This window comes from Chloroflexota bacterium (genome assembly GCA_013152435.1).
Classification (GTDB): Bacteria; Chloroflexota; Anaerolineae; order DUEN01; family DUEN01; genus DUEN01.
In genome coordinates this window covers 57672-115342 of the sequence record JAADGJ010000059.1, presented here as the reverse complement: position 1 = coordinate 115342, position 57671 = coordinate 57672, and the positions used below count along the sequence as shown (strand labels likewise).

Below are 57671 nucleotides of genomic sequence, written 5' to 3'. Positions count from 1 at the left end.
AGGGGTTCGATGTGGCCGACGGGCGGGAGCTGCGGCTGGCGGATACGCCGGAAGCCTTCGCCCGGGCGATCGTGGAGCTCTTGAGCGACGACGAACAGCGCGCACGATTGGGGGCAACCGCTCGAAGGTTCGTGGAGAAACGCTACGACTGGGATCAGATCGTGCCTGCCATGGAGCGGCTGTATGAATCTGAAGGAGATCACCCCGCGCGAGGACCGTGAGCGCCTGGCCCACCGCCACCTCGCCGCACACGCCGTGGGCTCCCAACGCACCGTCAGACAACGGGTACGGCTATGGGGGCTGCGCGCCCTGGGCGCCGTGCTCCGGCTGCGCACCTCGAAGCCGCGCGCCACGGCCCGCATCCTGGTCATCCGCCCGGATCACCTGGGGGACCTGTTGTTCACGACACCCGCCCTGGCACGGCTACGCCAGCAGCGCCCGGAAGCACACATCACGGCCATGATCGGCCCCTGGGCGCGCCCGATCCTGGCCCACAACCCCGATATCGACGCCCTGTGGGTCTGTCCGTTTCCCGGATTCACCCGCCAGCCCAAGAAGGCGATCTGGAAGCCCTACACAGCCTTGCTCCGCTACGCGGCGCAGCTACGAGCGAGCCATTTCGATGAGGCGATCATCCTGCGCCCCGATCACTGGTGGGGAGCGTTGCTGGCCGCGCGGGCGGGCATCCCCACGCGGCGGGGGTACGATATCCCGGAGACGCGCCCCTTCCTCACCCAGACGAGCCCCCTGCCGCCCCACGCGCACGAGGTGGTACGCAACCTGCACCTCGTCGATCCCGACCTCCACCCGATCGAGCCGGCGACACACCCCCTGCGATTCGCCCCCACCGCCCTGGATGAGTATCGGGCGGAGGAGCTGCTCCGATCGATCTCAAAGGATGCCTCCCGTCTTGTCGCCATCCATCCGGGCACCGGCGCCCCTGTGAAGACATGGCGGGCGTGCGCCTGGGCGCGCGTCGCCGACGCCCTGGCCGCACGCTACAAGGTGCGCATCCTCATCACGGGAAGTCGCGAGGAGAGCGCGCTGGCCCAAGCGGTGAAGGACGCCATGTCCCACCCGGCCGTCGTCCTGGCCGGCCAGACTACCATCGGACAACTGGGCGCGCTGCTGAAGCGCTGCGACCTGGTCCTGGGGCCAGACAGCGGCCCCCTGCACCTGGCTGTGGCCATGGGCACGCCGACAGTCCACCTGTTCGGCCCCGCCGATCCCCGTCGATTCGGCCCCTGGGGCGACGCGCGCAAGCACCGCGTGCTGATGTCCGATTGGGCATGCGCCCCCTGCGGCCGGTTGGATTACCCCGAATCCGAACTGCCCGCCCATGGCTGCGTGCGGGATATCCCCGAGGAGGCCGTGATCGAAGCCGCCTCCGAGCTACTGGCCCGCTGATCCCCCGCCAGGTGCCCGCCACCCCCGGCCCCGCCCCATTTCCGCCTGGAATCTGTCCTTTCCCGGCCTGATCCGGGCGGCGAGGCAGGCCAGGGGCTGAAGCGAGAAGATTTCTTTCGAGGGGCTGCGCCCCTCAAATCTTCCCGCCGTATTTCCACCGAAAAAGCTACACCTTCGCGGAAACACCGCCTTTGGCGTTTGCCAGAACCTGCGCTAAAATGTGTTTAGGGCTCCGCGCCCGCGCGATGGCCCGAGATCCGAGGAATAGAGGAGCGTTTCCATCCGCATGTCGCCAACACCCATGCTAGTATTGTTAGAAGAGGATCGACATTGGTGGTTCGCAAGCCGCACCCGTGCGCTGTTAGGATTGCTGGATCGCTACGTAGGACCGGGCAACGATCGCAAAGTGCTCGATGTAGGAGCCGGCGCGGGGAACATGATGCATCACCTGGCCCATTACGGACAGGTCGTGGGGGTGGACAACAACCCTCGGCCCATCGCCGTGGCCCAGGAACGGGGCTACGAGGTGCGGCTGGGCGACGCCCAGGACCTGCCCTTCGAGGACGGCGAGTTCGACCTGGTCGCCCTGCTGGACACGGTGGAGCACTGCCCGGATGACGCGGCGGTGTTTCGCGAGTGCTTCCGGGTGACCAGGCCGGGCGGACACTTGGTGGTGACGGTGCCCGCCTTCATGTGGCTGTGGAGCTACAACGACGTACTGAACAAGCATCAGCGTCGCTATACGGCGAGGGAGCTGCGCACCCGCCTCCTGGAGGCGGGATACACGCCCCAATACATCAGCTACAACAACTTCTTGATCTTCCCGTTGGCAGCGCTCATGATCCTGGCCCGGCGGTGGGCAGATCGCAAGCTCGACCTGGCATCCCCCCACTTCGACGACGATGCCTACCAGGTGGAGATGGAGCCCGTATCCCCACTGCTGAACACGATCCTCTCCCAGGTGGGGCGACTGGAAGCCGCCCTCCTGCGGAGGATGACGCTGCCCATCGGAACATCGATCATCGCCCTGGCACAGCGTCCCACGAGCCGTTAAGGGTGGGAGGTGAGAAGATGTGTGCTGAGGAAGTGAAGGCGGAGGCCGAATTCGATCTGGCTGACTGGCTGGCGGAGGGCATCCGAGGCATTCGACAGGAGCTCAAGCGCAAGCCATGCCGGCTGCTGCCGGAGGCGTTCTGGGAGCACACCCGAGCCTCACAGCGGGAGGCCCTGCTGGCAGTCCGGTCCCTGTTCGACGCGGCCATCGAATGCCTGCAGCCGGCGGAAGTGGAAAGCCAGCCCAGCCGCACACGCCGCCGACGGGCGACGAAGATCGAGGTCCAGTAAGCGCGAGCTCACGGGCGAGGCCGGACGCGGATCGTCTCCTCGCCCGTGTAGGTGACCTGCCCCGGATGCCCGCCCGGCTGCCGACGCACCCGGCGGCGCGGGACCACGGAGACGAGGACATTGGGCTCATCGCGAGCGGCCGAATAGTAGGCGGCCAGCTCCGCGGCGCGTCGCAAGGTCGCCTCGGGCACCGGACGGCCGCGGCTGCGGATGATCACATGCGCGCCGGGAACCCCGCGCGCGTGGAGCCATAGATCGTCCGGCGCCGCCACCCGAAAGGTGATCTCGTCGTTCTGGCGGCTGTTCCGGCCGACCAGGATGGTGAACCCCTCCGGCGTCGTGACCTTGATCGGCCCCGGAGGCGGCGCCGAGCGGCCCTGCCGCCGCCGCAGGTATCCGGCCGCCGACAAAGCCTCCCGCACCGCGGCGATCTCCGGCTGGCTCCCGGCCATCTCCAGATCCAACGCGAGCTGATCCAGGTAGGCCAGCTCGCGCTCCACAGCCTCCAATCGCCGGGGGACCTCCTCGGCAGCGCGTTGGGCCTTGCGATAGCGTGAGAAGTACGCCTGAGCGTTTTCCACCGCCGTGAGCTGGGGATCCAAATCGATCTGCAACATCCCCTCTCCCGTGTCCACGACGAACTGATCCTGGCCCGGCCGGACCTCATGCGCGAAGGCCAGGATCCACTCGCCCGCCTGCCGCCATCGCTGTGCCTCCTCTGGATCGACCATCTGCCGCTGAAGTGCCGTCCGCTGACGCTCCAGCCGCTTCCTCGCCTCCGCGATCTCCCCGGCGACGGCGGCGCGCAGGCCCGCATACGGATCCGCCTGCCCTTTCCGGGCGTAATACATCTCGACAGCCCGGCTCATGCTCTCGACCGGCCTCGCCGGCCCCAGGTGCACCGGGCGATAGGGCGCATACGCGAGGATGGCCTCCCCCTCCTGCACGACATGAGGCTCCCAGGCGCCCGTGCGCAGCGGCGCCCAAAGCGCCTCCAGCTCCTCCACCACGCGGGAGGCCTCGGCGGCCGCGACGCTGGCGTACGGATCGCCCGTCGCGCGCGCGGCCAGCTCCCGAGCGGCCTGGGGACTGAGCCCGGCGACCATCCGCACCAGGGCTCGCCATAGCGGCATCCCCTCATCCGCCGCCCGAAGCGCGGCCTCCAGACGAGCCGGCGTCACCTGATCGGGGAGAAGCTTCTGCTGAGGTGGAGGGGGGCGATAAGGCGCCCCCGGCAGGATCACCCGCACCCGGGTGAGATCCGGACCAACCCGCTTGAGGCTGTCCCGAATATCCCCCATCTCGTCCACCAGGATAAGGTTGCTGAGCCTGCCCATGATCTCGGCGATCAGCAAGCTCGTGCCATACTCCGGATGGGAGAACCGGAAGCGCAAAACGCGCTCGTACGCGGGGCAGGTCACCTCCGTCAGCCGGGCGCCGCGCACGTGTTTGCGTAAGAGGAGCACCAGCGGGGAGGGCGTATCCACGCCCCGGCGGAGCCGCTCGGAAACCAGGTGCACACGGGCATCCTGGGGATCGATCGACAGGAGCAGATAACGACGGGCGCCCTGAGCGTAAATCTCCAATCCCACGCTGTGCGAAGTGGGCTGGAGCACCTGTTGCACGCGCCCCCCTAGGAGCTCGGATCGAAGCTCCTGCGCGATGGCCGCTGTGACCAGCGCGTCATAGGCAGCCATCGCTCACCAATCCAGATGAAGCAGCGTGTCCAGGTAGGACGGCGTGTAGCTCCCACGCATGCGGATACGCCGCATCTCGAACAGCCGATCGGACCGCTGCTCCATCCCCTGCCGCGTCGTCACCCCTCCCCAGAAATGGGCCGATCGAAACACCGCGATCGCCTGGTCGTCGTATCGGCCGGAGGGCCAGGAGACGAATCGAGGCGTCACGCCCACGTGATGCTCGATGGCCTCCTTAGAGCCAAGCGCCTGCCACACCAGGTAATCGAGCGGCTTGCCGCTCAGATCCGGATGGTTCCGGCTGTGGGACCCGATCTCCATGCCGGACTCCGCAAGCTCCTTGATCTGCGTCCAGGTCATGTAGCCGGGATAGCCCTCCGTGATGAAATCGGTGATGATGAAGAAGGTCCCCCGGAAGCCATACTTCTTCAGAAGCGGGAAGGCGTGCTCGTAGTGGTCGATATATCCGTCGTCAAAGGTCAGGACGATCGGCTTGGGCGGCAACGGCGTCCCCCGGGTGAGGTAATAGACCAGATCGCGCAGGGAGATGGTGGTATATCCCTGTTCCTGCAGATAACGCAGGTGCGATTCAAACCGCTCGGGCGATACCGAAAGGTCCACGCGGTATTTGTCCGCCCCAGCAGGGGGATCCGAAATGTAATGGTACATCAGAATGGGCACCCGGGCGGTCCGCAAAACGCCATCCGGCGTAGGGCCCGGCGTCGGGGTGGGCGTGGGAAGCGGCGAGCTCTCGGCCATCACCGATGGTGTGGAGATGGCCATGGGCGTCACCGGGGTTGCGAACAGCGGTCGGAAAGATCCGGCCGCGGGGAAGCCCGCAGCGACACAGCCAGTCGTGATCAGCAGAAAAGCCAACGAAGTGAACCGCATCCAATCGATAAGCCGCCTCGATAACATCTTTCCTCCTGTCGGGGTAAAGATACGCCAGCGGGTCGCTTCCGTCAAACCCGGCCGAGGGCACGCGCAAAGCCCTCGCGCCCAATACACATCGGTCTATGAGCGTGCCTGAGGGCCTTCCTCAGCGACACGCTCCACAGGGGGAGGTGCGGAGGAGACCTTCCCTCCGGCGTAAAAAGAGCTGTTTCCGGGGGGCCTCACCCCTCCGGGCCTCCCCATAGCAGGGGCAACAGGACTTCCCAGACACGCTCTATAAACTAAGGAACGCACAAGACATCTGAAAAGTGCGCCGCTCTTCGGCGTGGTGGGGAAACGGAGGAACAGGAACCACAAGAGGAGGTGTGGAGGGGAGCTCCCCTCCACACAAATCCTGCTTTTTTGGCCCGCATCTGCCTTTCTCGGCCCTTTCCACGGGGATCTGGGCCGAGGCCAGGCAGGTCAGAGGCGGAAGAAGGGCCTTTTCCGAAGGGGCTTCGCCCCCCGCGAGGGAGACCGGTAGCGCGTCCATCGTTAGCTTACAATCAGATAAAGAGGATTCCTTGTTGCGCAACAACAAATTAAGACGTCCTTTGATCGTATTGAAAGGTTGGCGGCGCCAAAACTCTTGACAGTAGAGGGAAGCAACCTGTATACTCTTGGCAATTCCGTGTTTCCGTGAACAAGTCACCTGCGATCGCAGGCGAGGTGTGCATTCATCCCATAATCTCTGGCTAAGGGAGGCAACAACATGTACCGAGAGCGCATCGCTCAGGTTTACAATCTGCTCTCACCCAGCTACCGCCGCATCGCGGATTTCCTGCTGAATAACTACCGCGAGGCGGCCTTCATGACGGCAGCAGAGCTGGGAGAGGCGGTCGATGTCGACACCACAACCGTGGTTCGGTGTGCCCAGCGGCTGGGGTACAACGGATATCCCGATCTGATCCGGGATGTGCAGGCACAGGTAAAGGCCGAACTCCAGAGCTCGTATGAGCCGTTGGAAGGCGACACGAGCCCGTCGGCGACCTGGCAGCGATCCCTGCTGCGGGACATCGAGAACCTCCAGCAGACGCTGGGGCTGCCGGCGGAGACGCTGGAGGCCATCATTGAGGCGCTCAAATCCGCCCGGCGGATCCTGGTCATGGGGGCGGGGTACGGCGCCTTCGTGGCCGAAGCCTTCGCCGTTGCCCTGCGTGATCTGGGCATGTGGGCGGATTACGTGCCCGCCGAGGCGATGAGTCAGGCCTTTGCGCTGGGACAGACGGGAGGGGAGGATCTGGTGATCGGGGTGGCCGCCTCGCCCTACGCCGGTGAGGTGGCGGTCGCGCTGGAGCTGGCCAAGGATCGCGGGGCCAAGACCATCGGCGTGTTCGGCTCCTACGCCAGCCCCATCGCCCGCGTGGCGGATCTCAAGGTGTTCGCCTCGAGCAACAGCGGCGGCCCGTTCACATCGATGACGGCCATCACGGCCGTGCTCACCGCCTTGCTGCAGATCCTGGCCCTCAGCGACACGGAGGCATTCGAGAAGCTGCTATCGGAGTTCCAGCGGAACTACCAGATGATCATCTCCCAACGAGATCGGGAGGTCCCCGATCTACAGACCGGAACGGAAGGGGTGGCCAGCGTCGGCTGATCCGCTTCCCAACCGCATGACTACTCGCAACCGTCAAGGTCTTCGGGCGTTGATGGCTTCTCCTCCTAATTCATCTGTTGCGCGGTGATGGGGGTATGCCTACACGGGTACCCCCATCGCCTTTTCTTCCTCCGGTCACCGCACCGGGGCAACGCGTCGAAAACACCCGTCCCGCCGTCATCCTCATTGAGAGGATACATGGCTGCATCCATACCACGGTCTCGATTAGGAGGTGAGGATATGCTACGCTATCGTCTGTTGCATCCGGAGATTCTGGCCGCTCTGGGAGGTGCGGGGCACGGCTCCAAGATCCTGATCGCCGACGGGAACTATCCCTTCTCAACGGGAGCACCTGCGGCCGCCCGCCGGGTCTTCCTGAACCTGGCCCCAGGGCTGGTCAAGGTCACCGATGTGCTGGCCGTCCTGGTGGACGCCATTCCCATTGAAGCCGCCCATGTGATGATCCCGGAGAGCGGGCCAGAGCCGAGCATCTTCGCCGAGTTCCAGCAGATCCTTCCCTCCGATTTGGACCTACAGCGGCTGGGACGCTTCCAATTCTACGATGCCGCCCGGGATCCCAATACCGCCCTGGTGATCGCCACCGGCGAGCAGCGCGTGTACGCCAACATCCTGCTCACCATCGGTGTGGTGCCGCCGCCACAATAGGTGGGTCTTCTCCCACCGTACATGAGCCACTCAAAAAGGCGCAGGGGTACCCCCTGCGCCTTGCATATCCGGGCATCGACGCGATCATCGCTCCAGAAGCGCCCTCAGGAAGAACAACAGATTGGCAGGGCGCTCGGCCAGGCGACGCATGAAGTACGGATACCAATGCGTGCCATAGGGGATATAGACGCGCATCCGATATCCCTCGTCCGCCAGCCGCTGCTGCGCGTCCCGCCGTACCCCGTACAGCATCTGGAACTCGTACGCATCAACGGGAACACGATGGTGATATACGTACGCGCGCACCCGGCTGATGATGCGCTCATCATGCGTCGCGATGGCGGGATAGGCGCCACGCTCGCGCGCCTCCGGCGCCAGCATCATCCAAACCAGGCGGAGGAGGTTCTCGTCCACGTCCTTCCGGGCCGGATACGCAACGCTGGGCGGCTCCGCGTAGGCTCCCTTGCACAAGCGGATATGGGCGATCCCCTCCTCGATAAGGGCCTCCACATCCGCCCGGCTCCGGTAGAGGTACGCCTGGATCACCACGCCGACGTTATCGTAGCTCCGCCGGAGCCGACGATACAGGTCGAGAGTGCGCTGCGTGTACGATGAGTCCTCCATATCGATGCGGACGAAGCGCCCTCGCTCCGCCGCGTACGCGACGATGCGTTCCACGTTCTCATAGCAGAAGTCCTCTCCCAAGTCCAGCCCCAATTGGGTGAGCTTGATGGAAATATGGCTGTCCAACCCGGCCGAGACGATGGCCTCCAAAGCCTCCAGGTACGCATCCCGGCCGGCGATCGCATCGCTCTCCGAGGTCACGCTCTCGCCCAGGTAGTTCAGGGTCGCCATGAGCCCCAGCGCGTTCACCCGCTGGACGGCCGCGATCGCCTCATCCAGGGTCTCGCCCGCGACGAAGCGTCGTGACGCGCGTCGGGCGACGGGAAGGGCAACGATCAGATCCTGCAGGTCTTGGCTACGGGAGAGGGACAGCAGAACATTGCGGAGTAACATGGCCCATCCTCCAGTGGGTAAGCAAGGAGGTCAACCTCCAGCGAGATTGTACCACCTCGCCCGGAGGCGGGCAAAGGGGGAACAACGGGAGTATACCTTCCTGGCGAAGATGCCATGGGTGGATCTTGAGGGGATAGGGCCTCCAGCGGCGCGTGAATGCCGCCGCATCGAACGGCAAGAGGGTGCAACCGTCATCCCTCGCGACGGACGATCCGGTAGCCGCAATACGGCTCGCCGGAGATCATGTGATGCTCCCGGTGGATCGTCGCCTCAGGCAACACGGCCTGGAAGAACTCCAGCTCGGTGCCACACGCCTGCGGGAAGCGCTGGGCGACCTGATGGATGGCGCAGTTGTATTCCCGAAGTAAAAAGGTATCCTCATCAACCTGCTCCGCCTCCGCCAGATACCCTTCCTCCTCCAGGATGCGCGCCAACTCAAACACCTTCTCCGGGAAGGAGAGTCCACCGGTGCGAGCCAGCGCCCGTTGAACCCGGCGTCGAGCGCGTCGCTGGAACAGCTCCCAGACCTTCTCCTCGCCCTCCAGCTGTTCGATATAGCTCAGAAGCTCGTTGGTCAGTTGTCCATAATTCTTCGGGAACAGCTCCTCGGCCAGCTCGGTCAGATGATAGACATGACTGGGCCTTCCCAGGCCGCGCTGCACCGTCGTGTAATAGACGAGGCCGTCCCGCTCCAGCGTGATCAGATGGCGTCGCACCCCCATGGAGGTGATCCCCAGCCGCTCCGCCAGCTCATTGCATGTAAGTCCGCCCGCTTTCTTCAACTCGACAAGGATGCGCCGCCTGGTCGGCTGCACCTGCTCGGCTAACGCGCTATTCCTGGCCATTCTCCTCTCCTCGACCTCTCCAGTAGCCCCACGTCCAACGGCGGGAAGCGATGCCCCCGCGCCCCCATATTCCACCTTATGTCCATCAGTATCATACCACACAAGCCGTATTTTGTAAATAAAATAAGCTTCTAAGGTAGTGTAGGCGGCTCAGACCTTGATTGCGATCAGCCGCACCCTTCAAGGTTTCCCCGTCGTGTCTTCACCGAAAAAGATCCTCTACCCTGGTTTGCCCAGCTTGTGGCGACGTGCTAGAATCCGATGGGGCCCAAAGCGTGTCAGGCGGGGGAGATATGCCAGACGAGACAACCGATCAGAGCAAGCCCAGAGTGGTCGCTCTGATCCCTGCATATAATGAAGTGGCGCAGATCGAGCGCATCGTCCGTGGGGCCTCGGGCTACGCTGACGCAGTCGTAGTCATCGACGATGGCTCGGATGATGGGACGGCCGCGGCGGCCGCCCTGGCCGGGGCCGCGGTGATCGCCCACCCGACCAACCGGGGCAAGGGGGCCGCCTTGCGCAGCGGGTTCACCTGGGCCGTGCGCCACGGCGCCGACCTCGCGTTCACGCTGGATGCCGACGGCCAGCATGACCCCGAAGAGATGCCCGCTTTCCTGGAGATGCACGAACGGACCGGGGCGGATCTCATCATCGGACAGCGCACTTACGCAGAGATGCCCCGCGTGCGACGTTGGGCCAACCGCACGGGCCGACGCCTGCTGTCCCTCGCCATGGGGCAGGACGTGCCGGACAACCAATGCGGGTACCGGCTGTACAGCCGCCGCCTGATGATGCTCCTGCAGGAGATGGAAGGCGAGGAGGATCGCGATCGCTTCAGCTATGAGGTGGAGGTGATCGCCCTGGCCGTGGGAGCCGGCTACACCATCGCCTGGGTGCCCGTCCGCACCATCTATGGCAACGAACAAAGCCACTTCCATCCCATACGGGACAGCCTGGACTTCCTGAGCACCGTCTGGCGCGTGTGGCGGATGCGGCGAGCCGGAGCGCGACATCACGAACGGGCAACGGGATAGATAACCTGCCGCTCGAAGGCCTTTTCACCGTGCGTTTCCAGGAGATCCCCTCGGCCTCTCAGCTGCCGCTCCCGCCCCGACCGGAGGGCCAGGCCACTGTGGTCCCCAAAAGGAGAGGGCACATCCCATGATGAAAACCACACCATTGAAGGCCGTCGTATTCCACAGCGCGCTGGGCTGGATGGGCGTTGTCTATTCTCCCAACGGCGTGGTGGCCAGCCTGCTCCCTCGAGCCAGTGAGGATGCCGCCCGGCGGGCGATATGGGAGGAATTCCCATCGGCTCAATTCGCCCCGGCGGAGGACGCCCCGGACGACATCGTGGCCCAGCTGCAGCGCTACGCGGCCGGGGAGCCGGTGACCTTCCAGGTGGCGCTGGACTGGTCGGGGCACACCGATTTCCGACAGCGAGTCTGGCGGGTGACGCAGAGCATCCCCTATGGGGAGACGCGATCCTATGGATGGATCGCGCGGGCCATCGGGAAGCCGGCCGCGGCGCGGGCCGTAGGGCAGGCCATGGGAGCCAACCCCACGCCCATCCTCGTGCCGTGTCACCGCGTGGTGGCATCCGATGGCGGGCTCGGAGGCTTTGGCGCGGGACTGGACATGAAACGACGCCTGCTGGCGCTGGAACGGGACGCCGTCAAAGGGGGAAGATAGCACGGGCCGCCCATGCGTTGAGCATAAGCCCGCCGAACACCCTCGGATCGTGATTGTGACGTAGAGGGTTGCGCGCTATAATGTGCATGATTGCGTGAGCCGATCACGCGTGTGAATCCCTGGACGCGAGGTATCATACCAATAGATCAAACAGACAGGAGAGACACGATGATGCGACAAGGCACAACCAAGATCCGGCGGTGGTTCTCCGTTCGATGGGTATGGCTGGTCGTGCTGACGTTACTGCTCGCCGCCTGCGTGCCGGCCGGCAACTGGGCCAGCCTGTTCGCCACGGCCACTCCTCCGCCGCCTACGGCTGCTCCGACGCCCACCCCCACCTTCACACCCACCCCCACACCCAGCCCGACGCCTACGCCCACCTTCACACCCACACCGAAGAAGGTCCAGGCGGCCAAGGCCACACCCACACCGGCTCCCACACCGACGCCGGACCAGATCGTTTGGGTGATTACCGAGGACACCATCAACGAGGCGATCCAGAGCGGAATGCTGGACGAGATGGCCGGCGGGCAGCTTCAGGTGAAGGACCTGACCATACGGTTCACCAAGGGCCGGGTCTATGTGACGGCCAGTCAGCTCCGCTACTCCTTCATCAGCCTGAACAACCTGCAAGCCGTCATCAACGTGTGGGCGGAGGGAGGCAAGGTCCGCATCGCCTTCGATCAACTGAAGCCCAGCAATCTGATGACGCGTATGATCCCGAACATGGCGGCCCAGGCCCTGGAGCAGTATACATCTGATTGGTATGTGAAGGATATCCAAATCGGTGAGGGCAAGCTCACGCTCATCGTCCGCCCATAACGGATCCTCCCTGCGGGCCGGGTCGAGGCCGGCCCGGCCCGCAAGTCTCTCTCACGATCCGTCCACCGATTTGCCCACACCCGACCCTCAACGTTGAGGGCTTCTCGCTGCGCCGCGGGAGTAAGAGGATACATGGCCCCCGGATTCAATCCGTCGCCTGATCATCGTCGTAACTTCGCCGCGCTGCTAGGCGACTATTTCTTTTTCGGCGTGGCGCTCAGCTTCATCAACCAGACCACGGTGCTCCCCTCCCTGGTGCGTCAACTCACCGCCTCGGCCCCGCTCATCGGCCTGGTCACCACCCTTCAAAGCGGTGGCTGGCTGCTGCCCCAGCTCTTCGTCGCCAACTACGTCGCCGGTAAGCCGCTCAAGAAGCGTTACATCATCGTCCCGGCCTTCATCGGACGCGTCACCTACCCCCTGCTGGCGTTGGTCATCTGGCGCTGGGCGATCCCTCATCCCCAGATCACGCTGGCGTTGTTCTTCCTCGCGCTGGCCTTCTTCTTCCTGTGCGATGGGCTGGCCAGCGTGCCCTGGCTGGACGTGCTCAGCAAGAGCCTGTCGCCCCAACAGCGCGGCCGGCTGATCGGATTGGCGCAGATGAGCACCGGATTGGCCAGCGTCGGCGTGGGCCTGGCCGTTCGCCGCATCCTGGGCCCCAGCGGGCCGGGATTCCCGGATAACTACGCGCTGCTCTTCGCCATCGCGAGCGGGTTCTTCTTCCTCTCCCTGCTGTCGTTCGCCCAGCTCAAAGAACAGCCAGAGCCGGCGCAACAGGAGCGCGCGCCGTGGACGGACTACCTCTCCCGACTGCGCTCGGTATTGAGCCGAGATCACTCGTTCCGACGGGTCACCATCGTGCGGCTGCTGATCGGCGGGAGCAACATGGCCATGCCGTTCTACGTGGTCTACGCGCTGGACAAGCTCCACTTCGACCCCGAGACCGTCGGCCTGTTCATCTCCGTTCAGGTGATCGGAGGGATCCTCTCCGGCCTGCTGATGGGATACATCAACGAACACCACGGGACGCGAGCGGTGATCCGGCTGAGCGGCTGGCTGGCGATCGGCGCACCGCTGCTGGCCTTGACCATCCCCTGGATCCGCACCTGGCTGCCCGCGGGGCTCCTGCCCTACGCATACGCGATGATCTTCGCCGCACTGGGCGCGCTGGTGAACGCCAACATGGCCGGGTTCGTGAACTACATCCTGGAGATCGCCCCTGCGGAGGATCGGCCGGCCTACATCGGCCTGGCGAACACGCTGAGCAGCGTGGTGCTCGTGGCCCCCTTCCTGGGCGGGTGGATCCTGCAGGCCACCTCCTACCCTGTGTTGTTGACCGTGACCGCCGGATTGTGCCTGGCCGGACTGCTTCTCTCCGGCTGGCTCGAAGAGCCACGCCACCGTCATGTGTCCGCCGCTTCGTCGCAGGGCGCAACGATGTCGCCCTGAAGGCCGTCACCGAGGACGAGCCGAAACGATATATGATGATAAGGAATCTGCAAGGAGTGAGAAAATGCGTATCACGAAAGAAGAGGCTTTAGCCTATCACAGCGAGGGGCGCAAGGGGAAGATCGAGGTTGTGCCCACCAAGCCGACGCTGACCCAGCGTGATCTCTCCCTGGCTTACACGCCGGGGGTCGCCATCCCCGTCCTGGAGATCGCGGAGAACCCGGACCTGGCGTACGAATACACCGCGAAGGGGAACCTGGTCGGCGTGATCTCCAACGGGACGGCCATCCTCGGCCTGGGGAATCGGGGCCCTCTCGCCTCCAAGCCCGTCATGGAGGGGAAGGGTGTCCTCTTCAAGCGCTTCGCCGACATCGACGTGTTCGACATCGAGGTGAACGCCACGGACCCGGACCGGTTCATCCAGGTCGTGGAGGCGTTGGCCCCCACCTTCGGGGGGATCAACCTGGAGGACATCAAGGCGCCGGAATGCTTTTACATCGAGCAGACGCTGAAACAGCGATTGGACATCCCGGTCTTCCACGACGATCAACACGGCACGGCCATCATCTCCGGCGCGGCCCTGCTCAACGCGTGCGAACTGACCGGCCGGCGCCTGGAGGACCTCAAAGTCGTCATCTGCGGCGCGGGCGCCTCGGCCATCGCCTGCGGGGAGTTCTACATCCGATTGGGCGTCAAGCGGGAGAATATCCTCATGGTCGACTCGCGCGGCGTCATCTACGCCGGACGCGAGGAGAACATGAACGAGTACAAGGCCCGCTTCGCCGTGAAGACTGAGGCCCGCACGCTGGCCCAGGCTTTGGAGGGGGCGGACCTGTTCCTGGGGCTCTCCGTCGCCAATATCCTCAACGGCGAGATGATCCAGGCGATGGCGCCGAATCCGATTATCTTCGCCCTGGCCAATCCCGATCCGGAGATCCGCTACGAGGAGGCGCTGGAGGCCCGGCCGGATGCCATCGTAGCCACCGGCCGCAGCGACTATCCCAATCAGGTGAACAACGTCCTGGGCTTCCCCTTCATCTTCCGAGGGGCTCTGGACGTGCGAGCCCGAGCGATCAACGACGAGATGAAGGTAGCCGCCGCCCACGCCCTGGCGGCGTTGACGCGGGAGGATGTGCCGGACTCCGTGCTGAACGCGTACGGCCTGACCTCGCTGCGCTTCGGCCCAGAATACATCATCCCCAAGCCGCTGGATCCGCGAGTGCTGCTGTGGGTCGCTCCGGCCGTAGCCGAGGCCGCCATCAGGACGGGGGTCTCCCGGATTCAGATCGATATCGACACCTACAAGGATGAGCTGGAGGCAAGGCTAGGCAAGGGCTGGGAGTTGATGCGCCGGATCATCAATAAGGCCAAGGAGGCCCCCAAGCGCATCGTCTTCGCCGAGGGCGAGGAACCCAAGATCCTGCGGGCGGCCGCGCAGATCAAGGAGGAGGGCATCGGCACGGTCATCCTGCTGGGGCGAGAGGAGGTGATCCGGCAGCGCATCCGAGAGCTGGGGCTGAACTGCTCTCCCCGGGTGATCACGCCCGGCGCCAGCGAATACGATGAGCGCTACGCCGAGGCGCTGTACCAGATGCGCCAGCGCCGTGGCGTGACCCGCGCGCTGGCCTCGCAGCTGATCCGCCAGCCCAACTACTTCGGCGCGCTCATGGTGGAGCTGGGCGACGCGGACGCCTTCGTCTCCGGGCTGACATACAGCTATCCGGAGGTATTGCGTCCCGCCCTGCAGGTGGTGCACACGAAGAAGGGGATCCACCGGGCAGCAGGGGTATACATCATGATCGTGCGGGACCGGATCTACTTCTTCACCGACGCCACGGTGAACATCGACCCGAGCGCTGAGGATCTGGCGGAGATCGCCATCCTGGCAGCCGATCTGGCGCGAGAGTTCGACATCGAGCCGCGCATCGCCATGCTCTCCTTCTCCAACTTCGGCTCGACGCCTCATCCATTCTCGGAGAAGGTCCGCAGGGCCGTGGAGATCGTGCGGGAACGGCGGCCAGATCTCAGCGTGGACGGGGAGATGCAGGCGGACACGGCCGTGGTCCCGGAGATCATCGACGAACGCTACCCCTTCAGCCGGGTGCGGGACGCGAACGTGCTCGTCTTCCCCGACCTGGAGGCGGCCAACGTGGCGTATAAGCTGCTGCAACGCCTGGGCGGCGCCGAGGCCATCGGCCCCATCCTGATGGGGATCGGGAAGCCGGTGCACGTCCTGCAGACCGGTGACGAGGTGAAGGACATCGTGCGCATCGCCGCCATGGCCGTGGTCGACGCGCAGCGGCGGGAGGCGGAGGCCGACGAGTAGGGGGGTGGCGTCGCCCGGTACGACTTTGTGTTGATGCACACCCAGGGTATAATCCGACGTTGGGTAACCCCCTTGTACGCAAACATCATCAGGAGTGCAGATCCAGATGAAGCTACAACGCTATGACGGCAATCCGATCCTGACCGCCAACCCGGAACGTTCCTGGGAGGCCGGCGCCGTCTTCAACTGCGGCGCCGCGCTGGGCCCCGACGGCCGATTCTATCTCCTGTACCGGGCGATCCCGGCCGGCTATAAGCCCTTCCCCGATCGACACGGCTACGACAACTACATCTCCTACGTGGGCCTGGCCACCAGCGAGGACGGCATACGGTTCGAGAGGGCGGAGGAGCCTGCCCTCTCACCGACGGAGCCGTGGGAGATCTGGGGCTGCGAGGACCCACGCGTCAATCCGCTAGAGATCGACGGCAGACGCCTGTACCTGATCACCTACACCGCCATGTCCGCTCCCGCCTTCTCCGGCCGAGGTGACCGGGTGGCCGTGGCCTCCACGGAGGATTTCCAGGCGTTCACCAAGCACGGCGTGGTGATCCCTGACCTCAACGACAAGGATGCCGTGATCTTCCCGGAGCCCATCGGGGGCAAGATCGTGATGTTGCATCGCGTGCCGCCGGATATCCAGATCGTGTACTTCGACGACCTGGACCATCTCCTCCATCCAGATGAGGCGTTTTGGGCGGACTATCGGGCGCGCCTGGACGACTTCACGATCCTGCGGCGGGAGTTCGAGTGGGAGGCCGACAAGATCGGGGGCGGCTGCCCTCCGGTGAAGACCGACGAGGGCTGGCTGGTGATCTATCACGCCAAGGACGACCAGGCGGTCTACCGGGTAGGTGTGGCCCTGCTGGACCTGGACGACCCCACCCGGGTCATCGCCCGCTCGCCCCATCCCATCCTGGAACCCGAGGCCGAGTTCGAGCGAGTGGGCGACGTCAACAACGTCGTGTTCCCACAGGGGGCCGTGCTGAAGGACGGCGTCCTGTACGTCTACTACGGGGCGGCCGATAAGGTGTGCTGTCTGGCCACCGCCCGCCTGGACGACCTGCTGGACTTCGTCCTCACGCACAAGATCTAAACGAAAATGCTCATATTGGAGTAGGCGACGCTCACGCTCGACAGACAACGCATGCGCCGCCCCCGCGCATGTCGGGCACGCCAATATGAGCGAAGAAGGCAATCAGAGCCCCGGATGGTTGCATCCGGGGCTCTGCACACGATGCCTCCACACCGACCGCCCGACGCCTCCGGCTATGCCAGCAGCTCCAACAGGCGGTCGGGATAGTCGGTGATGATGATGTTCACGCCCAGATCGATCATACGCCGCATGTCGTCCGGCTCGTTGACCGTCCACACGTTCACCGGATACCCCTTGCGGCGTGCCCATTGCATGTACGCCTCATCCACCATCACGTACTCGGGATGGAGCGCATCCGGCCGGGCCCAGGGCCTCAGCCACGCCCGGCTGAGATAGACCGGCAGCCCCGGAGCGTACAGCAGCCCGGTCTCGATTCGCGGGTCCACCTTCTTCAGCCGCCGCAGCGTGAACGGGTTGAACGAGGAGACCAGCACCTGATCGTACAGATCGCGCTGCTGGATGATCCGGGCGACTTCCTCCGCCATGCCATCGTTCCCCATGGAAAAGGACTTCATCTCGATGTTGACCAGCAACCGATCGCCGATGGCATCCAACGCCTCCTCCAGGGTGCAAAGGCGCGTGCCGGCGAACTCCGGGGCGAACCAGCTCCCGGCGTCCAGGCGCTTCAGCTCCTCCAACGTGTGAGACGTCACCCGGCCATGGCCATCCGTGGTCTCATCCAGCGTCATGTTGTGGATGACCACCAGCGCGCCGTCCGATGAGAACTGGACATCCAGCTCCACCCCGTCGGCCCCCATCTCGGCGGCTTTCAAAAAGGCAGGGATGGTGTTCTCCGGCGCGACGGCCTTCGCGCCCCGATGGGCGAAGACCAACGGACGTTCCGGATGCGGATTCTTCATCGCCCTTCCCCACCTTACTTCCCAAACGGCCAGGTCGTGGGCACCGGCTCACCGTGCCGATCCAGCCAATCCAACAGGGCCCGGATGCTGCCGGTGGCCAGCGCGATGCATGTATCGGCGCCGCCGTAGTACAGGTAGATGGTATCGCCATCCGGAGCGATGGTATAGCCACAGGGGAAGACCACGTTGTTCACATCTCCGAACCGCTCGTAGGGCTCCTCGGGGCCGAAGATCCACGAGTGGCCCCGCAGGAGACAACGCTCTGGGGTCTCCAGATCGAACAGGGCCAGCCCCAGCCGATAGAGGCTCCCGGACGCGGTCTGGCGCACGCCATGGTAGATGACCAGCCACCCGCGCGGGGTCTCGATCGGAGGCGGCGAAAGGCCGATCTTGTTGGCATCCCACCAGCCACCGCGTCGCGCCCGCAACATCAGCTTATGGCTTCCCCAGTGACGAAGGTCCGGCGAGTAGGAGATCCATATGTGGGCGCCCAGGGAGCTCATGGGCCTGTGAATCAGCGCCCAATGGCCGCCGATGCGCCTGGGCAGCAACGCCGCGTCCTTGTCCTCCGGGGGCATCACCATGCCGAAGCGCTCAAAGTGCTGGAAGTCCTCGGTCAACGCCAGCGCGACGCCGGGGCCGCCGCGTGAGTACGCCGTGTACGTGACCACATACTTCCCCAGCTCCGGCACGTAGGTGATGCGTGGATCCTCGATGCCCCACAGCTCCTCGGGGTGGTTCTCCAGGTCGGGCACCAGTGTGGGCGCGGGATCGATCTCCCAGCCGTCCACGCCGTTGGCCGAACGCGCCACGCAGAGATGCGAATGCCCACGCCGGTCTTCCACCCGGCAGAGCAGCAGGGTCGTACCGTCCGGAAGCCGGATGGCACCGGGGTTGAAGACGCTGTTCACCGGATAGGGCCAATCCGCCGCCGTCAGGATCGGATTGCGCGGGTGTCGGTGGAAGAGCGTCTCATAATGTCGATTCTCGCTCATCGTGGCTCTCCAACCTGCCTCCTGATGCTGTTCTCTTCTTCGGTTATGAACCGTTGCCGATGATATGCTCTGCCAGCCGCATCTCCAGCAGGGAGAGGAGGAATGCCAGTGTGGACTCCGCCCCCTGGTTCTGATTTAGGCGATCAGGCTGCAGCCCGTCCCGACATCCCCCCGTAGTGGGGTCATAAAGCGGCAGTCCCAGATCGTTACGCCCCAGGAACCATTCAAAGGCGCACAGGGCCTCATGCTGCCACTTCTCGTCGCCGGTGATGCGGTACGCGGCCAGACAGGCGGACACCGTCGCATGGGCCTCGATCGGCTGCTGATCGAAGCGAGCCCGTTCGCCCTCCCGGGGATAGAACCCCGCATTGCCGATGGGCACGAAATGCCCCTCATCGGCCTTCTGAATCTCCACCAGCCAGGAGAGCGTCTTGAGCCCCACATTGAGCATGTCCTCCCGCCCCATCTCACGGCCGCTCAGGAGCAGAGCATGGGGGAGCTTGGCATTGCAGTAAGTCAACGTATCCTCAAACCAGGGCCATTCCTCCGAGCTGTTCGCCTGATAGAGCTTCAGGAGTCGCCCGGACAGCTCCTCCCGGGCGGTCAAGGCCGCCCGATCGCCGGCGAACTCCTTCAAGTACTCATGGATGCCGATGAGGGCGAAGGCCCAGGAGCGCGGGCTTTGGAACGTCAGCACGGCCGGCAAGGCGACGTTGAACAGCCGGCCGGTCAGGGCTTTCACCCCCTCACGGCGCGACCGTCGGAGCACCGTGCCCAGGCCCCATAGCGCCCGGCCATGGCTGTCCTCGGATCCCACCTCCTCCAGCCAGCGACGGTCGTAGCTGAGGAAGTTGCGAAACCGGCCGTTCTCCGGGTTGAACGCGTACCAGAGGAAGGCCAGATAGCGAGAGGCCAACCCTCGCGTGTCCGTGAACGCGCTCTCCCCCAACTCCTCCAGCAAGGCGATCACCATGAGCGCCCGGGCATTGTCGTCGGTGGTGTACCCCTCGTGATAGTTGGGCACCACGAAGGTCGCGTGCTGCAAGATCCCCGTATCATCGGTCAGGCGACGCAGGTGGTCCAGCTTGAGGATGGGCAGCTCGCTGGGGAGCTTATCCAGCGTCCTGGGCACGAAGGCGGGACGCGGCGCATGGGCGCGCTCCTCTCGAACGCGCTCAAAGCTCTCCATGTAACGCTGCGCCACCGTGGGCCAGATCATCTCCCGGCCGAAGAGATAAGCCCGCTTGCGCATGGCATGACGCTCGGCCTCGTTGTCCAGGAGATAGAGCACCTGCTCCGCGATGGCCTCCGAATCATCGAAGGGGACGAGCAGGCCACGCCCGTCGGCCAGCAACTCCTCCGCATACCAGTACGGCGTTGAGATCACCGCCTTGCCCGCCCCGACCGTGTAGGCCAACGTCCCGGAGACGATCTGCTCCCGATTCAGGTAGGGGGTGATGTAGATATCGGCGGCACCGATGAACTCGATCAATTCCTCCAGGCTGACGAAGCGGTTGTGGAAGATGACGTTCTTCCCCACTCCCAGCGCTCTCGCCAGCCGCTGCAGCGCCAGCCGATAGGTCTCCCCCTCCCGTCGTCTCACGTGGGGATGCGTAGCCCCCAGGACGATGTACACGACGTTCGGGTACCGGGTCAGAATGGCGGGCAACGCCTTGATCACGTTCTCGATCCCTTTATTCGGCGACAGAAGCCCAAAGGTCAATAGGACCAGTTGCCCCTCCACGCCAAACTGATCCTTATAGAAGTTGGGGTCGACGAAGGGAACGTCCGGGATCCCGTGAGGGATCAGATCGATCTTCTCCTCCGGCACGCCGTAGATGGTCTGCAGGAACTCCCGACTGCGCTCGCTCATCACGACCAGTCGATCGGACAGGCGAGCGATCTCCTCCAACACCCTGCGTTGGTTGCGATCCGGCTCGCGCAGGATCGTGTGCAGGGTGGTCACCACCGGCATCCGCAGCTCTCGCAGCAACGCCAGGATATGGCTCCCGGCTGGGCCTCCGAAGATCCCATACTCATGCTGCAAACAGACCAGATCCACGTTGTTGATGTTCAGGAAATCCGCGGCGCGCCGGTAGGATGTCAAATCATTTTCCTGCAACTCAAACCGCACCCGGGGCGGATAGTCGTATCCTTCCTCCGTATCATTCACCGGGACGGCGAAACATGTCGTCTCCGGATATCGGGCCGCGATGGATTCGCACAAATCCGTAGTGAACGTGGCGATGCCGCACTGGCGCGGCAGATAATTTCCGATGAAGGCGACACGCCGAATAGAGGACTCTCTCGACTCCATGGAACCTCCCCCTGCTACACGGATACAGGTCACACCCTTACCACTCACCTTCCCAACACAAGCACAAAGGATCTTCGCCCATGCTAGACCTGAAATTGCGGCAAATACGCGGCGTTGGCCGCCAGGAGGTCGTTCAACATCGGCTCCGCGATCGTCCAATCCCTGACCAGCGCGTCCGCCAGCATGGCCTGGAGCGCCAGCTGACGATCCCCGCGCAGGGCGGCCTCCACGATCAGCTCCTGCTCGCCGCTGACCCGGCGCAGGATCTGCACGATCGCGGGCGGGATCGGGCCAGCGGTGAGGGGCTCCACACCCCGCTCGCTCACCCAGGCGTACGTCTCCACCGTCACATCCAGCGGCAGCTCGGGGATCTGCCCCTCGTTGGGGATGTTGATGATGAACCGACCCTCCGGCCCACCCGAAAGCGCGGCGGCCACAGGCGCCAGCTGCTCGGCGGAGCGCTCCAGCGGCGGCAGCTCACCCGAGGACACGAGCTCCCGGATGCGCTGATAGGCCCGGTCACGCCCTTGCTCCCGGTGCTCGATGGTGGTCAGCTCGACGCCGAAACGGCGCCCCCAGCCGTTGGCCTCCGTGAGGAAATGAGGGAAGAACTCCGCCAGATGGCGGTCGCCGGCCGCGCCCAACGCGCCATACACCTGGAAAAGGGAAAGCTTGACGGCCAAACGATCCCGGAACACGGACGCATAGGTGCCATCCAGCCCTTCGCTGGCGAAGCGGAACACCCCGTTCTCCGCGATCCACCCCCGCAACAGCTCGAAGCCATCCCGGCCGTCGATGCTCATCTGAAGGATCCACGGCAGGTGGTTCACCCCCGCCGCACGCACCCGGATGGCCTCGTATGGCATCCCCAGGATGCCGCTCAGATGCCGCTTGACGCCGTGCATCTCGTGACACAGGCCGATGGTTCGAATCGACGTGGCCTTGGTCACCGCGCGACAGATGGTGGTCATCGGATTGGTTAGGTTGAGCAACCACGCATCCGGGCAGAGCGACTCCATCTCCCGGGCGATCTCCACGACGACCGGGATGTGGCGCAGCGCGCGGGAGATGCCCCCCGGGCCCACCGTGTCCCCAACGGGCTGGGCGATCCCATATCGCCAGGGGATCTCGATGTCATGGCGCATGGCCTCCAGGCCGCCCTGGGCGATGCAGAAGATCACGAAGTCCGCCCCCTCCAGGGCGGATTTGCGCTCACCCGCAACCCGCACCTGCATGCCGGTCCCGGCCTCCTCCGCGATGCGCCGCCCCAACTGCTGCATCATCTCCGCCAGTTCCGCGTTGATGTCGTACAGGTCCACCCGGCTGCCTTCCAGGCCGGGGGTCAACGCGATGTCGGTCAGCAACTTCGGAGCCCATTGCAAACTGCCGCCGCCGATGAAAGCGAACTTCACGCCGGACATTTCCCCCTCACGTGCGATGCGACATGAACGCGAACCCGTCCCAGAAGCCCACCACCAGGACCGCCCGGCGAGCATTCCGGTCTGAGCACACGCGCCGAAGTATAACACGCCAGGGTTGCACTCACAAGAAGCTCCGTCATCCAATAGTGTATCCAAAATGGAGGAAATTCTGCGAAACCACCCACGATGCCCACTGCAAGCTCGCAGGGATGGTGCAGGGACCCTCCCTTCGCCCCAACACGCCCTTTTCCACTTTGCACCTGCCCTTCCCCGGCCCGATTCAGGTGGGCAAGGCCGGGCGAGGCATCAGGCACACTCCGAGAGCGTGCCTGAAAATTACCGGCAAGATGTCTGAGAGTCCCCCTCAACTCCAGCTCCACAGGGGGAGGTGTGGAGGGGGCCTCCCCTCCACGGAAACTCCGCTTTTCCGGCCTGCACCTGCCTTTCTCGGCCCTTCCCGAAGGGCCCAGGCCGAGGCCGGGCAGGTCGAAGGCAGAAGAAGGACTTTTCCACCCCACAGCAGAAGCAACAACATTTCTCAGGCACACTCTGAGAGCAAATCCAAAACGCGAGGACGCCGGGCCTCATGATTTCGCCCGGCGTCCTCCGATGAATGAAACCTTACGACGAGAGCCCGAGGGCGTTGATTATCGTTTCTTCTTCTTCGAGTCGCCGAAGAGCCGCAGCAACACCACGCCTAGCGCCGCCGCGCCCAACGGCAACATCAGCCCCATCGACACGGAAGGTATGAACACCTTGAAGATGGAGGGAGATGGCCCATTGGACGGCGGAACCGTAGGCGCCGACGAAGGCGTGGGCGTGGGTGTGTGAGTCGGTGTTGGGGTTGCCGCCTCCGTAGTCGGCGTGCTGGTGGGCGTCGGTGTGTCCGTCGGCGTCGGTGTATCCGTCGGCGTGGGCGTATCTGTTGGGGTCGGCGTGTCCGTCGGCGTCGGTGTGGGCGTCGGCGTCATCGTCGGAGTCGGCGTATCCGTCGGCGTGGGCGTGGGCGTCGGGGTTGGAGCAGGCAGGCCATCCGCGGCGCGCAGGCGCACACACACCTGATCCTGCCCGGACTCCGACTCACTGCCGACGACGTAGTAGCTGTAGCGGATCCGGGCGCTGGCCAGGCTGTCCGGGATCACCATCACCTGACGGATCCAGTCATGCGCGTCCGCGTACCCGCCCAGCATGGCCGCATAGGAACCGCTCCGCACGTACCCCGGGAACTCGGAAGCCTGCACCAGCTCAGGCGGCAGCCCGCTACCATAGATCTGCCAGGTGGTGAAGTCTCCCGTCTCGAAGCCCCCGTTCGCGATCAGATCCACCTCCGCCCCATCGGGAGGCCGATTTCCCCCCTCCTCTCCGATCAGGAAGCCGATGTCATCCAGGAACCCGTAGGTCAGCAGATCGTCGTTATCGGTATCCACCTCGAAGGAGAGGTAGACGGTCCGGCCCAGGATGGGGCCCAGCTCATCGGCGGTGAGGGCTCGATCCACGTCCACGTACCCAGTGGTCGGCTCCGCGCCATCGTAGCAGGCCAGCTCCGCCAGGACCGGCGGGGGAGTAGGCGACGGCACACAGGCCTGCACGCTCACGTCGTCCACGTACATCCAGGTGCGCCCGGTAGAGGCCGTGCTGTTGTTGTACACCTCGAAGTACAGCACGATGGTGCTCCCGCGATAGGGGGTGAGGTCAAAGACCTCGTACGTCCACTGATTGGTGTCCTCCAGGCGCTGGCCGGTCAGGTCCTTCAGCAGCGTATAGTTGGCCGTGAGCAGCAACACACGCTGCCAGTCGCCGCTGGTCGCCTCCGTGCCCGGCCGGTACCAGTAGGAGAGCGTCACATATTCCGCATCGGCCGGGATCGTGATGCGTTGGTACACGGTGGAATACGCGGCCCCTGCGGGAGCGGCCTCGCCCAACAGGTTGCGCTGCACCTCGTTGACCAGCTCAGGGTTGGTCAACTCCATGTCGGGCAACAAGCCCAGCCGGGCGCTCCGCAACCCGGTATGAGGGACCGCCGTATCGTACGCGCCCGTGGCCGGCGTGATCGGGAAGATCCATCCCAGGTTCGCCTCAAAGCCGCCGTTCGTCACCACTTCCTGACACGCCATAGGGCTCTGGGCGCGCTCCGCGACGACGCGCTGGGGAAGTACCTGATCCTGCGCCCAGGATGTGCCCCCCCACATGAACAGGGAGGCCAATATCAAAGTAAACACGATCCACAGCTGGAGAGGTCGCAAGGCTTGGCATCTCATGAGGTTGTCCTCCTATTCCAGAGAAGCGACGCTTGCAGGGAAGATGACAGAGTAAAAGCAAGCGCTCTAAAAGGTATGACGGTCTGCCACGATAAAGGTCGCGTGCTGCACGGATGCAATCATCGCTCCCTATCCTGGCAGATCCGGTCCTGCGCAGCCTGGCAAATGAGCGACGCCTCCCAACGTGACGCTCCGTATCCCGAATCGCAGGGCGCATTCCCCTATCGCCACCGAATCCGCATCTCGATCCCACGCCCAAAGCGAGCCTGCTCGCTCCCATCGAGCGGTGGGCCTAACGCTGAACCTGCACCGGGACGGGCGCAGTGGCCAGGAAATTCCCGTCCCATTTTACCAAAACCACCCGCAACGCATAGGGGCCGGGTGGCAGGGCATCCGCATACCACGTTTCCAGCCAGCCGTTGGCGACCGGCGTGGAGTGAACATCCCCCATGGTGATCCAGTCCGTGGGGTTATGGCCATAGCCGAATTCCACTTTATAGAACTGGATCTGCCTCGGGTCGAACACGGCCGAGCCCAGGATTGCGACCGGGCCGGTGATCACGCTGCCAGCCTCCGGCGAGGTGATGCGGGCCGAGGCGACCACGCCCGGCATATCGCGAGCGATCTGGGCATCACAGGGCGGCGGCTCGGCAGGGATCCCCGCGCGGGCGGCCCACTCCCGAGCGCGCTCCGCCTCCTCCGGATCCTCCGGCACCCGGATCACGGCCATGGGCTCTCCCCCCAGCTCCGTCGTGCACAGGAGCGGGGCGGGTTTATCCGGCCCCTGCACGGGGGCCAGGCGAATGACCTGCCTGACGGTCCACGCCGGATCCAGCGACGCCATCATGGCCGCCGTATCCGTCACCACCGGCCGGGCGGCGATCTCGCCGCCGGGCACGCCGATGGTGATCGGGATGGTCGGGTCGATGAAGAGCTCGGAACGCGTGACCGGACAGTCGGGGCCGAAGTTCAGCGAGGAGAGCTCGCAGATCGGCGCCTCAATGATCCCCTCAGGCCGAGGGAAGTCCAGCGGATCGTCCGGCGAGCGGACGGCCGCGTCCAGGATCGGATCGGCGAACACCGCCTCCATGAAGTCATGCCAGATGGGGGCCGCGCCGGTGAGGCCGGAGGTGTGTTGCATGGGCGTGCCGTCATTGTTGCCCGCCCACACGCCGACGGCCAGATACGGCGTGTACCCCACCGTCCAGTTGTCCCGCCAGTCCGTCGTCGTGCCGGTCTTGGCCGCGGCGGGACGGCTCAACCGCAACGGGCTATTCGCTCCGAACATGGGCGTTCGCGCCTCATTATCCGACAGGATCGAGGTGACCAGATAGGCCACCCGGGCGTCCACAACCGGCTTGGGCTGGGGAGGTTGATATCGCACAACCGTACGCCCCGCCCGATCCGCGATGCCGAGGATGGCGACCGGGGGCACATATCCGCCACCGTTGGCCAACGTGGCGAACGCGTTGGTCAGGCTCAACAACGTCACCTCCCCGCCCCCCAACGTCAGGGACAGGCCATAATGGCTGGCCGGCTGATCCAACCCCTGGATCCCCATCGCATGGGCCAGATCCAACATGTCGGGAATGCCCACCTGGTTCAGCAACTTGACCGCGGGCACGTTGAAGGAGTTGGCCAGCGCATCCCGCAACCGCACCGGGCCATGGAATTTCTCGTCATAATTCTCCGGCTCATACACGCTTCCGTCGGCCAGCGGGAACTCCGCGGGCACGTCCCAGATCAAGCTGGCCGGGCTGTAGCCGCGCGTGAAGGCCAGCGCATAGAGGATCGGCTTGATGGCGGACCCGGGTTGCCGGGGGCGCAACGTGACGTTCACCTGCCCATCGATGTCCGGGCTGTAAAAATCCACGCTGCCCACCATCGCCAATATCTCGCCGCTGCCCGGCTTCAAGGCCACCAGGGCGGCGTTCGTCAGACGATAACGCTCCCGCACCTCCTCCACCCGATCCCGGACGATCTCCTGGGCGACCTGCTGGAGCCGGGTGTCCAGCGTCGTGATCACCGTCAGCCCCCCGCGAGCCACCACGTCCTTCCCGTACTGGGCCTCCAAGAGATGCCGCACGTAGACCAGGAAATGGGGGGCCACACGGGGCACCTCGGCGGGGCGGAACTCCAATGGCTCAGAATACGCCGCTGCCGCCTCCTCCGGCGTGATGAATCCGTTGCGCGCCATCAACGCCAACACCAGCCCCTGTCTCGCCTTCGCCCGCTCCAGGTTCCCCGGCACCAGAGGATCCAGATCACGAGGGGCCTGAGGGAGCGCGGCTAGCAGAGCGCTCTCGGCCAGCGTGAGCTCAGCTGCCGATTTTCCAAAGTACGTGCGGGCGGCCGCCTCGGCGCCATACGCCAGATGCCCATAATAGACCACGTTCAGGTACATCTCCAGGATCTCATCCTTGGTAAAGCGCCGGGTCAGCTCCCGCGCCAGCGCCGCCTCTCGCACCTTGCGATCGAGCGAACGGGCGATGCGCTCCTCATACGTGAAGGCGATGTTCCGCGCCAACTGTTGGGTGATCGTGGAGGCCCCGGAGACGATCTCCCTCTCGGTCGTGTTTTGGAAGACCGCGCGGGCGATGGCCGCCCAGTCCACGCCCGGATTCGTGTAAAACGTCTTATCCTCGGTCGCGATGGTCGCCTGGCGTAAGGCCGGGGCGATGCGCTCCAGGGGCACCCAGTAGCGACGACCCTCGTCCCAGAACTCGCCTATGAGCACGCCGTTTCGATCATATACTCGTGTGGTAAGGAACAGCTTGGGCGTCGGCCCCGGCAGGTCCGTCATATACGACTCGACGGCCGCGATCAGGCGATCCTGCGTCCTCTCATGGACACGTGCGGGCCCCAGAAGGTCCGCACAGGCGACGAACAACATCACCCCTATAATGCAAACGATGAAACACCCAAATCGAATCGATCGGCCTCGTCGGCTCATCTCCACGCCTCACTCATCGCATGAACTTGAAGCGCCTAGAGAACCCCCGCTGGGTACATATCAGAGACGTCTTCCCCTCCCGAGGGTTCCCAAGCCAACGGCTCAAAAGCCGCAGGCCGATCGATCTCCCCGGTTACACGACGTCACGGCGGCCGATCTTGCGCGATCTGCCCTTCGCGAGCGGCGATCTCCCCCATCATGACGGGAATCCGCCGAGGCATCGGCCGAAATCCGAACCGACGATACAGACGATCCGATCGAGCATTGCTCTGCTGCGTATTGATCGTGACCAGTGAGGCACCGGCGGACTGGCAGTACGCCAGCGCGTCGGCCAGCAGGGCCCGGCCGATCCCCTGCCCTTGCACATCGGGATGCACCGCCAGACGATGCACGTGGCCCAGGCCGCGCTGCACGTCGCTGCACACGTATCCCACCAGCCTCCCGGCGCGCTCGGCCACGACGAAATGCCCACTGGTCACCAGCAGCCCGATCAGCTCGCCGCTGGCCAAACGCCATAGCGGCTCAAAGGCGGCCGCATCCAGCAGGGTCAGGTCGGACACGTCATCCGGGCGAGCTGGGCGGATATGGACATGAGGGGGAAGCACGGACTTGGGCAACGCCCGATGAGTACGCTCATACGTGATGATGTGCTCAACGGGACGCAACCCCGCTTTTAACAGAGGATGTACCATCCACGGTTGAGTGGCATAGGCGACCAGATACGTGGCATCACGGGCCTGCAGCCCCACACGCAGGCCCTCCAGCAGCGTCCACACACCCACTTCGGCACGCCAGCCGTTGGTTAGCGCCAGCCCGCGCAGATAGCTCCAGTTGACCGACGCCTCCTCACCGGGGGCCACCGGACGTGGCCGCACCGTGGCGCACGCGATCCCCCACAATAACGGCCCCGTATCGGCCAGGACGAAAATGTGGGTGGGATGAGCCAACAGGCTGGAAAGGTCCTCGAGGCCAAAGGCCACGTATTGGCGACGAGCCTGATCGAGCAACGCCAGAATACGAGCTCGATCCTCCTGCGCCGCCGGGCGGACCTGGATTTCAATCTCGTGCATCGCCGAGGGCTCCTGGGTCATCATCCCCTATCGGCGCCAGCCGCCCTGCTATCGTGTGAACGCCCGATCACACACAATTCCCACCAAAGAGCTCACCATCAGGATGGCTCGCAACAGAGTATGCCATGAAAAGGGGAATTTCGTCAAGAATATATCGTTCGGAACGCCCAAGGCTCAGGATGCGGCGCGCCATTCGGGGAACAGCGGGAGTTGAACGGCCGGAGCGCGCCCGGCCAGGAGGAGGAAGGGGGCCGCCCGTTCCGTATTCACACCCAGACGCCTCAGCTGGCCCAGATCGCGCAGCGTCCCCCAGCGACGGGCCGCGAGGATGCGATCGGCCGAACGCGGGCCGATGCCCGGCACGCGAAGGAGAAGATGACGCCCCGCCCGGTTCACCTCGATCGGGAACCGCTCCGGATGCGCCAGCGCCCAGGCCAGCTTCGGATCCCGATCCAGCACGAGATGGCCATCCTCATCATAGACCAACTCATCGGCGCGGAACCCATAGTAGCGGAGGAGGAAATCGCTCTGATAGAGGCGATGCTCACGCAGTGAGGGGGTCGGTGGATGGTCCTCCAGCGGGGTATCGGGGACGGGGGAAAAGGCACTAAAGTACGCCCGGGAGAGCACCTGAGCATTGTATAGGGCCTGCACGGTGGCCAACAGCTCCCGATCGCTCTCCCCGGCGGGCCCGACGACGAATTGGGTGACGATGCCGGCGCGGGCGGCAGGTCGCCCCTCCCGCCGCATCATCCGAATCAGAGCCGCCGCGCGGTGCAGCGTATCCCACAGCTCACGGGTGAACTCCTTGCGAGGCGCCAGCCGCGCCAGACGAGCCGGCGTCGGCGCCTCCAGGTTCACGCTCACCCGATCCGCCAGCGCGATCGCCCGCTCGATGTGCGCCGCCTCCGCGCCGGGCAACAGCTTCAGGTGGACATACCCGCGAAACTCATACTTCCGGCGCAGGATCTCGACGGTGGCGATCATCTGGTCCATGCTGCGGGTCGTGTTCAGGATGCCGGAGCTCAGAAACAGCCCCTCCACCAATCCGGCGCGGGTCATCTGATCGAAGGTGTGAGCCAGGTCGTCGGGGGAAAGGGACTCGCGGCGGAACCCTCGACCCGCGCGGAAGGGGCAATAGAAGCAGTTCCGCTCGCAGGCGCTGGTCTGCAAGATCTTGAGCACGGGCATGCGCCGTCCCCCGGCGAGGACATGCGAGACCCGCTGCTCCGGCAGGAATCCCGCGGGCACCCTCGCCCCCCGCGTGGGCGGGGCGGAGACAACCCGCCCGGCCTCCGGACAGGCGTCATATCGAGCGGCCTGACTCAGCAAGGACACCCGGTCACGGACGTCCACCACCGCCTTTACGAGCATCCGATCCTCCCTCTACCTCACCTGCTCGCGAGCTCCCTCCTCTGTGTCACCCATCCTTACATCCTCATTATAAGAACAAATGTGCTATCCGTCAACCTATGGTATGAACCCTGGTTTTCAGGAAATAGCAGGGTTCTGTAGGGCGACCTGGCGAGTCGCCCTATTCGCATCAACTGAACAGCGTGGGCGAGGTCCCCGCCGTCGCTTTTCCCTCCACAGACGGTCACACCTGAAAGGGGAGGGGCTTCCCCTCCGAGCCACCCCAGAGATGTGGGGCCACGCTTCCGTATCGCTTAACCTGATACCAACGGGCGACCCGGTGGGTTGCCCCCACTTATCCGAAATGAATGACGCGGCCCGCATGTTTCTTTCACCACGTGAAGATCAAGAAGAGTGTGTCTGAGAAACGCCGTTGCTTCTGCTGTGGGGTGGAAAAAGTCCTTCTCCTGCCTTCGACCTGCCCGGCCTCGGCCTGGATCTCTTGGGAAGGACCGAGAAAGGCAGGTGCATGCCGGAAAAGCGAGGGGGTTCCCGTGGAGGGGAGGTCCCCTCCACACCTCCCCCTGTGGAGCGGGTCGTTGGGGGAGACCCCTCAGACACCTTGCCGATAAATCCTCAGGCACGCTCTAACACACACGAGCCAAAAAAGATGGAAACCTTTGAGGGAGCCAGGAAAACGAGCGGCACGGGGAAATCACGTCCACCCACATAGGTAAGCAAACGTATTGCCTTTTCGCTCTGGCTAGGATATAATAGCATACGCTGGTAGCCTTTTGCGATTCACGTTGACATGTACTGTAGAGAGCGGGACACGGGTTCGCCGGCTGGGATGCGGGATCATCACCAAAAAGCAGATGCCTATCATACGAAAGATCCGCTCGTACCAATTCTTACCATTGATAAGGTTGCTTGCAGCCAGCCTCATGTTGCTCTTGGGCATCATCGTAGGATGCAGTGCGCGGCAGGAGCCCGAGCAGGCACTTCCCACGGTCACCGAGACCGTCTCGCAGGTCACCGACGCGACCTCTACACCGCGCCCACAGGCAACGTCGACCCCTGTCCCAACGAAGCCCATCCAAGAGGAGGGCGTATCCCATATCCCCCCCACACCGACGCCTGACAGCCCACCGGTACGCCTGGTGATCCCCGCGCTTGGCATCGACGTACCCGTCGTAGAGGTTGGATGGCACATCGTGGGGGAGGGCGAGGAACGACGCAGCGAGTGGCAAACCGCCGATTACGCAGCCGGCCATCACGTCAACAGCGCCAATCCGGGGCAGGTCGGCAACGTGGTCATCTCCGGACACCATAATATCAAGGGAAAGGTCTTCGAGCAGATCAGCCGGGATATCGATCGCAAGGAGCCCCGGCTGATCCCGGGAGCGGAGATCCAGGTCTACACGGCCGACGGGCGTGATTATACGTATCAAGTGGAACAGGTCCTGCTGTTACAGGAAGTCGGCGCCTCTGAGGAGGAACGGCGGAAGAACGCCCAATGGATGGCTCCCACGGATGAGCCCAGCCTGACGTTGATCACCTGTTGGCCTTTCTGGACGAACACCCATCGCGTGATCGTGCGAGCGAAACTGCAGGAATAAACGGATACGCACGGACCCCTTGAAGCTCTCAACGGGTTGAGAGCTCCAGGTGTCTCGCGCATCCAGATGGTGGGCACCCAGATCAGGGTGTTGTCTCAATCAAACTGACACAGAAGGAGCGCAGGCTACCCCATGGAACTCAGACAATACGCGAACATCATCTGGCGGTGGCTATGGCTTATCCTGCTTTGTACGATCCTCGCCGGCGGCACGGCATACTGGGTCAGCCGCAACAGTACCCCTATTTACCAAGCCTCCGTGACCCTGCTGATCAATGAGGCGCAAAACCCCGATCTGAACGATTACACCGCGATCCTCACCAGCGAGCGGCTGGCACGCACATATGCCGAGCTGCTGAAGACCCGTCCCGTGCTGGAGCAGGTGATCGAGCGGCTTGGCCTGCCCATGGAGGCCAACGAGCTGGCAAAGGAGATCTCCGTGCAGCCGGTGCGGGACACCCAGCTCATCCGCCTCAGTGTGGAGAGCCCGAACCCAGAGCTGGCGGCCGAGATCGCCAACATGATCCCGGTCATCTTCGCGGAGCGCAACGAGCGCATGCAACTGGGACGGTTCGCCAGCTCCAAGGAGAACCTGGCGCGTGAGATCGAGGCGATCCAACAGGACATCGCAAAAACCCAGGAGGCCATCACCCGCCTGGGCACGCCGGAGACCCCGGCACAACAGGCTGAACTCGATCGGCTCCAGAGCGCGCTGACGCAATATCGCAACAGCTACTCCAACCTGCTGCAAAGCTACGAGGAGATCCGCCTGGCGGAGGCCCGCTCCATCAACAACATCGTCATCTCAGAGCCCGCGGAGGTGCCCACCTACCCGGTGCGGCCGCGCGTCCTGCTCAACACCCTCCTGGCCGCCATCGTAGGAGCCATGCTCGCCATCGGCGGCGTCTTCCTCATCGAGTACCTGGACGACACGATCAAGACGCCCGACGACGTCTCCCAGATCCTGGGGCTGCCTACACTTGGCGCCATCGCTCGCATCCGCACCGATGGCCGAGCGCAACAGCTCATCACGCACAGCGAGCCGAAATCCCCCATCTCCGAGGCCTACCGCACCCTGCGCACCAACATCCAGTTCTCCAGCGTCGATCGCCCCATCCGCACGCTCCTGGTGACCAGCTCCAGCCCCAGCGAGGGCAAGAGCACGACCGCGGCGAACCTGGCCGTGGTCATGGCCCAGACAGGGCAGCGCGTGATCCTGATCGATACCGACCTGCGGCGTCCTATCCTGCATAAGTTCTTCGGCCTGCCCAACGCCGCGGGCCTGACGACCTCCCTGCTCACCGGGGCGGATCCCATCCTGGACGGCTATCTGCAGCCCACCGAGGTCGAAAACCTGTGGGTCCTCACCAGCGGCCCGACGCCTCCCAACCCGTCGGAGCTGTTGGGGTCCCAGCGCATGCAGGACGTGATCCAGCGCCTCCAACAGGAGGCCGACATCCTCGTCTTCGATAGCCCTCCCGCCCTGGCGGTGACCGACGCGGCCGTGCTGGCCCGCCAGCTCGACGGCGTGCTCCTGGTCATCGACGCCGGGGAGACGCGTCAGCCGCTGGCGCAACGCGCATGCCAGGAGCTGACCAACGTGGGCGCTCACATCCTGGGCGTCGCGCTGAACAAGCTCGCAACGGGACGATCCGGCTACTACTATTATTACTACTACTATTATTACTACTCCGAGAGCGAGAACGGCTACCGACGGCGGCGGAGCCTGCAGGCCGATGGGCGAGGGTGGCGCAGCATCGCGACACGGTGGTTCCGCAAACCGCCCTCACGGCCGGAGAAACAAAGAGAGTAGTCAGCTTGGATCACAACCCGGATCACGAATCTCCGTTTCCTTTCACCATCTCGTCGGCGGCCGGCCAGGCAGTAAGAGCCGGCCGCTTCTGGTTCGGCCTGATCCTGAGCGGCGGAGCGCTTTACCTGGCCCTGAGAACGGTCGATATCGGGCAGGTAACCCGGGCTCTAGGCGACATCCACCCGGCCTGGGCGGGCCTCGCCATCATCTCCGTGGTCGCCACCGTCGGGGCCAAGGCCGCCCGCTGGCGGGGGCTCTATCCAGAGGAGGGCGAGCGTCCCAGCCTGGCGGCACTGACGCCCGCCCTGCTAATCGGCATGATGGTGAACCTGCTGATCCCCGCCCGGCTGGGGGAACTCGCCCGCATCTACGCCCTGGAGCGCCTGGAGGGGCACAGCAAGGCCCTCTCCCTCAGCACCATCGCCATAGAGAAGTGGGCCGACCTGATCCTGCTATTCGTCACCTTCAGCGGCCTCCTCCTCACGATCGCATGGCCCTCCTGGCTGGTCGCGTGGGGACGAGGGCTCGCCACGCTCGCCGTGGGGCTCACCCTGGCCCTCATCGGCGCCCTCGTGTTCCTGGAGCGCGCGCAGCCCCTCATCCAGAGGGGGCTCGATCGCCTCCCCAGCCGCTGGGGAACCCCTCTCAGCCGGGGATGGGAGGCCGCCCACGCCGGGCTGGCGGCCCTTCACTCCGCCCCTCAGATGGGCGCCCTGCTGGGATGGACGATCCTCGTCTGGCTGCTGTCCGCAGGCACGAACCTGTTGCTCCTGCGAGCGCTGAACCTGCCCCCCTCACCGCTCATCGCCATCGCCCTGCTGGTGATCCTGCAGGCAGGCAGTGCGCTCCCCTCCTCGCCTGCCAAGATCGGCATCTTCCACTACCTGGCCATGGTGGGACTGGGGCTATTCGGCATCCCACGGGAGCACGCGCTGGCCTTCGCCGTGTGGTTGCATCTGATCGTGGTGGTGCAGCTCATCATCCTGGGCGTCATCAGCCTGATGTGGGTCAGTCTGCAATCCCATCGGACGCCGGTCTCGCGCCTGGAGGCCTGAGGATGGTCACCATCGTGGTCCCGGCATACAACGCCAGCCGTACTCTGAGACGATGCCTGCAGGCGCTACATCGCCAAGACATCCCCGCCGAAACCTACGAGATCATCGTGGTCGACGACGGCTCGACCGACGACACGACCGAGATCGCCAGGGCCATGGGCGCCCGAACGATCCGAATCCCGCACAGCGGGCCCGCCGCGGCCCGCAACGCAGGGCTGGAGGCGGCGCAAGGCGACCTCATCCTCTTCACGGACGCCGACTGCGAGCCGACGCCCCATTGGGCCCGTAGTCTGTTGGAGGCGCTGGCGGACCCAGGCGTGGTCGGCGCCAAGGGCACGTACCTGACCCGCCAGCGGGAGCTCATCGCCCGCTTCGTCCAGGTGGAGTACGAGGAGCGCTACGCGCGCATGGCCGGCCGCGAGCGCATCGACTTCATCGACACGTACTCGGCCGGGTACCGCCGCGCGGTCCTCCTGGAGAACGGGGGGTTCGACACGACCTTTCAGGCCCCCACCGTGGAGGATCAGGAGCTCTCATTCCGCCTGGCCTCTAAAGGGTATCGCCTGGTCTTCGTCCCCCAGGCACAGGTGTACCACCAACACGTAACCTCCATCCCAGCCTACTTCCGGCGCAAGTACCATATCGGTTATTGGAAGGCGTTGATGCTACGCTGGCTGCCTGAGAAGGCGATGAGCGACTCGCATACCCCGCAGGCGCTGAAGGTCCAGATTGTCACGCTCGGACTGGGCGGGCTGGGGCTGGCCGGGGCGATCCTCTGGCCGCCGCTCGGGTGGATAGCCCTGCTCTCGTTCGGGCTGTTCGCGTTCAGCGCCATCCCCTTCCTCCGCCACGCCTGGCGTCGAGATCGCGCCGTATCCCTGATCGCGCTGCCCATGCTGCTGGTGCGGGCGGCGGCGCTGGGCGCTGGCCTGGCCGTGGGCACCATTCGCTTCGCCGGCTACACCGGGCCCCAGCGTCCGGCCATCGCCGGATCGCAACGGATCATCAAGCGGCTCATGGACATCGTCGGCGCCCTGGCAGGCCTGATCCTCACCCTGCCGCTCCTCCCGATCCTGGCGCTGGCGATCCGACTGGACTCGCCCGGCCCCATCTTCTACACCCAGGTGCGCGTGGGTGAGCACGGACGCCCCTTTCGCATGATCAAGCTGCGCACCATGTACGCGGAGGCGGAGCGGAGCGCGCCCCAACCGGAAAACCCGGAGGAGCTGGACCGGGTCGTGATCAAGGACGCCCCGGACCCCCGCGTCACGCGCGTCGGGCGCTGGCTACGCCGCTGGAGCCTGGACGAGATCCCCCAATTCATCAACGTGCTGAAGGGAGAGATGAGCCTGGTTGGACCACGCCCGGAGGAGGCCCGACTGGTACGCCTCTACACGGACGAGCAGCGACGGCGGCTGGCGGTGAAGCCGGGCATGACCGGCCCCATGCAGGTGAACGGCCGCGGCCGTCTCAGCCTGAGCGAACGCCTGGCGTTGGAGCTGGACTACATCGATCACTACTCGCTACGACGCGATCTGGCCATCCTCTGGCGGACGATCTTCGCCGTGTGGCGAGGGGATGGAGCCTTGTAGCGTCAATGAGATCGCCTCTCGTGCTGAAAGGATAACCTTCTCTCCCTTACGCTTTTTACAAAATCTTCTGGGTTTTGCACTGGACAATCCTAATGAAATCTGCTATACTTGGCACGACTTCATCAAACTTGAAATGAGCATAACGCCGGTATGGAGTACCGGTATCGGTGGGGAAGGGGGGTGGTCGCTCGCCGTTCTGTATATCCTCCCGGCAAACACTCCATTATCCCGATCATCACCCTAGCTATCTTCCATGACAGTACCCTAGCTTCGAGGTCAGAAAGGAGAAAGGAGAATGCTCCGACGCGCTTCTATCCTCATCACGGCAGTGATCCTCATCATCTTAGCGCTCTCCTCGTTCGGTGGTGCGTGGGCAGCCCCCTGGATGCAGGGCACAAGCACCAGCGTCCCGGGGAATATCACGCCACCCACCCAGGGCGACACGGTGGTTCGAGGGCAATTGGATACCCGTTGCGCCAACGTGACCGTCTACATCTACTCGGGCAGTGGGCCCGATGGCGTGCTGCTGGGTACAGGTCTTGTAGACCAAGACGGCAACTTCGTCGTCAACCTGCTCCGTCCGATCGAGCTGGATGAGACGATCACCATCTACGCGGAATGCGCCGAAGGCGTGTTCACGTGGGATACCTTCCAGGCTCCCCCCATCATCCCCGAGCCGACCACGATCCTGATGCTGGGCAGCGGCCTGGCCGGTCTGGCTGGCTACGCGGGGTTGCGGATGCGGGCACGCCGCAAGTAATGTTGGCCAAGAGGTGAGTGCTACTAAACGGGCAACCCCGATTTCTACCGATTTCGAAATATAAAAACGCGATGTGGGGCGCCGGCGCGCGGGGTGCCCCACATTTGCTTTGTCATCACCACTTCTTCATCGAGGTAAGTCCTATGCGTCAGATGGCTCTGACGCTTCTCTTATTGGGAACGATTCTGGGATTTCTCGTCGGCGGAGGGACTCCCGCCCTCGCCGACACAGGCACACAGCAAGGCACGCTTTATCCATCCGCCAACGAGCGTTTCGGCTTCGGCGTCGTCACCGACATCGGTCGATTCGACGTGGGGAAGCTGCACGCGGGATGGTATGTGAATTGGGGTTCCACCTCCCGCACCAGGAACCCGGCCGGCCTGGAATATGTGCAGATCATCCGGCTGTGCGATAGCCAGTACCGATCGTGTAACACTCCCTATTCCCCGTACGGCGACGCTCTGGTCGAGACGGTCCGCAACAACCCGGGCACTCTGTGGCTCATCGGCAACGAGCCCGATCGCATCTACACCCAGGACAGCGTACACCCCACCGTCTACGCCCAGCTCTACCATGAACTTTACTACCTGATCAAGAGCATCGATCCGACGGCCCGGATCGCGAACGGCGGCATCGTCCAGGCCACGCCGCTACGCATGAAGTGGCTGAACATGGTGTGGGACGAATACCAGCGCCTGTACGGGGAGACGATGCCCGTCGACGTGTGGAACATCCACACCTTCGTGTTGCGAGAGCTGAAGCCGGGTCTGCCCCTGGAGGAGGTGTTGCAGTGCGCCCCGCCGGGCGCACGCGAGCTCGGAGCCTGGGGAGCGGACATCCCGCCGGGCATCGATGCCAACTGTGGGCTGTGGATCGAGATCAGCGACCTGGACCGTATGGACCTGCTACAGGATCAGGTCCTGCGCTTCCGACGTTGGATGCGCAACCACGGACAACGTAAAAAGGAACTGATCGTCTCCGAGTACGGGATCCTGTTCAACGAGGAGCTGGGCTACGACTTCGAGCGTGTGCGGAATTACATGTACAACACCTTCAATTACTTCCTGAACGCGCGAGACAGCGAACTGGGCATGCCAGACGACGATAATCGGCTGGTGCAACGTTGGGCCTGGTATAGCCTGGACGACAACAGCTTCGGCTGGGGGACGACCTGGGGAGCCCTCTTTGACCCGGACACCGGCCAGATCACCCCCATGGGAGAGGCGTATGCGGCCTACACCGCCCCGCTCGTCACCCCCTATGTCGACCTGGAACCTGTGTCCCTGACCTACCGGGTCCTGGAGTCCCCCATCTGGGCCATCGAGCCCACCCAACTCGAGTTACGAGGCACGGTGACGAATTGGGGGAACACCGTCGCAGACCTGTTCCGGGTGCGATTCTGGGATGGCCCGGTGGGCACGGGAACCCTCATCAAGGAGAAGAGCATACCCGGCGTGCCTAGCCGCTACCAGGGCAACGCCTCTGCCGTCATCACATGGTCCCGGGCGAACGTGCAGGGGGCCACGATATCCTTCCAGGTGGATGCGCGCCGGGAGATCGAGGAGCCCAACGAGGACAACAACACGCTCTCTACCACTGTGGATCTGCCCCTGGATCTGGCTATCACCACTCCCAGCGCCGGCGCGCTGCCGCCCCTCACGCCCACGGGGGCTCCCATCGACGTCCCCGTGCGCGTCCGGATCCAAAGCCTCGGCGGACGCGGCAGCGACACCGGGTTCACCGTGGAGTTCTGGCATGGCGATCCGCAGGGCGGAGGCACGATGATCGACATCGTCGAGAAGCAGCCGGGATCCGACGCGACGGCGGAGATCGTATGGCGGAACCTCTCGCCGGGATATTACCAGGTGTATGCCCGGCTGGTGGGCGTAGAGGGTGACGTCAACCCGGACAACAACACGGCCATCGGCGATGTCTTCGTGGGAGTCACGCGACAGTTCTTCCCTCTGGCGGTTGTCCGTCGATAACCTGTGAGGCTGTGATATGATCAAGGCGAGAGAGCTTGTAAGCACGGGTGCTGCGCTGTTGATCCTGATCCTGCTCGCGACGATCGGCCCCGGCGCGCCGGCCTGGGCTCAGCCGGGCGTCCCCGCGCAAACGGTTCCCACGCCTACGCCGACCAAGCAACACAAGCCGGAACCTCTGCCCACTGCGACGCCCGCAAACCCCACGCCTACGCCCACGGACACGCCTATCCCCTCATCCCCGGAGACATCGCCCATGCCCGCCGCGCCGGTCGCGATCCCCCGAGGGGACATGAACGTGCGCGAGGGCCCCAGCACGGAGCGAGCGATCATCGGGACCGCGAACGCAGGGCAGCCCTATCCTATCCTCGGGCAGAATGCCGAGGGAGACTGGTGGGCCATCGAGTATGAAGGACGCACGGGCTGGCTCTACGCGCCTTTGACCCAAACGCAAGGGGACATCTCGGCGATCCCCGTCCTCACCGAGGCCCCGCCGCCGACGCCCACACCCACGCCCACGGACACGCCGCAGCCCCTCCCCGAACTGGCGTTGGACCTCATAACGGATCCGCCCTGGGCCATTCCCGGCCGTGAGGTGGCCTTCCAGCTTACCATAAGCAACACAGGTGCCATCGACGCCGAAGGCGTCACGGTACGTGATGAGCTTCCGCCCGTGATCACCCCGGGGGAGGTCCAGGCACCCCAGGGGACATCGGAGCAGACAGGGCAGATCGTAGAGATCGCTCTAGGCACCGTGGCCGCGGGCTCCTCGGTCGAGCTCACCATCATGGGGATCGTCGCACCCGATGCGCCTCCCGGTGAGATCATCGACAACATCATCGAGGTCGCCACCACAGAGGGGCTCCGCCTGTCCACTGGGGTCAGCATCCCCCTCCCGCCGGCCTATCTCCCGCCTACCGGCGCTCATGTGCCCACATCGCGATGCAAGTGACACGCGGCCGCCCCAGATCCATCACCCGCTTGTGGCCCCTCGGGCCAGCGCTCATCGCCTTCGCCGTCTACCGGGCCACGCTGGCGCCGGACCTGACCTGGGCCCACAACGGCGCCGACGGCGGCGATCTGTTGACCGCTGCACTGACCGGCGGCGTTCCCCATCCCCCCGGCTATCCCACCTACATGCTCCTCCTGCGGGGGATGCTCGCGTTGCCAGGCGGCCCTCCTGCCTTCCTGGGCAATCTCTTCTCCGCGCTCACCACCAGCCTCGCGCTCGTCTTCATCGCGCTGGCCGGTGAGCGATCCCTGCGAGAGGCCCAAGCGCCTCAAGCGATCGCACGCCCCCTTGCAGCGATCGTGGCCTTGCTCATCGGCTTCGCCCCCACCCTATGGTCCCAGGCGGTCATCACGGAGGTCTACGGGCTCCACGCGCTCTTCACGGCCGCCCTCATCTACTTGGCGCTCCGTCTAGGAGGCGGTGTCGTGCGCGGCAGACAGGGACTTGCGGTGGGGCTGCTGTTCGGCCTGGGTCTGGGGAATCACCTCTCGCTGGCGTTGCTCATCCCGGGGATGTTCGCATATATCCGGCTGAGCGGGACGCGCCTGACCCGACGCGCCCTCATGGGGCTCCTCATCGGCTGCGCGATCGGCCTGTTGACGTATCTGTACCTGCCATGGGCCGCTCATCGGGATCCGCCGGTGAACTGGGGGAACCCTCGTGATCTCCCCCGGCTCTGGTGGCTGGTCTCCGGACAGGCATATCGCCCCCTCGTCTTCGCCTTCCCCCTCGCCTGGCTTCCGTGGCGGCTATCCGGCTGGGCAGCCCTCCTGCTGCAGAACCTGACGCTCCCCGGGCTGGCACTGGCGCTGTTTGGGCTGTGGTGGGCGGAGGCGAACCACCGCGGCCTGCTGAGCATGACGATCCTGAACGTCGCCGTGTTCAGCGTATACGCGCTGGGCTACAGCACGGCGGACTCCTACGTCTACCTGAGCCCCGTGTACCTCTCGCTGGCGCCCGCGATCGCGCTGGGCGCCTGGGTGACGGGGGCCGAGGCGATCCAATGGGTCCGAGAGCGCTGGCCGGGCCGATCTCGCGCGGTCGCCGGGGCCCTTCTGTTCGCGCTCGCCCTGCTGCCGGCCGGGCAGGTGTGGATGCACTGGGCGGCCGAAGATCTGGGGGAAGATCGAGAGGCCGTGGACTTCGGGCGACAGGCGCTGGCCACGGCCCAGGATGATGCTCTCATCATCACGGCCACCGATCAGCCGACGTTCTCCCTGTGGTATTTCCGCTACGGCCTGGGCCTGCGCCCCGACGTGGCCATCCTCAACGCCAACCTGTACGCCTTTGACTGGTACCGGGAAACGGTGGCAAGATGGCATCCCGACGTGGTGCTGGTCGGGGGGCGATCCACCCCGCCCGATTTCGGCGCGCTGGTGGATGAAAACGTGCGCGTCCGGCCGGTCTACCTGGCGGAGCTGATGGTGGATCCGCTCACCCGCTACAGCGCCATCCGCAAGGGTCCACTGTATTTGCTGAAACCGCACACCCCGTAGGGCTGTACTGATGACACGCTCTCTGCCATCACGACGAGGCACACCTTATCGCCGATTCCTGATCCTGGCGCTCACGAGTATCATCCTGATCTCCCTCGGCTGGGCCGGGTTCAAGGCTTATCGCGTCTACACCCACGCCCGGGCCATATGGGCCACCGCTCAACAGCTGAAGTCGACGGCTCGCCAGGCGCTCGCACAGCCTCAGGACCCGGCGCAGTGGAAAGATCTGCCTCCGCTTCTGGGCACCATGGAGGCCGAGCTCACCAGCCTGCGGGACGAGATCGAGCCCTTTTTCCCGCTCATGCGGCGCCTGGAGCCGCTGCCCCGCTATGGCTATGAGATCAGCATCGCCCCCGATCTGCTGGAGGCGGGGATCGCGTTGGTCAGCGCCGGCCGTATCGGGGCGGAACAGGCGCTGCCCATGCTGGAAGCGCTGAGGCGGCCGGGCGATTCCCCAGGCGACGCCGCGCAGGTCGACATCCTGGCGCGGGTGTTGCCCTATCTGGAGGCCGGAGCGCCGGCCTGGCGCTCGGTGGGAGCCCATCTGGACCAGGCCAGCGCGGCGCTCCAACGGGTCGATCCGGGACGCCTCCCCCCCGTCTGGGGAGATCGCCTGCGACGGGGCCGGGATCTTCTCGCCGCGGGACGGCCCTTGGTGGATCTCCTGCCCCACCTGCCAGACCTCCTGGGCGCCCAGGGCGAGCGGGCCTACCTGATCATCGCCCAGAACAGCGACGAGCTACGGGCCACCGGCGGGTTCATCAGCGGGGCCGGATTGGTTCGCCTGATCGACGGACGGATCGTGGATCTCACGTTCCGGGACAGCTACGCCGTCGACAATCTGGACCAGCCCCACCCACCCGCGCCGGAGCCGTTACGCCGCTACATGGGCGCCGAACTCCTCTTCCTGCGGGACGCCAACTGGTCCCCGGATTTCCCCACCAGCGCTCGCATCATGCAGACGCTGTACGAGCTGGATCAGGGCGTGGCTACCCACGGCGTCATCGCCTTCGACCTGATCGCCGTGCAGGAGCTCGTCGGCGCGCTGGAGCCACTCCACGTCCCCGGTGCCGAGAAACCCCTCACGAGGAAGAACGTCCTGTCCCAGATCAAGGCGGCCTGGGAACAGCCGGCCGAGGGACTGACCATTGAGCAAGATTCCAGGGAATGGTGGCGGCGGCGAAAGGACTTCATGCCCGCCCTCGTGCAGGCGGCCGTCCAGCGGCTGAGCGGTGGAGACGTGGATCTCCAACGGCTGGGATACGCGTTTTGGAAGGCGGCCCGTGAGAAGCACATCCTGATCTACGTGAACCACCCGGAGGCCCAGGCGGTGATCACGACGTTGGGATGGGACGGCGGCCTGCACCCGGGAGAGCAGGACTATCTGGCCGTGTTCGACACGAACGTGGGATATAACAAGGTCAACGCGGTCGTCGCCCGTCAGATGGACTACGCCGTCACCTGGCAAGAGAACGGCTGGACCGCCCGGCTGACGCTCACCTACACGCATCCCGTCCAGATCGAGCTGCCCTCTTGTGTCCACCGGCCGGAGTACGGCCGCACATATGCAGACATGACACGCCGCTGTTATTGGAACTACCTGCGCGTGTACGTGCCAGACGGCTCCCGGCTGCTGGAGGCGGAAGGATTGGACCCGGGGAGCGTGCAGGAGGAACCTGGCGAGAAGGAAACGTGGGAGATCGCCGGATATTTCGTGATGAAGCCGGGGACGGCGCATGTCGTACGGCTCATATATCGGCTGCCCGAGGGGGTCGTCACGCGGGATGCCTACCGACTCATGGTTCAGAAGCAACCCGGCACCCCCGCGTGGCCATTCCGACTCACGTTCGCCGGCCCTCCGGGCAGTATCTGGCAGCTGGAACCGGACACACAGGGGACGGAAATCCGGCAGGAGGAGGCCTTACGGCACGATCGCCTCTGGGAGATCCGCCGCGTGGACCTGTTGCCCCCTGGCGAACGCGATCAACAAACAGAGCGTTAGCGGGGGGAGGAAGGCAAGGCACGCGACGGTGCGACGAGGCGATGATAGACGAACAGCAGAGCCAGGGAGCCGATGTTGGCGATGCCGGCGACCAAGAAGGGCAATCCGGAGGCGATCTCGAACAGCGCCCCGCTGGCCATCGACCCGATGATCATGGCGAGGTTCCACCACAAATGGATGAATCCCAAGACGCGCCCGCGCTCCTCCGGGACGGTGGCCAGAGCGACAAGGCTGGGCAACAGGGTCGACAGCGACCACGCAGCGGCGATGCCCACGGTCCCAAAAGTGAACACGACCCACAGGCTGGAAGATCGGAGCCCGATGCCGAGCATGCTGGCGAGCAGCGCGGCAAAGGTCATCGCCGTCGCCGGGATGGGGTTCCACCGGTCCGCGGCATATCCCACGACGGCCTGAGCGAGGGAGGCCGCTATCCAGCTGATCGTGGCGTACCAGGCGATGATCGTCTTGCTGGCCCCGGCGGCGTCCAGCAGCAAGGGGATCAGGACCAGCATGATCGCATAGTAGAACGTGGGCAGGAAGCGCAGCGTGGCCAGAATCAGCACGGTGGGACGAGGGGCGATATCGCCATAGCCGAAGAAGCGACTCAGGCCGGGAGCCTGCGTCCGGTGCTCCACGGGGGAGCGTGGCAAGACGAATTGGTTGAGCGCCACCGTGCCAATGGAGAACACGACCAACACTCTGGCAAAGACGCCATAGTCCCAACGATCGAGGATCCAGCCCGCGATAGGGCTGCTGAGCACGCCGCCGAGCGTATAGCCCCAGTTGTACAAAGCCGAGGTCAGGCCGAGAAACTGGGGGGCAGCAGTGTCCATCAGATAACTCTGCCCGCCCAGGGTGTGCAAGCCCTGCCCAAACCCGCCGATGATCCATAGAAGTCCGATCCAACCCGGCGAAAGGACGAGAAACGCGAAGCTGGACACCAGATAGCCCACGTTCCCCAATAGCAGCGTCCATTTCCGCCCCACCGAGTCGCTCAGGGTGCCACCGACCAGGGACGCGATCAACCCCGCCACCTGCCTGGCGGCGACGATGTTGGCGATCACAATGGTGGAGTGGCCCAAGTCCTTCAGGTAAAGCGGGAAAAAGGTGAGATGCGGGGCGAGGATCATGCCCCCCATCAGTTGAAGCGTCAGCAGGACGACAATAGGGCGCCCGAGGGTTCGCAAAAAGGATTTATAGTCGATCTCGTTGGGTTGTGCCATGTTTACACGCGTGACTTTCGATGTGGATTATTGAGCGTGATCTCGCCAGTGGTCTCCCTCATGGGCGTTGCCGGGGCAGGGACGATTCATGAGTCGCCCCATTCGCATCAACTGAACAGCGTGGGTGAGCCCCCCGCCTGTTGCTTTTTCCCTCCACAGGCGGTCACACCTGAAAGGGGAGGTGCGGAGGGAGAGCCCCTCCGAGCCACCCCAGAGATGCGAGGCCACGCTTCCGTATCGCATACCTTGATACCAATGGGGCGATTCATGAGTCGCCCTCGCTCACAGATGGACAGCGACAGATAAATCCCCCGCCTGGGAAAAGCCCACAGAAGGCGCCTTTCTTGCGTCGCTTACAAAAATACCCCTCGCGGCATACCTCGACCACGAGGGGTAACAGGGTAACAAAGCGATGCCACGGCATCTAGTGGCAGGTGGCGACGACTGGACTCGAACCAGTGACCCAGCGATTATGAGCCGCTTGCTCTGCCATCTGAGCTACGTCGCCACACGCTGAGAGCGAAAAGCTGATGGTGGAAACCCTCCCAAACCCATCAGCCTTTAGGTAGCGGGGGCAGGATTCGAACCTGCGACCTTCGGGTTATGAGCCCGACGAGCTGCCTCTGCTCCACCCCGCAGCACGCTTACGATTATACTCGGCGGCGGCACGACTGTCAAATTCCATGGCCACAAGATATCCCGCTATGGGCCGAAGAACAGATCCCACCACGCCTGCCACGGCATCCGCCTCTGTCCCTGCTCCTCCTCCTGCAAGGGCTCCGCGATCTCCGGCGTCGGCAGAGGGGCATCCTCCGGGATCACATCCACTGCCACGTCCTCCGGCTTCGCCCACCCCAACAATGAACGAGCCATCGCATCGATGTGCAAGTCCTTCCGGACATACTCCAGATACCCCAACAGCTCACCCTGACGCTGCTGAGCCCCCTGAACCATCTCCCTCGTCTGCGCCAGCTCGCCCTTCAGGGAGGCCAGCGTCGCCCGGCGCTCGATATATCCCACCCCCAGAAGCGCCAGGAACACGATCGTGATCAATATCATCCACTGCGACAGGTTCAGCGAATATCGCCGCATCCGGTAAGACACGATCGTCGCTCCTTTCAGAGACGGAGCCGTAACAAAATCCCAGCCTGCCCTGCAGCGCTGGGATCACCGCCTGGTGCCGAAGGTGGGAGTTGAACCCACACGGGCGTAAAGCCCACTACGCCCTGAACGTAGCGCGTCTGCCTGTTCCGCCACTTCGGCACGAATTCTAATTTCACGACTAAGTTTAGCACGCGTTTGCGGATTTGTCAAACGCGCGGCGCCACTTTCAGAGCTTTTCCTAAGCCGATAACAGACCCAGGGAAATATGGGACCCAGAAGGGCCCTCCTCCGGCCCTTCGATCCTGTGCCATCCTTAATAACGATCTCTACCCCGCCCCTATTCGCAGCGATATCGCCCGATGCGCACCGAATGTCCTATTTTAAGCTTCTCACAACCACCGTATAATGGGCATGGAATCGTTTGCGCCGCACCTATGCACGATCCGAATACGAGCACAAGGGAGCGAAGATCTGATGCGAGAGCACCTACGCGTCCTGGTGATCGATGACAGCCTCACGATTTGTCGGTATCTTGAGCGACTGTTGACCCGTATGGGACATGATGTCTCGATCGCCAGCGATGGCACAACCGGGATGAGGCTACACGAGACGGAGTCCTTTGATCTGATCCTGCTCGATCTCATGCTGCCGGATACGGATGGGATTGCCCTCCTCAAGGAGATCCGCTCCCGCGATCAGGACACCTGCATCGTGATGATCACCGGGCACGGCGACATCAAAACGGCCATCGAAGCCGTCCAGCAGGGCGCCGACGGCTACGTCGAGAAGTCCCAGATCTCCATCGGCAAGGGTCTGGACGAATTCTGGCACATCGTCCACCGCGCTCTCGAGTTTCGGGAAAGCCAGGTTCGACGGATTCAACTGGAACAAGAGATCCGGCAGAAGAACCGAGAGCTAGAAGCGACCGTACGGGAGCTTCAACAGGCACGCAACGAGTTACAGGAGGAACGGAATAAACTCCGGGAGATCCTCTTCAGCATCTCGGAGATCGTGATCGCCGTCGATCAAGAGGGTCGCATCCTTCTCATGAACCCTCAGGCGGAAAAAGAGCTCGGCATTTCCCTGGAAGAGGTCATCGGGCAGCCGATCTCCCAGCTCCCCATTCACAAACAGCTCCTCACGAGCCTGCAACAGGCCCTGTCCTCCAAGGAGCCGGTCCGCATAGAGATCCCCAACCCGTTCACGGGATCGAATCAGGACGGCCGCGTCTTCAGCGTGACCCTGAACCCGGTGCGCCTACACAGCGATGGGCTTCCAGGAGCCATCATCAGCCTACACGACATCTCTCAGGAGAAAGAGCTGGAGCGCATGAAGGCCGACTTCTACTCCATGATCACGCACGATCTGCGCAGCCCGGCCATGGCCATCACGGGATTCGTTGACCTGCTGATCCAGGAGACCGCCGGCCCGCTAAACGAGGCTCAAAAGGAGATGATGGATATCATCCGGCGATCCATACGCAAGCTCCTGGATCTTATCAACGACTTCCTGGACTACTCCGCGATCGATGCGGGGTTCCTGCGCCTCCAGCCGGCGGAGACGGATGTCAGCCAGGTCATCCGGGAGGCCGTGCGAGAGATCCAACCGCTGGCGCATCAGCGGCAGCACACACTGGAGGTTCAGGTCCCTGACGAGCCCGCCATCGCCTGGGTGGACGGGGAGCGGGTGGGACAGGTCGTCACCAACCTCCTCAGCAACGCCATCAAATACACCCCCCAGGGTGGCCGCATCACCGTCAGGCTTCGAACCCAGCCGGACAGCCTTGTGATCGAGGTAAGCGACAATGGGATCGGCATACCCGCCGGCCAGATCCCGCTTCTCTTCTCCAAATACACACGTGTGGCCAATGAGCACACCCGATGCATTCAGGGCACCGGCCTGGGGTTGCTCATCGTGAAAGAGATCGTCAAAGCACACGGCGGCGACGTCGAGGTGGAGAGCGAGGTCGGAAGGGGTAGCACCTTCCGCGTCACGCTCCCCCGCAAACAACCCGCGCTTGCGCCCTATCAACCGCAGGAGGTGGCCATCCAAGACGTCATCCCCGCCGCCGCCCCCAGCATGTAACCCCTCCATTCCCCATCACACCTGGATAGACATCCGGGACCGCGCCCCGATCCCCCCAACACCTGGATCAGGTGGGCAGCTCCCGGCCTCGCATCGCGTCCTGGACAAACGAGGATCACGAAAACGACTTGCACTTTCGCCTATTCTGCGGTACGATGCGCCCCGGATGCACGCGTTCGTGCACGATCACACCTACCACCCGCCGAATCTTGTCGCCACCCGCACGACGACAGGTGGAGGACAGCAAACGGCATGGCGTCGCCCCAAAGGCTGCGCGCAGGCGATCAACTCATGCAGTGAATCCGCTCATCCTCGCGCTCCAGATCAGCCTGCGTCCTCTCACAGCCCATCATGGGGGTAGCACCACCATTACCGGCAGGAGGGACACCCCGTGGAGAAGAAGGCCCCTGATGGCCTTGATAGGCGCATTGCGGAAGTGGTCCAACGCATTCAGTGGGGGAAAGAAGAAGGCCTCTACTATTACCTCCAACCCGTTGAGAAGCTCGATGGCGCGCATGTGTGGGTCGACGGTAAGCCGAAATTGATGTTCGCTACCTACAGCTATCTGGGCCTGCTGAATCACCCTAAGATCAACGAGGCGGCCCAGAAAGCCACTCTGCAGTTCGGGACCGGGACTCATGGCGTCCGCCTGCTCGGGGGCACCATCACCCTACACCAGGAACTGGAGAGAAAGATCGCCCACTTCAAGGGGACGGAGGACGCCATCACCTTCTCCAGCGGCTATGTGACCAACCTCGCGACCATTTCCACGCTGGTCGGCCGCAACGACGTCGTGATCTGTGACAAATGGGATCACGCCTCCATCGTCGACGGATGTCTGCTCTCACGAGCCAAATTCCTCCGCTTCCGCCACAACGATATGGCGGATCTGGAGCGATGCCTCGCCAAGACACAGGACAAAGCCACCCGCCTGGTGGTCGTGGACGCGGTCTACAGCATGGACGGGGATATCACGCCGTTACCCCAGGTGGTTGAACTGTGCCGACGCTATCGCGCCCGTCTGATGGTGGATGAGGCGCACAGTCTAGGCGTCCTGGGGAAGACCGGGCGCGGGATCGAAGAGCACTTCGGGATGGAGGGGGCCGTAGATATCAAGATGGGCACGCTCTCCAAAACCATCCCGGCCGTGGGCGGGTATATCGCCGCCGATCGAGATATGATCACATACCTGAAACACGCGGCTCGCGGGTTCATCTTCTCCGCCGCCCTGCCGCCGGCTGTGTGCGCGGCGGCCATCTCGGCGTTCCAGGTGATCGAGGAGGAGGGAGCGGCCCTTCGAGCTCGATTGCAACGCAACGTCGACCATTTCATCGGCGGCCTAAAGGCGCTGGGGTTCGACACCGGCCACACGGAAACCCCGATCATCCCGGTCATCGTCGGCTCTGATGATCACGCCATGCAGATGACCCGGTTGCTGCAGGATAACGGGGTCTTCGCCCTGCCCGTGCTCCCGCCCGCGGTCCCGCCGGGCACCAGCCGCATCCGGGCCAACGTAACCGCCGCACACACGGAGGAGGATATCGACTTCGCGCTCGAGGCCTTCGCGCAGGCCGGGCGGGCTCTCGGATTGATCCCATAGCAAGCTCACCCGGTCAGACAACCCGGAGGTGGCGATCCGGTCCAGGCAGGCAGGGACGCACTCACGTCGAGACATAAGGATGATCGCACGGCAAGCCCGAGCCCTCACTGGAGAGGGCCTGTACGCTGAGGAGGGAGGATGGACCTGGACAAGCAAGCCTACTTACGAGATATGGAGATCTTCCAGGATTTAAGCCCTAAGGAGATGGAGGAGCTGGACCGCATCACCACGGTAAGCTCCGTCGAGAAGGGCAAGGTCTTCTACCGGCCAGAAGAGGTGGGGGAGGTCCTTTTCATTCTGAAGAAAGGGCGGGTCCAGCTCTATCGTATATCGCCAGAGGGCAAGAAATTAGTGATCGCCACGTTAGGCCCTGGCAGCATCTTCGGGGAGATGGCCTTGATCGGCCAACGGATGCACAACACCTTCGCCGAGGCGATTGAGGACTGTCAGATCTGTGTCATGAGCCGTACGGACCTGGAACGCTTGATCCTGGACAAGCCTCAGGTGGCGTTGCGGGTGTTGGAGATCACGGGACGACGGCTGCGGGCGGTGGAGGAGAGGTTGGAAGACATGGCCTTCAAGGGCATCCCCGCCCGGCTGGCATCGCTGCTGCTACGACTGGCGGAGGAGCAGGGGAACGTGATCACCGGGCTGACCCATCAGGACCTGGCGGAGACGGTGGGCACCTATCGAGAGACGGCCACCCAGGTATTGAACGAGCTCAAAGCCCAGGGACTGATCGATATCGGCCGCAAGCGGATCACAATCCTGGATCCCGAGGGACTGCAAGCCATTGCAGAGGGATGATGACAGGGGCGCGATAGCAACTGTAAAGAAACTGTAAAGAAAGGGAAGCACCATACCTTGCCAAGATTGAATCATTGAGTTAATATCAGTTAACAACACTACAAAAAATCGCAGTCCGTAATGAGCGTCGATTGATAAACGATCATGATCACTTTAGACACGCGAGTCCGGGCCGGCAAAGATGTACTGTTCCGGGATCTAGGAGGAGAATCCGTGCTTCTGAACCTCCAAACGGGCAAGTACTACGGCCTGGACGAGGTCGGCACCCGGATGTGGACGCTGCTGACCGAACATGGGCAGGTCGAGCCCGCCTTTCGGGCGCTGTTGGAAGAGTATGACGTCGCGGAAGATCAGCTCCAACAAGATTTGTGCCGCTTCGTTGAGGAACTGACCTCCCGGCAACTTCTGGAGATCCATGAGACGTAAGCTACAGAGTCTGCTCCGCCTCTCTCGCCACGAGAAGTGGATCCTGGCCCAGGCGTGGATCTTGCTGCTGACGATCGATCTCGGGCTGCGTTTGCTGCCGTTTTCTATGATTCAACAGCGGACGGCAAGGCATCGGGAAAGCCGGCACCGTCCGTCAGCGGAGGAGGACACCGCGATCATACACCAGGTGCAACGTCTGGTGGACATCGCAGCGCGCCATCACCTGTATCCGATGAGCTGTCTGCGACGGGCCTTGGCCCTGCAATGGCTGTTAGGCCGCCAGGGCATCGTCACCGAGCTGCGCATCGGGGTGCGTAAGGAGGACGACACGCTGCTCGCTCACGCGTGGGTGGAATACGCCGGCCAGCCCGTGGGAGAACCGGACTCGGCTATCAGCAACTTCGCCTCCCTGGGGACCCAAGCGATCCACAAATGAGCGGCATCTGCGCGATCGTAAACCTGGATGGGAGTCCGGTCGACCCAAAGACCTTGCGTAGGATGGCGGAGGCTGCCGCGCATCGCGGCCCAGACGGGATCCGATACTGGATCCACGGGCATGTGGGGCTGGCTCATCTCGCTCTGCACTCCACCCCTGAGCTCCCCCGAGAGCACCAAACCAGGTCAAACGGTACACGCACCTGTTGGATTACAGCGGATGCCCGCATTTACAATCGAAAGGAGCTGCTCCGATCCCTGTTGGGTTCCTATGTCCGGCCAGAGCCGACGGACGCGGATCTGATCCTGGCAGCCTATGAGCGCTGGGGGATCGATTTTCCCCGGCATCTGCTGGGGGACTTCGCCTTTGCCCTATGGGATCAGCAACGGCAAACGCTCGTGCTCGGCCGGGATCATCTGGGGATCCGCCCTCTAGTCTACTATCAAGCCCCACAGGTGCTGGTATGCGCCTCGGAGATCAAACAACTCCTACAGCACCCCGACGTCCCGAACGAGCTCAATGAGGCGGCCCTAGGCGACTTCCTGATCTCCGGATGCGTGAGCCATCCTGAGGAGACGACCTACCGAGGCATCCAGCGGCTTCCACCGGCACATGTCCTGATCATCAGGAGCACGAGCACCCAGCACCGCCGGTATTGGTCACTGGACGATGTGCAGCCGATCCGTTATGAGAAGGAGGAGAGCTACGCTGAACACTTCCGGGATCTTCTGACGGAAGCTGTGCTCCGTCGCACCCGTGGAAAAAGCCCATTCGGCATCATGATGAGCGGAGGCCTGGACTCGACATCCATCGCCAGCCTTGCGGTCGGGGATCCCCCCGGGTCCCACGGAGATCCAGGAAGGGTCGAGGCCTTCTCCTTTGTGTTCGATGAGATTCCGGAATGCGACGAGAGGGAGAACATCGAGGCCATCGCCCGCCAATACGGCCTCCGCACCACCTACATCCCGGCGGATCACTGCTGGCCCTTGGGGGACTATCCCCGCACCCTGCTCGAATTCGATGAGCCGACGCCGGCAATCCAATATCTACTATGGGATACGGCTCTGGATATCGTGCGGTCCCGGGGACACCGATTCGTCCTGACGGGATATGGGGGAGATGACGTTTGCGCTGAATCCCCCCTGGCATATTTCCATCACCTGCAACTGCTGCGGCCCATCCGCTTTGGGGTGGATATCTGGCACTACTGGAGGCGATACCAACGGCTTCCCCCATTGCGATTGCGAGCAGGCATCTTCCGCCTGCTCCCCGTTCCCATGCGGCGCCGGATTCGCCCCAATGCATGGGATCTACCACCTGTCTGGTTGGACCCGAAGTTCGAGCGCAAGCACGGACTCGCCAAACGACAAAAGGAGGGACTGGGGCTACATCGCGTTAAAGCGGCCCGAGCGCAAAGCCTGATCTGGATTACCGGCCCTGGATTGCAATCCTGGCTCAGCTTCATCGATCAGATGATGAGCCTGCATTCCCTGGAAGCCCGGCATCCTTTCCTGGACAAGCAGCTGGTAGAATTCGCATTTGCGATCCCTCTGGAGCAGTTTCTCACACCCACAGGGGAGAAGAAACCTTTGCTCCGCCAGGCCATGCAAGGCCGTCTTCCAGACCAGATACGGACGGCTCGGGCTAAGGTCCTGGCCGACCCATTGGTCTCGCGTGGATTGAGGGAGCGCGGTGTGGAAACGATCCACCAACTACTCCGCTCACCAGAGCTGGCCAGGCGGGGTTATGTCAATGGAGAGAAGCTCCGGGAGCAATACGAGCGATTCCGCCGCGGTGAAATGGCCGACTCCTGGGTTATATGGTATGCTCTCATCGCGGAGATCTGGCTTAACCGTCTGAACCATCGCGGGAGGCTCCAAGTTGATCCTGGCGCTGATTCCACCAACCACTCACCTTCTGTAAGGAGGAAATGATGGGCGACCGATCGGATACAAAGCAGGTAGAATCACGTCATGATAATAGGCGTAGATCGTACTCGCCTCCTCAGATCGTCGAATACGGAACGCTTCAAGAGCTCACGGAAGGTGGAGCTGCAGGAGCCACCGACGCCGCTCTTGGCAAGTCCTGACCTAATCTTCCGATATGGCCATAGGGGGGCGATAGGGTAAGCCCGGTCGCCCCCCGGTTAAATCCAGGCCGTGGCAGATGATCCCGTCCTATGATCTATTCCCTCTATGGGCTGAACCTCTTCAGCGACCTCCCTTTTCCCGAGCTTCCCACCGCCCGAACGTCCGATGCGCACGTTCACCTGAAGCTGCTGCCTGCCGGACCGCTATTCAGCATAGGTCCGGAGTTCTCCTTGGCTCATGAAAGCGACCGGCAGATCAACGGATCACCCCTGTATCGGGTCTACCACAGCCCGCGGGCCTATCTCATGCGATACAGCGACACCGGGGACTTCCACATCCCCCGAAGCGGCGAGGAGATCCGTTGCCGCCCGATCGTGGGGACGACGGACGCCGATATTCGAGCGTGCATCCTGGGCCCCGTGCTCGCGCTGCACCTCCACCTTCAGCGGGTCCCCGTTCTCCACGCCAGTGCGGTGGTGATCAAAGGCCATGCCATAGCCTTCATCGACCGGACGGGAGGGGGAAAGTCCACTACAGCCGCCGCCTTCCTCCGACAAGGGTTTCCCCTTCTGACGGACGATATCCTCGCTCTCCAGATGAAAGACGATCGCTGTTGGGGGATGCCAGGATACCCCGCTCTGCGCCTACGGCCGGGGACGATCGCCAGGCTCTTGGGCACATCCGGGGATTTCCCCCGCGTGTTCCCAGGGACGGACAAACGGCGTGTCCCCGTCTGGCACGCATTTCACGGGCGCCCCTGCCCTCTCGGTGCGATCTATCTACTCGATCGCCCAGGCGCCGGCGGGCAGAACGCGCCTCGCATCACCGCCCTTCCCTCCCACGAAGCGGTAGCCGAGCTCCTGCGAAACACCTACGGCATTCGATGGATCGAGTCCGAACTGCAAGTGGGGCTCTTTGAACAATACTGCCGTCTCGTCACCAGAGTGCCCGCACGCCGGATAGCCGTCCCCCGCGCGCTCGATGATCTTCCAGCCGTGTGCGAGGCGATCCTGGAAGACCTCACCGGCCAGCAACAATAGGGAGTGCCGCTTCGCAGTGGTACCAGAGGGATAGAGTCGTCCTCCACGGGCGGATGTACAATAGAAACCAAGCCCATCCTCTCGGGCCTTAAGGCACAGGGCAACACAGGGCCTCATCATGAGGCTCAATCCATTGACAGCGCCACATATTCACCATCGATGTAGGGGAGAGCCAGCGTGAAAAGGATCATCGTCACCGGAAGATTTGCCATCGGGATCTCCATTGCGATCGGACTGTTCCTCCTCCTAGGATCCCTGGCCGTGCCCGGCAGCGCCCAGGGATCGGACACATCGATCCCTGGGCTTCGGATCGTTCAACAACGGGCCGACGGCCTCGAGATAGAATTCACCGTGCCCCCCTATCGGGTAAGCTCCATCGGGGAGTCCAGCGAGGTGAGCGCCCCCGGCCTGGTTCCAAACGCGCCGCCAGGGTTCCCTCGCCTTCCGATCACGGGGACGCTGATCGGCCTCCCGCCGAGTGGGAAAGCGATCGTTTCCATCGTCGAGGATCAGCAGGAGATCCGGTCTCTCGACCAACCGGTGGCCGCCTGGCAGCCGATCCGTGGCGACCTCTCCGACGCGCTCGCTTCCGCACAGGAGGCCGGCGCGAGGGTCCAGGCTCTCCCCCCTCAGAAGGACGGCCTCTATCCCCAGGCACCGGTGGCCATCGAGCCGGCGGGGTTCCTGCGCAGCCAACGGCTCGCCCGGCTGGTGATCGCCCCCTTCCAATACGATCCACAGCGGCGTCAGCTTATTGTGCACACCCGGATTCGCTTCTCCGTCCGATTCACGGGGATCCCCGCTCAGGCGCCGACCACACAGATCGCAGAGCCCGAACCGGTGGAAGATATCCTACGAGCCGTCCTGCTCAACTACGACCAGGCCCGCCTCTGGCGCGTCCCGCCGGAGGCTGCCCCCCTGCCCGAGATCGCCCGCAGCGCCTCCGCGGCCGCGGCGAGCGTGCGCTACAAGATCCCAATTGACCACGATGGGATCTATCGGATCACCTACGATCAACTCGCCTCCTGGGGACTCCCGGTCGACACGCTAGACCCGCGCACGCTCTCCATCAGCAGCCAGGGGCGCGAGATCGCCATCTGGGTATCCGGGGAGGAGGATGGCCGCCTGGATCCGGCGGACTACATCGAATTCTACGGCCAGGCGTTCCACGGGGACATCGAGGACACCCAGTATACGGGGACGAACATCTACTGGCTAAGCTATGGGGGCGCGTCCGGCAAGCGGATGGTCACCGTGAACGGAGCCCCCCAGGGGAAGGCCACGCCCACCTCGTTCCGGGACACCATCCACGCGGAGGAGAACACCTTCTGGTGGACCCTGGAGACGAAGACGCCCGATGTGAAGGACACCTGGTTCTGGGAGCGCGTCGTGGTCGGAGGAAAGGCCACATCCGTGTCAAAGACCTACACCGTCACCGTTCCATTCCCGGCCCCGGTGACCGAAACCGTCCAGATGACCGTCGAAGTGCGCGCCCGCTCCCAATCCCCGGAGCTCGACCCAGACCACCTGACCCGGGTCTTCTTGAACGGAACGCAGGTGCAAGAAGTGACCTGGGACGGATCCCACTCCATCCAGATCACGGCCACCGTCTCTCCAACATTGCTCGTCTCCGGGGTGAATCAGGTCACGCTGGAGTTCGTGCGACTGCCCGGGGTGGCCGTCGAGGACATGTTCCCCAACTGGATCGAGGTGTCCTACTCGCGAGCATACCGGGCGTACCAGGACACACTCCTCTTTCACGCGGACACGCCCGGCACCTGGGACTTCCAGATCACCGATTTCACCCAGCCAGACCTGTATCTATACGACATCACCGACCCCGGCGAGCCGAAGCGCATCACCGCCTTTCAGGTGATCACCGAGTCCAACCGGTACACGCTGCGCACAGGGCTCACCACGGGGGCGGGAGATCGCTTCCTCGCCGTGGCGGCGTCGGCCATCCGAGCGCCCGACACAGCGCAGCCCGTGTCTCCTTCCGCCATTCGGAGCCCGACACAGGGCGCAGATCACATCCTGATCATCGATGAGGAATTCCGCCCGGCGGCCGAACGCCTGGCCGCGTTCCATCGATCGCGAGGGCAGCGGGTGGCCATCGTGAACGTGCAGGAGATCTACAACGAGTTCTATGATGGGATCCGGCATCCCCGGGCGATCCGAGACTTCCTCGCCTACGCATACGCCAACTGGCAGCCCCCGGCCCCTCTCTTCGTGACCCTGCTCGGGGACGCCCACGCGAACCTGCGGAACTACAACCCAACGGTCTACCTCACCATCCCCATCCGCATCCCCCCTTATCTGGTCTGGGAGGATCCCTGGCTCGGGCAAGCGCCCGCCGACAACACCTTCGTGACCATCGTCGGCGATGATCCACTCCCGGACATGATCATCGGCCGGATCGCCGTCAACACCCTGGAGGAAGCCCAGGGAGTCGTGGACAAGATCCTGAGCTACAGCAGCCAGCCCCCAGCGCCATGGCAACAGCGAGCCCTCATGGCCGCCGACAACCCGGACGAGGCGGGTAACTTCCCGGTCCTCTCCGATGCCCTCATCACCGGGGAGATCCCCTCCTACATCTCCGTCACCCGGGCATACCTGGGGCAAACGCACGCAACCGGCGATGAGGTGACCTCAGCGATCACGCGTGCGATCAACCACGGCGTCCTGTTCGTCACCTGGACTGGACATGGCGCCATGGACCTCTGGGCCAACGAGGCCGTCTGGCGCTCCTCCTACGTGTCCCAACTGCACAACAAGGATCGCTATCCGTTCGTGACGACGTTTAACTGCTTCGACGGCGCGTTCATCGCCCCCTGGAAGAACCGCTACCTTTCCATCGCCGAGGCGATGAGCATCGTGGCGGAGCGCGGCTCCATCGCCAACTGGTCGCCCACCGGGCTCGGGCTGGCCCATATCGAGCACATTCTGGCCAGAGGATTCTATCACGCCCTCTTCAGCGATGGCATCCGCCAGATCGGGCCGGCCACGGTCAAGGCCAAGCTGACGTTGTACGCGTCCGTCGGAGACGACCCGCTACTCCACACGATGACCCTGTTCGGCGATCCGGCGCTGGTCCTGGCGCTCCCACGCAGAGTGCCCGGCATCTATATGCCGTTTATCCAACACCAATCACCGTAACCCCACCACGCCACGCCGAGCAAATGGGAGGAGGCGGGCGAGGACGGCATCCAGGCCGCCTTTGCCCGCCTCCCCCTCTGTCAGGTAGACACCTGCAACAGGCGCACCCGCCCTGGTGGCTCCCACAACGCGTAGCAGGCCCCGTAGACATCCCGCGGATTCCCCACGCTCCCCACGCCCACCAGGTAGCGACTGCCGT

43 protein-coding genes, 3 tRNA genes and 2 pseudogenes (2 of these 48 cut by a window edge) are annotated in these 57671 nt (G+C 63.9%); 30 read left to right on the top strand and 18 right to left on the bottom strand.

Features of this window, described 5'->3' with window-relative positions; genetic code table 11:
• The 4 genes from GXP39_07800 to GXP39_07785 all read left to right on the top strand — a co-directional run.
• Window positions 1–221, top strand: partial view of a glycosyltransferase gene (locus tag GXP39_07800; protein NOZ27939.1) — the final stretch only. Its footprint begins 1060 nt before the window's first position; the window shows 221 of its 1281 coding nt (coding positions 1061–1281); the start codon falls outside the window, past its left edge; its stop codon occupies window positions 219–221.
• Window positions 184–1407 carry a glycosyltransferase family 9 protein gene (locus GXP39_07795; protein NOZ27938.1) on the top strand — a complete coding sequence of 408 codons (1224 nt, stop codon included), beginning with the start codon at window positions 184–186 and terminating at the stop codon, window positions 1405–1407. Before GXP39_07800 ends, GXP39_07795 begins: the two co-directional genes overlap by 38 nt.
• A gap of 301 nt (window positions 1408–1708) precedes the next feature.
• A complete protein-coding gene (locus tag GXP39_07790; protein NOZ27937.1) occupies window positions 1709–2461 on the top strand; it encodes a class I SAM-dependent methyltransferase in 753 nt (250 codons plus the stop codon).
• A gap of 17 nt (window positions 2462–2478) precedes the next feature.
• Window positions 2479–2751 (top strand): hypothetical protein, encoded by a 273-nt coding sequence (locus GXP39_07785; GenBank protein ID NOZ27936.1) that lies wholly within the window; start codon window positions 2479–2481, stop codon window positions 2749–2751.
• Between the two features lie 8 nt (window positions 2752–2759).
• On the opposite strand, the gene GXP39_07780 is transcribed toward GXP39_07785, so the two are convergent.
• Window positions 2760–4448 carry a fibronectin/fibrinogen-binding protein gene (locus GXP39_07780; GenBank protein NOZ27935.1) on the bottom strand — a complete coding sequence of 563 codons (1689 nt, stop codon included), beginning with the start codon at window positions 4446–4448 and terminating at the stop codon, window positions 2760–2762.
• A 3-nt stretch (window positions 4449–4451) separates the two neighbouring features.
• The gene (locus GXP39_07775; GenBank protein NOZ27934.1) at window positions 4452–5366 is read right to left on the bottom strand and encodes a polysaccharide deacetylase family protein; all 915 of its coding nucleotides are present in this window, start codon (window positions 5364–5366) and stop codon (window positions 4452–4454) included.
• A gap of 727 nt (window positions 5367–6093) precedes the next feature.
• On the opposite strand from GXP39_07775, the gene GXP39_07770 reads away from it, so the two are divergent.
• A complete protein-coding gene (locus GXP39_07770; GenBank protein ID NOZ27933.1) occupies window positions 6094–6978 on the top strand; it encodes a MurR/RpiR family transcriptional regulator in 885 nt (294 codons plus the stop codon).
• Between the two features lie 240 nt (window positions 6979–7218).
• Window positions 7219–7644 (top strand): RbsD or FucU transport, encoded by a 426-nt coding sequence (locus GXP39_07765; protein ID NOZ27932.1) that lies wholly within the window; start codon window positions 7219–7221, stop codon window positions 7642–7644.
• An 84-nt stretch (window positions 7645–7728) separates the two neighbouring features.
• Here GXP39_07765 and GXP39_07760 read toward each other — a convergent pair whose 3' ends face one another.
• Window positions 7729–8661, bottom strand: a complete 933-nt coding sequence (locus GXP39_07760) for a proline dehydrogenase (protein NOZ27931.1) — start codon at window positions 8659–8661, stop codon at window positions 7729–7731.
• Between the two features lie 191 nt (window positions 8662–8852).
• On the bottom strand, window positions 8853–9506 hold the full coding sequence (locus GXP39_07755) for a transcriptional regulator (protein NOZ27930.1): 654 nt from the start codon (window positions 9504–9506) through the stop codon (window positions 8853–8855).
• 293 nt (window positions 9507–9799) lie between these two features.
• Here GXP39_07755 and GXP39_07750 point away from each other — a divergent pair, with 293 nt between their 5' ends.
• From GXP39_07750 to GXP39_07725, 6 genes and pseudogenes are all read left to right on the top strand, one after another.
• A complete protein-coding gene (locus tag GXP39_07750) occupies window positions 9800–10540 on the top strand; it encodes a glycosyltransferase family 2 protein (GenBank protein NOZ27929.1) in 741 nt (246 codons plus the stop codon).
• Window positions 10541–10721: 181 nt separating this feature from the next.
• Complete coding sequence (locus GXP39_07745) at window positions 10722–11198, top strand: methylated-DNA--[protein]-cysteine S-methyltransferase (protein NOZ27928.1); 477 nt, start codon at window positions 10722–10724, stop codon at window positions 11196–11198.
• Window positions 11199–11489: 291 nt separating this feature from the next.
• Window positions 11490–11594, top strand: a pseudogene (locus tag GXP39_07740) (energy transducer TonB).
• A gap of 558 nt (window positions 11595–12152) precedes the next feature.
• A complete protein-coding gene (locus GXP39_07735) occupies window positions 12153–13469 on the top strand; it encodes an MFS transporter (GenBank protein NOZ27927.1) in 1317 nt (438 codons plus the stop codon).
• Between the two features lie 64 nt (window positions 13470–13533).
• Complete coding sequence (locus GXP39_07730) at window positions 13534–15795, top strand: NADP-dependent malic enzyme (protein ID NOZ27926.1); 2262 nt, start codon at window positions 13534–13536, stop codon at window positions 15793–15795.
• A gap of 106 nt (window positions 15796–15901) precedes the next feature.
• Window positions 15902–16888: a glycosidase gene (locus GXP39_07725; GenBank protein NOZ27925.1), complete on the top strand. Its 987-nt coding sequence runs from the start codon at window positions 15902–15904 to the stop codon at window positions 16886–16888.
• 173 nt (window positions 16889–17061) lie between these two features.
• Here the strand turns inward: GXP39_07725 and GXP39_07720 are convergent, their stop codons facing one another.
• The 8 genes and pseudogenes from GXP39_07720 to GXP39_07685 all read right to left on the bottom strand — a co-directional run bounded on the left by GXP39_07720 (window position 17062) and on the right by GXP39_07685 (window position 30196).
• Entirely contained in the window at window positions 17062–17808 is a 747-nt protein-coding gene (locus GXP39_07720) for a glycerophosphodiester phosphodiesterase (GenBank protein NOZ27924.1), read from the bottom strand.
• 14 nt (window positions 17809–17822) lie between these two features.
• Window positions 17823–18803 carry a glycosidase gene (locus GXP39_07715; GenBank protein ID NOZ27923.1) on the bottom strand — a complete coding sequence of 327 codons (981 nt, stop codon included), beginning with the start codon at window positions 18801–18803 and terminating at the stop codon, window positions 17823–17825.
• Between the two features lie 43 nt (window positions 18804–18846).
• Window positions 18847–21120 (bottom strand): glycosyltransferase, encoded by a 2274-nt coding sequence (locus GXP39_07710; GenBank protein ID NOZ27922.1) that lies wholly within the window; start codon window positions 21118–21120, stop codon window positions 18847–18849.
• Between the two features lie 83 nt (window positions 21121–21203).
• Window positions 21204–22541: a hypothetical protein gene (locus GXP39_07705; GenBank protein NOZ27921.1), complete on the bottom strand. Its 1338-nt coding sequence runs from the start codon at window positions 22539–22541 to the stop codon at window positions 21204–21206.
• 764 nt (window positions 22542–23305) lie between these two features.
• Window positions 23306–23566: pseudogene (locus GXP39_07700) on the bottom strand (hypothetical protein).
• A gap of 1525 nt (window positions 23567–25091) precedes the next feature.
• Complete coding sequence (locus GXP39_07695) at window positions 25092–27752, bottom strand: PBP1A family penicillin-binding protein (GenBank protein ID NOZ27920.1); 2661 nt, start codon at window positions 27750–27752, stop codon at window positions 25092–25094.
• A gap of 143 nt (window positions 27753–27895) precedes the next feature.
• Window positions 27896–28822, bottom strand: a complete 927-nt coding sequence (locus tag GXP39_07690; protein ID NOZ27919.1) for a GNAT family N-acetyltransferase — start codon at window positions 28820–28822, stop codon at window positions 27896–27898.
• 174 nt (window positions 28823–28996) lie between these two features.
• Window positions 28997–30196, bottom strand: coding sequence for a radical SAM protein (locus tag GXP39_07685; protein ID NOZ27918.1), 1200 nt, complete (start codon window positions 30194–30196; stop codon window positions 28997–28999).
• Window positions 30197–31119: 923 nt separating this feature from the next.
• On the opposite strand from GXP39_07685, the gene GXP39_07680 reads away from it, so the two are divergent.
• The 9 genes from GXP39_07680 to GXP39_07640 all read left to right on the top strand — a co-directional run bounded on the left by GXP39_07680 (window position 31120) and on the right by GXP39_07640 (window position 43505).
• Window positions 31120–31794 carry a sortase gene (locus GXP39_07680; GenBank protein NOZ27917.1) on the top strand — a complete coding sequence of 225 codons (675 nt, stop codon included), beginning with the start codon at window positions 31120–31122 and terminating at the stop codon, window positions 31792–31794.
• Window positions 31795–31926: 132 nt separating this feature from the next.
• The gene (locus tag GXP39_07675; GenBank protein NOZ27916.1) at window positions 31927–33606 is read left to right on the top strand and encodes a polysaccharide biosynthesis tyrosine autokinase; all 1680 of its coding nucleotides are present in this window, start codon (window positions 31927–31929) and stop codon (window positions 33604–33606) included.
• A gap of 5 nt (window positions 33607–33611) precedes the next feature.
• Window positions 33612–34661, top strand: coding sequence for a flippase-like domain-containing protein (locus GXP39_07670; GenBank protein ID NOZ27915.1), 1050 nt, complete (start codon window positions 33612–33614; stop codon window positions 34659–34661).
• A 2-nt stretch (window positions 34662–34663) separates the two neighbouring features.
• Entirely contained in the window at window positions 34664–36253 is a 1590-nt protein-coding gene (locus GXP39_07665; protein NOZ27914.1) for a glycosyltransferase, read from the top strand.
• A gap of 295 nt (window positions 36254–36548) precedes the next feature.
• Window positions 36549–37013 (top strand): PEP-CTERM sorting domain-containing protein, encoded by a 465-nt coding sequence (locus tag GXP39_07660; protein ID NOZ27913.1) that lies wholly within the window; start codon window positions 36549–36551, stop codon window positions 37011–37013.
• Between the two features lie 143 nt (window positions 37014–37156).
• Window positions 37157–38998, top strand: a complete 1842-nt coding sequence (locus GXP39_07655) for a hypothetical protein (GenBank protein ID NOZ27912.1) — start codon at window positions 37157–37159, stop codon at window positions 38996–38998.
• Window positions 38999–39014: 16 nt separating this feature from the next.
• Window positions 39015–39947, top strand: coding sequence for a DUF11 domain-containing protein (locus GXP39_07650; GenBank protein NOZ27911.1), 933 nt, complete (start codon window positions 39015–39017; stop codon window positions 39945–39947).
• The gene (locus GXP39_07645) at window positions 39938–41503 is read left to right on the top strand and encodes a DUF2723 domain-containing protein (GenBank protein NOZ27910.1); all 1566 of its coding nucleotides are present in this window, start codon (window positions 39938–39940) and stop codon (window positions 41501–41503) included. Before GXP39_07650 ends, GXP39_07645 begins: the two co-directional genes overlap by 10 nt.
• A 10-nt stretch (window positions 41504–41513) precedes the next feature.
• Window positions 41514–43505: a DUF4012 domain-containing protein gene (locus tag GXP39_07640; protein NOZ27909.1), complete on the top strand. Its 1992-nt coding sequence runs from the start codon at window positions 41514–41516 to the stop codon at window positions 43503–43505.
• Here the strand turns inward: GXP39_07640 and GXP39_07635 are convergent.
• The 5 genes from GXP39_07635 to GXP39_07615 form a co-directional block, all read right to left on the bottom strand.
• Complete coding sequence (locus GXP39_07635; protein NOZ27908.1) at window positions 43502–44728, bottom strand: MFS transporter; 1227 nt, start codon at window positions 44726–44728, stop codon at window positions 43502–43504. The two genes, GXP39_07640 and GXP39_07635, sit on opposite strands and share 4 nt — an antisense overlap.
• 435 nt (window positions 44729–45163) lie before the next feature.
• Window positions 45164–45236 (bottom strand) — tRNA-Met (locus GXP39_07630).
• A 58-nt stretch (window positions 45237–45294) separates the two neighbouring features.
• Window positions 45295–45366 (bottom strand) — tRNA-Met (locus GXP39_07625).
• Between the two features lie 64 nt (window positions 45367–45430).
• A complete protein-coding gene (locus GXP39_07620) occupies window positions 45431–45832 on the bottom strand; it encodes a hypothetical protein (protein ID NOZ27907.1) in 402 nt (133 codons plus the stop codon).
• A gap of 71 nt (window positions 45833–45903) precedes the next feature.
• Window positions 45904–45991, bottom strand: a tRNA-Leu gene (locus tag GXP39_07615).
• 315 nt (window positions 45992–46306) lie between these two features.
• Between GXP39_07615 and GXP39_07610 the strand changes: the two genes are divergently transcribed.
• The 9 genes from GXP39_07610 (at window position 46307) to GXP39_07570 (ending at window position 57472) form a co-directional block, all read left to right on the top strand.
• Window positions 46307–47917: a response regulator gene (locus tag GXP39_07610; protein NOZ27906.1), complete on the top strand. Its 1611-nt coding sequence runs from the start codon at window positions 46307–46309 to the stop codon at window positions 47915–47917.
• A 391-nt stretch (window positions 47918–48308) separates the two neighbouring features.
• Window positions 48309–49517, top strand: coding sequence for a pyridoxal phosphate-dependent aminotransferase family protein (locus GXP39_07605; protein ID NOZ27905.1), 1209 nt, complete (start codon window positions 48309–48311; stop codon window positions 49515–49517).
• A gap of 138 nt (window positions 49518–49655) precedes the next feature.
• Window positions 49656–50324: a Crp/Fnr family transcriptional regulator gene (locus tag GXP39_07600; protein ID NOZ27904.1), complete on the top strand. Its 669-nt coding sequence runs from the start codon at window positions 49656–49658 to the stop codon at window positions 50322–50324.
• A gap of 144 nt (window positions 50325–50468) precedes the next feature.
• A complete protein-coding gene (locus tag GXP39_07595) occupies window positions 50469–50750 on the top strand; it encodes a PqqD family protein (GenBank protein NOZ27903.1) in 282 nt (93 codons plus the stop codon).
• Complete coding sequence (locus tag GXP39_07590; GenBank protein ID NOZ27902.1) at window positions 50740–51186, top strand: lasso peptide biosynthesis B2 protein; 447 nt, start codon at window positions 50740–50742, stop codon at window positions 51184–51186. The genes GXP39_07595 and GXP39_07590 overlap by 11 nt, the downstream gene beginning before the upstream one ends.
• Window positions 51183–53120 carry a hypothetical protein gene (locus GXP39_07585; protein ID NOZ27901.1) on the top strand — a complete coding sequence of 646 codons (1938 nt, stop codon included), beginning with the start codon at window positions 51183–51185 and terminating at the stop codon, window positions 53118–53120. The genes GXP39_07590 and GXP39_07585 overlap by 4 nt, the downstream gene beginning before the upstream one ends.
• The gene (locus GXP39_07580; protein NOZ27900.1) at window positions 53117–53275 is read left to right on the top strand and encodes a lasso RiPP family leader peptide-containing protein; all 159 of its coding nucleotides are present in this window, start codon (window positions 53117–53119) and stop codon (window positions 53273–53275) included. The genes GXP39_07585 and GXP39_07580 overlap by 4 nt, the downstream gene beginning before the upstream one ends.
• Before the next feature lie 90 nt (window positions 53276–53365).
• Window positions 53366–54316 carry a hypothetical protein gene (locus GXP39_07575; GenBank protein ID NOZ27899.1) on the top strand — a complete coding sequence of 317 codons (951 nt, stop codon included), beginning with the start codon at window positions 53366–53368 and terminating at the stop codon, window positions 54314–54316.
• Window positions 54317–54493: 177 nt separating this feature from the next.
• A complete protein-coding gene (locus tag GXP39_07570; protein NOZ27898.1) occupies window positions 54494–57472 on the top strand; it encodes a hypothetical protein in 2979 nt (992 codons plus the stop codon).
• Between the two features lie 80 nt (window positions 57473–57552).
• Here the strand turns inward: GXP39_07570 and GXP39_07565 are convergent, their stop codons facing one another.
• Window positions 57553–57671, bottom strand: partial view of a metallophosphoesterase family protein gene (locus GXP39_07565; protein NOZ27897.1) — the 3' portion only. 523 nt of this gene lie beyond the right edge of the window; the window shows 119 of its 642 coding nt (coding positions 524–642); its start codon lies off the right edge, out of view; the stop codon is at window positions 57553–57555.

What these genes read in the sequence shown, in the direction of transcription:
- GXP39_07725 (NOZ27925.1), top strand. Translation starts at nt 15,902, where the DNA reads ATGAAGCTACAACGCTATGACGGCAATCCGATCCTGACCGCCAACCCG.
- GXP39_07635 (NOZ27908.1), bottom strand. Translation starts at nt 44,728, where the DNA reads ATGGCACAACCCAACGAGATCGACTATAAATCCTTTTTGCGAACCCTC.
- GXP39_07790 (NOZ27937.1), top strand. Translation starts at nt 1,709, where the DNA reads ATGCTAGTATTGTTAGAAGAGGATCGACATTGGTGGTTCGCAAGCCGC.
- GXP39_07705 (NOZ27921.1), bottom strand. Translation starts at nt 22,541, where the DNA reads ATGTCCGGCGTGAAGTTCGCTTTCATCGGCGGCGGCAGTTTGCAATGG.
- GXP39_07600 (NOZ27904.1), top strand. Translation starts at nt 49,656, where the DNA reads ATGGACCTGGACAAGCAAGCCTACTTACGAGATATGGAGATCTTCCAG.
- GXP39_07660 (NOZ27913.1), top strand. Translation starts at nt 36,549, where the DNA reads ATGCTCCGACGCGCTTCTATCCTCATCACGGCAGTGATCCTCATCATC.
- GXP39_07765 (NOZ27932.1), top strand. Translation starts at nt 7,219, where the DNA reads ATGCTACGCTATCGTCTGTTGCATCCGGAGATTCTGGCCGCTCTGGGA.
- GXP39_07655 (NOZ27912.1), top strand. Translation starts at nt 37,157, where the DNA reads ATGCGTCAGATGGCTCTGACGCTTCTCTTATTGGGAACGATTCTGGGA.
- GXP39_07710 (NOZ27922.1), bottom strand. Translation starts at nt 21,120, where the DNA reads ATGGAGTCGAGAGAGTCCTCTATTCGGCGTGTCGCCTTCATCGGAAAT.
- GXP39_07645 (NOZ27910.1), top strand. Translation starts at nt 39,938, where the DNA reads ATGCAAGTGACACGCGGCCGCCCCAGATCCATCACCCGCTTGTGGCCC.
- GXP39_07775 (NOZ27934.1), bottom strand. Translation starts at nt 5,366, where the DNA reads ATGTTATCGAGGCGGCTTATCGATTGGATGCGGTTCACTTCGTTGGCT.
- GXP39_07730 (NOZ27926.1), top strand. Translation starts at nt 13,534, where the DNA reads ATGCGTATCACGAAAGAAGAGGCTTTAGCCTATCACAGCGAGGGGCGC.
- GXP39_07675 (NOZ27916.1), top strand. Translation starts at nt 31,927, where the DNA reads ATGGAACTCAGACAATACGCGAACATCATCTGGCGGTGGCTATGGCTT.
- GXP39_07685 (NOZ27918.1), bottom strand. Translation starts at nt 30,196, where the DNA reads ATGCTCGTAAAGGCGGTGGTGGACGTCCGTGACCGGGTGTCCTTGCTG.
- GXP39_07750 (NOZ27929.1), top strand. Translation starts at nt 9,800, where the DNA reads ATGCCAGACGAGACAACCGATCAGAGCAAGCCCAGAGTGGTCGCTCTG.
- GXP39_07795 (NOZ27938.1), top strand. Translation starts at nt 184, where the DNA reads ATGAATCTGAAGGAGATCACCCCGCGCGAGGACCGTGAGCGCCTGGCC.
- GXP39_07590 (NOZ27902.1), top strand. Translation starts at nt 50,740, where the DNA reads ATGAGACGTAAGCTACAGAGTCTGCTCCGCCTCTCTCGCCACGAGAAG.
- GXP39_07680 (NOZ27917.1), top strand. Translation starts at nt 31,120, where the DNA reads ATGTTGCTCTTGGGCATCATCGTAGGATGCAGTGCGCGGCAGGAGCCC.
- GXP39_07715 (NOZ27923.1), bottom strand. Translation starts at nt 18,803, where the DNA reads ATGAGCGAGAATCGACATTATGAGACGCTCTTCCACCGACACCCGCGC.
- GXP39_07780 (NOZ27935.1), bottom strand. Translation starts at nt 4,448, where the DNA reads ATGGCTGCCTATGACGCGCTGGTCACAGCGGCCATCGCGCAGGAGCTT.
- GXP39_07755 (NOZ27930.1), bottom strand. Translation starts at nt 9,506, where the DNA reads ATGGCCAGGAATAGCGCGTTAGCCGAGCAGGTGCAGCCGACCAGGCGG.
- GXP39_07785 (NOZ27936.1), top strand. Translation starts at nt 2,479, where the DNA reads ATGTGTGCTGAGGAAGTGAAGGCGGAGGCCGAATTCGATCTGGCTGAC.
- GXP39_07580 (NOZ27900.1), top strand. Translation starts at nt 53,117, where the DNA reads ATGATGGGCGACCGATCGGATACAAAGCAGGTAGAATCACGTCATGAT.
- GXP39_07650 (NOZ27911.1), top strand. Translation starts at nt 39,015, where the DNA reads ATGATCAAGGCGAGAGAGCTTGTAAGCACGGGTGCTGCGCTGTTGATC.
- GXP39_07720 (NOZ27924.1), bottom strand. Translation starts at nt 17,808, where the DNA reads ATGAAGAATCCGCATCCGGAACGTCCGTTGGTCTTCGCCCATCGGGGC.
- GXP39_07665 (NOZ27914.1), top strand. Translation starts at nt 34,664, where the DNA reads ATGGTCACCATCGTGGTCCCGGCATACAACGCCAGCCGTACTCTGAGA.
- GXP39_07735 (NOZ27927.1), top strand. Translation starts at nt 12,153, where the DNA reads ATGGCCCCCGGATTCAATCCGTCGCCTGATCATCGTCGTAACTTCGCC.
- GXP39_07770 (NOZ27933.1), top strand. Translation starts at nt 6,094, where the DNA reads ATGTACCGAGAGCGCATCGCTCAGGTTTACAATCTGCTCTCACCCAGC.
- GXP39_07575 (NOZ27899.1), top strand. Translation starts at nt 53,366, where the DNA reads ATGATCTATTCCCTCTATGGGCTGAACCTCTTCAGCGACCTCCCTTTT.
- GXP39_07690 (NOZ27919.1), bottom strand. Translation starts at nt 28,822, where the DNA reads ATGCACGAGATTGAAATCCAGGTCCGCCCGGCGGCGCAGGAGGATCGA.
- GXP39_07585 (NOZ27901.1), top strand. Translation starts at nt 51,183, where the DNA reads ATGAGCGGCATCTGCGCGATCGTAAACCTGGATGGGAGTCCGGTCGAC.
- GXP39_07610 (NOZ27906.1), top strand. Translation starts at nt 46,307, where the DNA reads ATGCGAGAGCACCTACGCGTCCTGGTGATCGATGACAGCCTCACGATT.
- GXP39_07640 (NOZ27909.1), top strand. Translation starts at nt 41,514, where the DNA reads ATGACACGCTCTCTGCCATCACGACGAGGCACACCTTATCGCCGATTC.
- GXP39_07595 (NOZ27903.1), top strand. Translation starts at nt 50,469, where the DNA reads ATGATCACTTTAGACACGCGAGTCCGGGCCGGCAAAGATGTACTGTTC.
- GXP39_07760 (NOZ27931.1), bottom strand. Translation starts at nt 8,661, where the DNA reads ATGTTACTCCGCAATGTTCTGCTGTCCCTCTCCCGTAGCCAAGACCTG.
- GXP39_07695 (NOZ27920.1), bottom strand. Translation starts at nt 27,752, where the DNA reads ATGAGCCGACGAGGCCGATCGATTCGATTTGGGTGTTTCATCGTTTGC.
- GXP39_07745 (NOZ27928.1), top strand. Translation starts at nt 10,722, where the DNA reads ATGGGCGTTGTCTATTCTCCCAACGGCGTGGTGGCCAGCCTGCTCCCT.